At 74.5% G+C, this 54,440-nt stretch carries 56 protein-coding genes and 1 pseudogene (2 of these 57 running past the window's edge); 22 read left to right on the top strand and 35 right to left on the bottom strand.

Annotated elements, in window-relative coordinates; translation table 11 throughout:
* Positions 1–415: the 5' portion of a TetR/AcrR family transcriptional regulator gene (locus ACRB68_RS18415; protein WP_153533763.1), read on the bottom strand. It extends 227 nt beyond the left edge of the window; the window shows 415 of its 642 coding nt (coding positions 1–415); the start codon lies at positions 413–415; the stop codon falls past the left edge of the window.
* Positions 416–534: 119 nt separating this feature from the next.
* On the opposite strand from ACRB68_RS18415, the gene ACRB68_RS18420 reads away from it, so the two are divergent.
* Positions 535–1,167: a DUF998 domain-containing protein gene (locus ACRB68_RS18420; RefSeq protein WP_153533764.1), complete on the top strand. Its 633-nt coding sequence runs from the start codon at positions 535–537 to the stop codon at positions 1,165–1,167.
* A gap of 7 nt (positions 1,168–1,174) precedes the next feature.
* On the opposite strand, the gene ACRB68_RS18425 is transcribed toward ACRB68_RS18420, so the two are convergent.
* The gene (locus ACRB68_RS18425) at positions 1,175–2,296 is read right to left on the bottom strand and encodes a hypothetical protein (protein ID WP_153533767.1); all 1,122 of its coding nucleotides are present in this window, start codon (positions 2,294–2,296) and stop codon (positions 1,175–1,177) included.
* Positions 2,293–2,817: an RNA polymerase sigma factor gene (locus tag ACRB68_RS18430; RefSeq protein WP_328594385.1), complete on the bottom strand. Its 525-nt coding sequence runs from the start codon at positions 2,815–2,817 to the stop codon at positions 2,293–2,295. The genes ACRB68_RS18425 and ACRB68_RS18430 overlap by 4 nt, the downstream gene beginning before the upstream one ends.
* A gap of 157 nt (positions 2,818–2,974) precedes the next feature.
* Between ACRB68_RS18430 and ACRB68_RS18435 the strand changes: the two genes are divergently transcribed.
* A complete protein-coding gene (locus ACRB68_RS18435) occupies positions 2,975–3,343 on the top strand; it encodes a nuclear transport factor 2 family protein (RefSeq protein WP_153533769.1) in 369 nt (122 codons plus the stop codon).
* Positions 3,344–3,349: 6 nt separating this feature from the next.
* On the opposite strand, the gene ACRB68_RS18440 is transcribed toward ACRB68_RS18435, so the two are convergent.
* Positions 3,350–4,108 carry an SDR family NAD(P)-dependent oxidoreductase gene (locus ACRB68_RS18440; RefSeq protein ID WP_153533772.1) on the bottom strand — a complete coding sequence of 253 codons (759 nt, stop codon included), beginning with the start codon at positions 4,106–4,108 and terminating at the stop codon, positions 3,350–3,352.
* 87 nt (positions 4,109–4,195) lie between these two features.
* Between ACRB68_RS18440 and ACRB68_RS18445 the strand changes: the two genes are divergently transcribed.
* Both ACRB68_RS18445 and ACRB68_RS18450 read left to right on the top strand, forming a co-directional pair.
* The gene (locus tag ACRB68_RS18445) at positions 4,196–4,780 is read left to right on the top strand and encodes a TetR/AcrR family transcriptional regulator (RefSeq protein WP_153533774.1); all 585 of its coding nucleotides are present in this window, start codon (positions 4,196–4,198) and stop codon (positions 4,778–4,780) included.
* A 118-nt stretch (positions 4,781–4,898) separates the two neighbouring features.
* Positions 4,899–5,444, top strand: a complete 546-nt coding sequence (locus ACRB68_RS18450) for a hypothetical protein (RefSeq protein WP_153533776.1) — start codon at positions 4,899–4,901, stop codon at positions 5,442–5,444.
* On the opposite strand, the gene ACRB68_RS18455 is transcribed toward ACRB68_RS18450, so the two are convergent.
* A complete protein-coding gene (locus ACRB68_RS18455) occupies positions 5,410–6,657 on the bottom strand; it encodes a glycosyltransferase 87 family protein (RefSeq protein ID WP_153533778.1) in 1,248 nt (415 codons plus the stop codon). The two genes, ACRB68_RS18450 and ACRB68_RS18455, sit on opposite strands and share 35 nt — an antisense overlap.
* 44 nt (positions 6,658–6,701) lie before the next feature.
* On the bottom strand, positions 6,702–7,361 hold the full coding sequence (locus ACRB68_RS18460) for an NAD(P)-dependent oxidoreductase (protein ID WP_153533779.1): 660 nt from the start codon (positions 7,359–7,361) through the stop codon (positions 6,702–6,704).
* Between the two features lie 76 nt (positions 7,362–7,437).
* Here ACRB68_RS18460 and ACRB68_RS18465 point away from each other — a divergent pair, with 76 nt between their 5' ends.
* From ACRB68_RS18465 to ACRB68_RS18485, 5 genes are read left to right on the top strand one after another with little or no spacing between them, the layout of a single operon-like run.
* Entirely contained in the window at positions 7,438–8,202 is a 765-nt protein-coding gene (locus ACRB68_RS18465) for an SDR family NAD(P)-dependent oxidoreductase (RefSeq protein ID WP_153533781.1), read from the top strand.
* The gene (locus tag ACRB68_RS18470; RefSeq protein WP_153533783.1) at positions 8,199–8,858 is read left to right on the top strand and encodes a hypothetical protein; all 660 of its coding nucleotides are present in this window, start codon (positions 8,199–8,201) and stop codon (positions 8,856–8,858) included. Before ACRB68_RS18465 ends, ACRB68_RS18470 begins: the two co-directional genes overlap by 4 nt.
* Positions 8,855–9,688, top strand: coding sequence for an SGNH/GDSL hydrolase family protein (locus tag ACRB68_RS18475; RefSeq protein WP_153533785.1), 834 nt, complete (start codon positions 8,855–8,857; stop codon positions 9,686–9,688). Before ACRB68_RS18470 ends, ACRB68_RS18475 begins: the two co-directional genes overlap by 4 nt.
* Before the next feature lie 19 nt (positions 9,689–9,707).
* Positions 9,708–10,331, top strand: coding sequence for a TetR/AcrR family transcriptional regulator (locus ACRB68_RS18480; RefSeq protein ID WP_153533787.1), 624 nt, complete (start codon positions 9,708–9,710; stop codon positions 10,329–10,331).
* Positions 10,332–10,361: 30 nt separating this feature from the next.
* Positions 10,362–11,141: a patatin-like phospholipase family protein gene (locus tag ACRB68_RS18485; protein ID WP_153533789.1), complete on the top strand. Its 780-nt coding sequence runs from the start codon at positions 10,362–10,364 to the stop codon at positions 11,139–11,141.
* Here ACRB68_RS18485 and ACRB68_RS18490 read toward each other — a convergent pair.
* Both ACRB68_RS18490 and sigE read right to left on the bottom strand, forming a co-directional pair.
* Positions 11,113–11,934: an alpha/beta fold hydrolase gene (locus ACRB68_RS18490; protein ID WP_328594386.1), complete on the bottom strand. Its 822-nt coding sequence runs from the start codon at positions 11,932–11,934 to the stop codon at positions 11,113–11,115. The genes ACRB68_RS18485 and ACRB68_RS18490 overlap by 29 nt on opposite strands.
* Before the next feature lie 75 nt (positions 11,935–12,009).
* Complete coding sequence (sigE, locus tag ACRB68_RS18495; protein ID WP_153535082.1) at positions 12,010–12,570, bottom strand: RNA polymerase sigma factor SigE; 561 nt, start codon at positions 12,568–12,570, stop codon at positions 12,010–12,012.
* Between the two features lie 182 nt (positions 12,571–12,752).
* Between sigE and ACRB68_RS18500 the strand changes: the two genes are divergently transcribed.
* Both ACRB68_RS18500 and ACRB68_RS18505 read left to right on the top strand, forming a co-directional pair.
* Positions 12,753–14,024, top strand: a complete 1,272-nt coding sequence (locus ACRB68_RS18500; protein WP_328594387.1) for an esterase-like activity of phytase family protein — start codon at positions 12,753–12,755, stop codon at positions 14,022–14,024.
* A gap of 139 nt (positions 14,025–14,163) precedes the next feature.
* Entirely contained in the window at positions 14,164–15,750 is a 1,587-nt protein-coding gene (locus ACRB68_RS18505; protein ID WP_153533792.1) for an acyl-CoA synthetase, read from the top strand.
* Here ACRB68_RS18505 and ACRB68_RS18510 read toward each other — a convergent pair.
* Complete coding sequence (locus ACRB68_RS18510) at positions 15,708–16,811, bottom strand: glycosyltransferase (protein ID WP_328594388.1); 1,104 nt, start codon at positions 16,809–16,811, stop codon at positions 15,708–15,710. The two genes, ACRB68_RS18505 and ACRB68_RS18510, sit on opposite strands and share 43 nt — an antisense overlap.
* 112 nt (positions 16,812–16,923) lie before the next feature.
* Between ACRB68_RS18510 and ACRB68_RS18515 the strand changes: the two genes are divergently transcribed.
* From ACRB68_RS18515 to ACRB68_RS18525, 3 genes are read left to right on the top strand one after another with little or no spacing between them, the layout of a single operon-like run.
* Complete coding sequence (locus tag ACRB68_RS18515; protein WP_328594389.1) at positions 16,924–17,766, top strand: PIG-L deacetylase family protein; 843 nt, start codon at positions 16,924–16,926, stop codon at positions 17,764–17,766.
* Positions 17,763–18,836: a lysylphosphatidylglycerol synthase domain-containing protein gene (locus tag ACRB68_RS18520; protein ID WP_328594390.1), complete on the top strand. Its 1,074-nt coding sequence runs from the start codon at positions 17,763–17,765 to the stop codon at positions 18,834–18,836. The genes ACRB68_RS18515 and ACRB68_RS18520 overlap by 4 nt, the downstream gene beginning before the upstream one ends.
* Before the next feature lie 7 nt (positions 18,837–18,843).
* On the top strand, positions 18,844–20,292 hold the full coding sequence (locus ACRB68_RS18525; RefSeq protein WP_268890381.1) for a serine/threonine-protein kinase: 1,449 nt from the start codon (positions 18,844–18,846) through the stop codon (positions 20,290–20,292).
* A gap of 27 nt (positions 20,293–20,319) precedes the next feature.
* Here ACRB68_RS18525 and rho read toward each other — a convergent pair.
* Together rho and ACRB68_RS18535 are read right to left on the bottom strand one after the other, a co-directional pair.
* Positions 20,320–21,498: pseudogene (gene rho, locus ACRB68_RS18530) on the bottom strand (transcription termination factor Rho); the annotation flags it as partial.
* Positions 21,499–21,897: 399 nt separating this feature from the next.
* The gene (locus ACRB68_RS18535; RefSeq protein WP_153533798.1) at positions 21,898–22,689 is read right to left on the bottom strand and encodes a hypothetical protein; all 792 of its coding nucleotides are present in this window, start codon (positions 22,687–22,689) and stop codon (positions 21,898–21,900) included.
* Positions 22,690–22,828: 139 nt separating this feature from the next.
* Between ACRB68_RS18535 and ACRB68_RS18540 the strand changes: the two genes are divergently transcribed.
* Positions 22,829–23,590 (top strand): enoyl-CoA hydratase/isomerase family protein, encoded by a 762-nt coding sequence (locus ACRB68_RS18540; RefSeq protein WP_153533800.1) that lies wholly within the window; start codon positions 22,829–22,831, stop codon positions 23,588–23,590.
* A gap of 4 nt (positions 23,591–23,594) precedes the next feature.
* Here ACRB68_RS18540 and ACRB68_RS18545 read toward each other — a convergent pair whose 3' ends face one another.
* The 8 genes from ACRB68_RS18545 to ACRB68_RS18580 all read right to left on the bottom strand — a co-directional run bounded on the left by ACRB68_RS18545 (position 23,595) and on the right by ACRB68_RS18580 (position 32,150).
* A complete protein-coding gene (locus tag ACRB68_RS18545; protein ID WP_153533802.1) occupies positions 23,595–24,392 on the bottom strand; it encodes a hypothetical protein in 798 nt (265 codons plus the stop codon).
* 160 nt (positions 24,393–24,552) lie between these two features.
* Positions 24,553–24,636 (bottom strand): type II toxin-antitoxin system RelE family toxin, encoded by an 84-nt coding sequence (locus ACRB68_RS41350; RefSeq protein ID WP_328594531.1) that lies wholly within the window; start codon positions 24,634–24,636, stop codon positions 24,553–24,555.
* 186 nt (positions 24,637–24,822) lie between these two features.
* The gene (locus ACRB68_RS18555) at positions 24,823–25,104 is read right to left on the bottom strand and encodes a hypothetical protein (protein ID WP_207709727.1); all 282 of its coding nucleotides are present in this window, start codon (positions 25,102–25,104) and stop codon (positions 24,823–24,825) included.
* Positions 25,105–25,146: 42 nt separating this feature from the next.
* Positions 25,147–25,791, bottom strand: a complete 645-nt coding sequence (locus ACRB68_RS18560) for a response regulator transcription factor (protein WP_328594391.1) — start codon at positions 25,789–25,791, stop codon at positions 25,147–25,149.
* On the bottom strand, positions 25,764–27,059 hold the full coding sequence (locus tag ACRB68_RS18565) for a sensor histidine kinase (protein WP_328594392.1): 1,296 nt from the start codon (positions 27,057–27,059) through the stop codon (positions 25,764–25,766). Before ACRB68_RS18565 ends, ACRB68_RS18560 begins: the two co-directional genes overlap by 28 nt.
* Before the next feature lie 117 nt (positions 27,060–27,176).
* Positions 27,177–27,710 (bottom strand): DM13 domain-containing protein, encoded by a 534-nt coding sequence (locus ACRB68_RS18570; RefSeq protein WP_153533806.1) that lies wholly within the window; start codon positions 27,708–27,710, stop codon positions 27,177–27,179.
* A gap of 58 nt (positions 27,711–27,768) precedes the next feature.
* Entirely contained in the window at positions 27,769–31,743 is a 3,975-nt protein-coding gene (locus tag ACRB68_RS18575; RefSeq protein ID WP_328594393.1) for a bifunctional nitrate reductase/sulfite reductase flavoprotein subunit alpha, read from the bottom strand.
* A 125-nt stretch (positions 31,744–31,868) separates the two neighbouring features.
* Positions 31,869–32,150: a hypothetical protein gene (locus tag ACRB68_RS18580; protein ID WP_153533808.1), complete on the bottom strand. Its 282-nt coding sequence runs from the start codon at positions 32,148–32,150 to the stop codon at positions 31,869–31,871.
* A gap of 346 nt (positions 32,151–32,496) precedes the next feature.
* Between ACRB68_RS18580 and ACRB68_RS18585 the strand changes: the two genes are divergently transcribed.
* Entirely contained in the window at positions 32,497–33,903 is a 1,407-nt protein-coding gene (locus ACRB68_RS18585) for a DHA2 family efflux MFS transporter permease subunit (protein ID WP_153533810.1), read from the top strand.
* Positions 33,900–34,736 (top strand): mycothiol conjugate amidase Mca, encoded by an 837-nt coding sequence (gene mca, locus ACRB68_RS18590; protein ID WP_153533812.1) that lies wholly within the window; start codon positions 33,900–33,902, stop codon positions 34,734–34,736. Before ACRB68_RS18585 ends, mca begins: the two co-directional genes overlap by 4 nt.
* On the opposite strand, the gene ACRB68_RS18595 is transcribed toward mca, so the two are convergent.
* The 4 genes from ACRB68_RS18595 to ACRB68_RS18610 all read right to left on the bottom strand — a co-directional run bounded on the left by ACRB68_RS18595 (position 34,723) and on the right by ACRB68_RS18610 (position 37,833).
* A complete protein-coding gene (locus ACRB68_RS18595; protein WP_328594395.1) occupies positions 34,723–35,586 on the bottom strand; it encodes a polysaccharide deacetylase family protein in 864 nt (287 codons plus the stop codon). The two genes, mca and ACRB68_RS18595, sit on opposite strands and share 14 nt — an antisense overlap.
* Before the next feature lie 126 nt (positions 35,587–35,712).
* Complete coding sequence (locus ACRB68_RS18600; protein ID WP_153533814.1) at positions 35,713–36,114, bottom strand: RidA family protein; 402 nt, start codon at positions 36,112–36,114, stop codon at positions 35,713–35,715.
* The gene (locus tag ACRB68_RS18605) at positions 36,101–36,865 is read right to left on the bottom strand and encodes an IclR family transcriptional regulator (protein ID WP_153533816.1); all 765 of its coding nucleotides are present in this window, start codon (positions 36,863–36,865) and stop codon (positions 36,101–36,103) included. The genes ACRB68_RS18600 and ACRB68_RS18605 overlap by 14 nt, the downstream gene beginning before the upstream one ends.
* The gene (locus ACRB68_RS18610; RefSeq protein ID WP_153533818.1) at positions 36,862–37,833 is read right to left on the bottom strand and encodes a sugar kinase; all 972 of its coding nucleotides are present in this window, start codon (positions 37,831–37,833) and stop codon (positions 36,862–36,864) included. Before ACRB68_RS18610 ends, ACRB68_RS18605 begins: the two co-directional genes overlap by 4 nt.
* 97 nt (positions 37,834–37,930) lie before the next feature.
* Here ACRB68_RS18610 and ACRB68_RS18615 point away from each other — a divergent pair, with 97 nt between their 5' ends.
* Positions 37,931–39,163, top strand: a complete 1,233-nt coding sequence (locus ACRB68_RS18615) for an amino acid deaminase (protein WP_153533820.1) — start codon at positions 37,931–37,933, stop codon at positions 39,161–39,163.
* On the top strand, positions 39,163–40,758 hold the full coding sequence (locus tag ACRB68_RS18620) for an N-acyl-D-amino-acid deacylase family protein (protein ID WP_153533822.1): 1,596 nt from the start codon (positions 39,163–39,165) through the stop codon (positions 40,756–40,758). Before ACRB68_RS18615 ends, ACRB68_RS18620 begins: the two co-directional genes overlap by 1 nt.
* A 56-nt stretch (positions 40,759–40,814) precedes the next feature.
* On the opposite strand, the gene ACRB68_RS18625 is transcribed toward ACRB68_RS18620, so the two are convergent.
* Entirely contained in the window at positions 40,815–41,438 is a 624-nt protein-coding gene (locus ACRB68_RS18625) for a TetR/AcrR family transcriptional regulator (protein ID WP_207709729.1), read from the bottom strand.
* Between the two features lie 229 nt (positions 41,439–41,667).
* Between ACRB68_RS18625 and ACRB68_RS18630 the strand changes: the two genes are divergently transcribed.
* The gene (locus ACRB68_RS18630; RefSeq protein WP_194293360.1) at positions 41,668–43,269 is read left to right on the top strand and encodes a carboxylesterase/lipase family protein; all 1,602 of its coding nucleotides are present in this window, start codon (positions 41,668–41,670) and stop codon (positions 43,267–43,269) included.
* A gap of 24 nt (positions 43,270–43,293) precedes the next feature.
* On the opposite strand, the gene ACRB68_RS18635 is transcribed toward ACRB68_RS18630, so the two are convergent.
* From ACRB68_RS18635 to ACRB68_RS18650, 4 genes are all read right to left on the bottom strand, one after another.
* Positions 43,294–44,109 carry a helix-turn-helix transcriptional regulator gene (locus ACRB68_RS18635; protein WP_153533826.1) on the bottom strand — a complete coding sequence of 272 codons (816 nt, stop codon included), beginning with the start codon at positions 44,107–44,109 and terminating at the stop codon, positions 43,294–43,296.
* Positions 44,110–44,140: 31 nt separating this feature from the next.
* Positions 44,141–45,784 (bottom strand): AMP-binding protein, encoded by a 1,644-nt coding sequence (locus tag ACRB68_RS18640; RefSeq protein WP_328594396.1) that lies wholly within the window; start codon positions 45,782–45,784, stop codon positions 44,141–44,143.
* On the bottom strand, positions 45,781–47,463 hold the full coding sequence (locus ACRB68_RS18645) for an AMP-binding protein (RefSeq protein WP_153533828.1): 1,683 nt from the start codon (positions 47,461–47,463) through the stop codon (positions 45,781–45,783). The genes ACRB68_RS18640 and ACRB68_RS18645 overlap by 4 nt, the downstream gene beginning before the upstream one ends.
* Before the next feature lie 88 nt (positions 47,464–47,551).
* Positions 47,552–47,911, bottom strand: coding sequence for an ArsR/SmtB family transcription factor (locus ACRB68_RS18650; RefSeq protein WP_153533830.1), 360 nt, complete (start codon positions 47,909–47,911; stop codon positions 47,552–47,554).
* Between the two features lie 85 nt (positions 47,912–47,996).
* On the opposite strand from ACRB68_RS18650, the gene ACRB68_RS18655 reads away from it, so the two are divergent.
* Entirely contained in the window at positions 47,997–49,166 is a 1,170-nt protein-coding gene (locus ACRB68_RS18655) for an MFS transporter (RefSeq protein WP_153533832.1), read from the top strand.
* 49 nt (positions 49,167–49,215) lie between these two features.
* Here ACRB68_RS18655 and ACRB68_RS18660 read toward each other — a convergent pair whose 3' ends face one another.
* From ACRB68_RS18660 to ACRB68_RS18670, 3 genes are read right to left on the bottom strand one after another with little or no spacing between them, the layout of a single operon-like run.
* Positions 49,216–50,070, bottom strand: a complete 855-nt coding sequence (locus ACRB68_RS18660; RefSeq protein ID WP_153533834.1) for a hypothetical protein — start codon at positions 50,068–50,070, stop codon at positions 49,216–49,218.
* A complete protein-coding gene (locus ACRB68_RS18665; RefSeq protein ID WP_328594398.1) occupies positions 50,070–50,582 on the bottom strand; it encodes a SigE family RNA polymerase sigma factor in 513 nt (170 codons plus the stop codon). The genes ACRB68_RS18660 and ACRB68_RS18665 overlap by 1 nt, the downstream gene beginning before the upstream one ends.
* Positions 50,583–50,631: 49 nt before the next feature.
* Positions 50,632–50,814: a hypothetical protein gene (locus tag ACRB68_RS18670; RefSeq protein WP_153533836.1), complete on the bottom strand. Its 183-nt coding sequence runs from the start codon at positions 50,812–50,814 to the stop codon at positions 50,632–50,634.
* Between the two features lie 148 nt (positions 50,815–50,962).
* Between ACRB68_RS18670 and lepB the strand changes: the two genes are divergently transcribed.
* Positions 50,963–51,670 (top strand): signal peptidase I, encoded by a 708-nt coding sequence (gene lepB / locus ACRB68_RS18675; protein ID WP_153533838.1) that lies wholly within the window; start codon positions 50,963–50,965, stop codon positions 51,668–51,670.
* A 124-nt stretch (positions 51,671–51,794) separates the two neighbouring features.
* Here the strand turns inward: lepB and ACRB68_RS18680 are convergent, their stop codons facing one another.
* From ACRB68_RS18680 to ACRB68_RS18695, 4 genes are all read right to left on the bottom strand, one after another.
* Positions 51,795–52,571 (bottom strand): group II truncated hemoglobin, encoded by a 777-nt coding sequence (locus ACRB68_RS18680; RefSeq protein ID WP_153533840.1) that lies wholly within the window; start codon positions 52,569–52,571, stop codon positions 51,795–51,797.
* Between the two features lie 114 nt (positions 52,572–52,685).
* Positions 52,686–53,204, bottom strand: a complete 519-nt coding sequence (locus ACRB68_RS18685; protein WP_328594399.1) for a copper resistance CopC family protein — start codon at positions 53,202–53,204, stop codon at positions 52,686–52,688.
* Positions 53,201–53,890 (bottom strand): YcnI family copper-binding membrane protein, encoded by a 690-nt coding sequence (locus ACRB68_RS18690; protein ID WP_153533841.1) that lies wholly within the window; start codon positions 53,888–53,890, stop codon positions 53,201–53,203. Before ACRB68_RS18690 ends, ACRB68_RS18685 begins: the two co-directional genes overlap by 4 nt.
* 70 nt (positions 53,891–53,960) lie before the next feature.
* Positions 53,961–54,440 carry the 3' portion of a hypothetical protein gene (locus tag ACRB68_RS18695; RefSeq protein ID WP_153533843.1) on the bottom strand. The gene runs 99 nt beyond the window's last position, so the window shows 480 of its 579 coding nt (coding positions 100–579); its start codon lies off the right edge, out of view; its stop codon occupies positions 53,961–53,963.

A 54,440-nucleotide genomic window follows, 5' to 3' on the forward strand; every position in this document is an offset into this window, starting at 1 on the left:
CGGCCGAGACGGCGGCCTCGGCCTGGGTCATGTCGGCCGGCACGAAGAAGGCCGCGCGGAACAGGCCCGGCTCGCGGCGCGCGAACCGCAGGTAGCCGGTGCCGACGGCGCGGAAGCGCGCGCGGGCGGCGCGGACGGGGTCGGGCTCCGGCGGGAGGGCGGCCTGCTCGGCCTCCATGGTGCGGGCGAGTTCGGCCATGGCCTCCAGTGAGACGGCGTGCACCAGGGCCTCGCGGTCGGCGAAGTGCCGGTAGGCGGCGTTCGGCGCCACCCCCGCCTGGCGGGTGGCCGCGCGCAGCACCACCGCGTCGGGGCCGCCGGCGCGCGCCAGCCCGATCCCGGCGTCCAGGAGGGCCTGGCGCAGGTTGCCGTGCCGGTAGGTGCTGCGTTTGGGCGGTCCGGTCTGCTCGGGCATCTGTCGCTCCCTTATGTGGACAGCATCCACATATGTGTGTCATGATCTCGGCGTCCACAGAAGTGGACATCGTACACAAGTGGTGGCGGCGCTGCCGTGGCCGGCGAAGGGGAAAGAAGATGAGCGACAAGCGGACCCGGGTGCTCCTGTCCGGCGGCGCGGTGGGCACGCCGCTGTTCTTCGCGGTGGTGGCCGCGCAGCTGCCCGCCGCCGACGGCTTCGACCTCGGCCCCCACATGATCAGCCAGCTGGCCGCCGGGCCGGGCGGCTGGGTCCAGGCGGCGAACTTCGTCGTCACCGGCGCCCTGTTCGTGCTCACCGCCGCGGGCCTCGGCCGGGCGCTGGCCGAGGGGCCGGGGCGCACCTGGCTGCCGCGGCTGGTCGCGGTGTTCGGCGCCGGCCTGGTCGCCGCCGGGCTGATGGTCGCCGACCCGGTGGCCGGATACCCCGTCGGCGTTCCCGAGGAGACGACCTGGCACGGCATCGGGCACGGGGTGGCGGCCATGGTGGCGGGGTTCGCGCTGGTCGGGGCCCTGTTCGTGCTGGCCCGCCGGCACCGGTCCGAGGGGCTCACGGGGATGGCCGCCGCCGACGTGGCCGTGGGCGTCGGCTACCTGGTGCTGCCCTACGTCTACGCGCCCGAGATGGGGCTGCTGTTCGCGCTCGCGTCGGCCGTCGCCTGGGGCTGGATCGCGTTGGCGGCCGTGCGCCTGGCGCCCCGCCCCGTCGCGGCCGCCGCCCAGCCCGCCTGATCCGCTGTCACCACAGGTAGGCCAGCTCCATGTTCAGCAAGGTGTCGAGCGGGGCCAGGCGGGTGGGGGAGCGGCGGCCCGTGTGGATGTCGATCCGCACCTCGGCGCCCCGGCGCGCGTAGAGGGCGTACCGGCCGGTGGCGTCGACGGACGGCAGCCTGACCGAACCTGGCGACTGGTTCCACTGGTCCAGCACGCGGACGCTTCCCGGCCCGGCGGGCAGCACCACGAGCCGCATCGCCGGCCCGGCCTGCCGCACCGCGAGCCGGTCGCCGTTCGGGAGCAGCAGCGCCCCGAGCGGGTCGCCGGCCGGTGGGACGGCCCGGCCGGCCGGCAGCCGGCCCGGCGCGGCGGCGGGGTCGAGGTCCCCGGCCACGCCGTCCGCCGCCCAGCGCACCCGGCGCCCGTCGGAGGTCCAGGCGAGGGCGCCGATCTCCGGCCCGCCGCCCCACATGCGGCCGGTGCCGGTGCGCAGCTCCCAGACCATGACCGCGTCGCCGTCCGCGCCGCTCAGCAGCAGCGCGAGCCGGGTGGCGTCGGGCGACGGCACGATCGCGTCGATCTCCGCCCAGGCCGACGGCCTGCCGGTCGGCCGGACGGCGGGGCGCGGCACGGCGGCGGCGACGTCGCGCGTGCGGGGGGCGCGCGCGACCAGCTCGGCGGGCCCGGGACGGCCCCGGTCATCGACCTGGACCCGGGCGACGAACCGGCGCCCGCGTCCGGACACCGTGAAGAAGTAGGTGCGGTTGTCCACGGCGACCGCGCCGGGCCCGGCCATGGTGTATCCGGGCGGCGGCTCGACCGTTCCGGTGATCCGGTTCGTGGCGACCTCCACGACCTTCGTCCTGGGCTTGCCGTCGTACTTGAAGACCAGCGTGGGTGACGCGGCCGGCTTCACCGGCGCCACGCCGCCGAGGGCCAGGGACGGCTCCTGCGGTTCCGTGCCGCCTCGCAGCTGCGCGAGGAAGAGGGCGAGCACCGCGATCAGCGCCGCGGCCGCCACCGGCAGCAGCAGCCGCGGCGCGCGCCGGGTCGGCGGGGCGTCCCAGACGGGCTCGGCGGGCGGCCGCACCCCGGACGTCCTCGCCTCGAAGGCGGAGCGGAGCCGTCGTTCCAGATCGGTGGTCATCGCCGTCCTCCCAGGAGTTCTTCCAGGCCGCGCAGCGCGCGGGAGATCGTCGAGGAGACGGTGCCGCGGCTCACCCCGAGCGCCGAGCCGATCTCGGCGTCGTCCAGGTCCAGGTAGAAGCGCAGCACGAGCACCTCGCGCTGCCGCCGGGTGAGCCGGTCCAGCGCCGCCAGCACCTCGGCGTGCTCCTCGCGCAGCAGCGCCGCGCTCTCCGCCGACCCCTCGGGGACACGGTGCTGGACCCGCGCCAGCGCCGCCACCCGGCGGCGGCGCAGCCCGGACCGGCAGCCGTTCACCACCGACGTGCGCAGATACGCCTCGGGGTTCTCCGGTGGTCCCGTGCGCCGCCACCGGCGGTGCAGACCGAGAAAAGCGTCCTGCACGACCTCTTCCGCGAGCCCCCGGTCGCCGACGAGCAGCACCGCGATGTGCACCAGCCGCCGCGCGTGCTGCTGGAACAGCTCGGACAGCGCCTCTGATGGCGGTGCTGTAGGCGGGGTTAACGAATCGGCTTTCGGCACGTGACGGGCCGCCTTTCTCTGGGCTCCTAACTACACAGACGTTCGTGCGCGCGTTCTGCTGAAACGGCGGGGCTGGTTTCGTGCCGGCCGTCGCCCAGCCCGCCTGAGGGGTACGTTGCACGGGACGCCGTCCCCCTGCCGGAAACGAGGATCGCCCATGGATGCCGACCTGACCGATGAGCTGCGCGACGCCGAGCGGCGCCTGCAGGCCGCCCAGCTGGCCGCCGACGCCGACGCGCTGGAGCTCCTGCTGGACGACCGGCTCGTCTTCACCGGCCCCGGCGGCGCCCTGTACTCCAAGCAGGACGATCTGGAACTCCAGCGCTCCGGCCGCCAGCGCCTGGACCGGGTCGAGGAGGAGGAGCTGACGGTGCTCGCCGACGGCCGCACCGGCGTCACCTGGTTCCTCGGCACCCTCGAAGGCGTCCTCGACGGTGAGCGGTTCAGCGCGCGGGTGCGCTACACCCGCACCTGGATCCACGACGGCGGGTGGCGGCTGCTGGCCGCGCACGTCGGCCCCGCCTGAGCGGGGTCAGACCAGGCTCTGGCCGCCGTCGACGGTGATGACCTGGCCGTTGACGTAGGCGTTGGCCATCAGGAACAGCGCGGACGCGGCCGCCTCCTCGGCGGTGCCGAAGCGGCCGAGCAGGGTCTGCGCGCCGGCGGCGGCCATCGCCTCGTCGGTGGCCAGGCCGGACGCCCCGCGCATCAGCGGGGTGTCGACGATGCCGTAGCGGACGGCGTTCACCCGCAGCCGCCGGGGCGCGAACTCGACCGCGAGCGCCCTGGTGAAGGTCTCGACGGCGCCGATGGCCGCGAGCGGGCCGGTCATGCCGGGGATCGGGCGGATCGCGTAGGTGCCCGAGCTGAAGGTGATCGAGCCGCCCGCGGGGAGGCGGCCGGCCGCCGCCCGGGCCGCGGCGAACGCGCCCCAGACGCGGCTGTCGAACACCGCGCGCACGTCGTCCGCCGACACGTCGGTGACGGCGCCGGCGCCGCTCAGCCCGCCGGCGGTCACCAGGACGTGGTCGACGGAGCCGGCGTGGTCGAAGACCGCGGCGAGGGCCCCTTCGTCGGAGCCGTCGGCGCGCACGCCGTCCGCGCCGGTGCGGGCGACGGCGGCGTCCAGCCGGGCCTGGTCGCGGCCGACGAGCACGACGCGGGCGCCGATCCCGCGCAGCAGCGCGCCGGCGGCCAGGCCGATGCCCGAGGTGCCGCCGACGATGACGACGGAGGCGCCGGCGAGGCCGGTGGGCAGCGGGGAGCGGATAGGGAGGGCGGCGCTGGTCATGGGATCTCCTCAGAAATAAACCATCCGGTTGTTTTAGATCATGGCGGGCGCGGGGGCGGCAAGTCAACCGGATGGTTTAATCGGGGCATGGGCTACGACGCGGAGGCGACCAAGAGGCGGATCTTCGACGCGGCCATGGCGGAGTTCGCCGCGCACGGCCTGGCCGGCGCCCGGATCGACCGGATCGCCCGCGCCGCCTGCGCCAACAAGCAGGCGATCTACCTCTACTACGGCAACAAGGACAAGCTCTTCGGCGCCGTCCTCCAGGGCAAGGTGGACGAGATCTGCAACTCCGCCGGGCTCGACCCGGCGGCGCTGGCCGAATCCGTCGGGCAGCTGTTCGACTGGTACGGCGAGCATCCCGAGCTGATCAGGCTGCTGCTCTGGGAGGCACTGGAGAACGGCCCCGGCCCGGTCGAGGGCGAGGCCGAGCGCCGCGCGGGCTACCGGGCCAACGTGCGCGACGTGCTGGCCGGCGGCGTCGCCGAGGGAGCGGACGACCCCACCCGCACCGCCCAGGACTGGCTGTTCACCGTCCTCGGCCTGATCGCGTGGAACTTCGCCGTCCCGCAGCTGCGCCGGCTCGTCCTGGACGAGGACGACGAGCAGGCCGCGCTCGCCCGGCGCCGCGCCGCGACCATCGAGGCGGTCGTCGCGCTCGGCCGGCGCTGACTCCCTCCGGCGGCCGAGCGGACCGGCCCGCGCGGGGGAGGCGCGACCCGAGGGCGCCGGACGAGGCTGGTCACGGCGCCGCCACCCCGGCGGCGCGGTGATGACCGAGGAGCCCAGCGTGACCTCCGACAGCCTCTTCGTCCGCTTCCACGGCCGCCCCGCCGAGGGGGTGCCGCGCCCGATCCGGCTGGCCGCCTACGCCACCACGCTGGTGGTGCTGCCCTCGTGCCTGTGGCGGCTGGCGTTCGGTGTGTTCGACCTGCCGATCTCCGAGCGCCCGGCCGGCGGGAGCGGCGACGGCCCCGGCGGCATGCCCGGCTGGCTCTACATGATCGTGCTCAGCCTGGTCAGCGAGGCGCTGGCGTTCCTGACCGTCGGCCTGGTCAGCCGGTGGGGCGAGGAGGTGCCGCGCCGGGTCCCCGGCCTCGGCGGCCGCCGGATCCCGGTCCTGGCCGCGGTGATCCCGGCGGCGCTGGGCGCGGCCGCCCTCATCGCGATCAGCGCGCTGTACTTCCTGGCGCTGGAGCCGACCCCGGCGTTCCGGGAGACCTTCCCGCACCGGTGGCAGCTCGGCCTGCTCTACGCCTGCTACGCGCCGCTGCTGGCGTGGGGGCCCCTCCTCGCCGTCGTCACCGTGGCGTACTACCGGCGGCGGACGGCCTGAGCCGGAGGACCGCCAGGGCGGTCGCCGCCAGCAGGAGCAGGTTGCGGGCGGTCAGGACGAGCACCGGCAGCGGGTCGGGGTCGTGCCGGCGCAGGCCGTCCCACCCGATCGGGAAGACGAGCTGGGTGAGCAGGGCCGCGGCCAGCAGGAGCACGGCGAGCGGGGCCCGCCGCCGTCCCGGGAAGGCCAGCGCGGCCGCGCCGAGGCCGATCAGCCAGACCAGGTACTGGGGCGACAGGACGCGGCTGGTCACGACGGCGACGAGCACGGCCGCGAGGGCGGTGTCGCAGGCCGCCGCCGGGGTCCAGGGGCCGCGCCGCCAGGCGAGGAGGGCGACCAGCGCGAGCCCGCCGGCGGTGGCCGCCTGGCAGGCCAGGGCCACGGCGTCCATGTGCCGGCCGGCGAACTGGACGCAGCCGTACCGGTGCACGAGCGGGGTGAGGTGGCCGAACAGCCGGGCGAGCTGCCACGGCGTGACGGCCACCGCCTCGATCTCCATGCCGCGGCCGCCCTGCTGCTCCAGGAAGCCCGCCTGCCCCGGCGCGAACAGCGCGGCGCCCGCCACGACCGCCAGGACGGCCGCCGCGAAGCCCGCCACCGCCCGCAGCGCCCGGCGGTCCCGGGGGACGGCCAGCAGGAGGAGCGCGGGCCAGATCTTGAGCATGGCGCCGGCGCCGGCGAGCGCCCCGAAGACCCGCTGGCGCGGCAGCGCGAGCAGGGCGGCCACCGCGACCGCCGTCACGAACAGGTCGTACCGGAAATAGGCGATGCCGCCGAGGGCGAACAGGCCGGCGACCCAGAACCAGGCCCCCGCGCGGCGCCGGCCGGAACGCAGCAGGAGCGCCAGGACCAGCGCGTCGGCCAGCAGCGCCAGCAGCAGGAACGCGACGGGGTAGGGCAGGAACCCGAGCAGGCGGGGCGCGGCGATGACCGGCGCGGCCAGCGGCGGGTACTGCCACCGCTGGCCCGTCGGGAAGGCCCCGCCGGCGATCACCTTGCTCCAGGGCGCGTAGACGCGCATGTCGCTGCTCAGGTGGTGCAGCAGGCGCAGCGCAGACGCGGCGAAGAGCAGCGTCGCCGCACGCGACATCAGCCAGCACGCCCAGACGACGGCCGCCGATTCCCGGGCACCTGAGAGGAACGTCCGGCGACCTGCCGGCGGGGGACTCTGCGGAGCCGCGACCACGGCGCCCTGCTGGTTCGGCTCGCTCATACCTCACATGAATAAACGGCCAGGTCGGCGGGCGGCGCGGGCCGTCACCCGGCTTTGCGCGAACTTTTGGCGGAGCCGCCGCCGATCTCGACGAACTGTCCGAAGGTGGCGGGTTCGCGCAGGTCGCGGACGATCCAGTCGGCGACGTCGGCCCGGTCGACCGGGCCCGGCCGGTCCAGGTGCCCGCCCACCGCGACCCGGTAGGCGCCGGTCGGGCCGCCGTCCTTCAGCATGGGGGCGCGCAGGATCGTCCAGTCGAGCGCCGACGCCCGCACCGCCTCCTCCATCCGGGCGAGGTCGGCGTGGATCTCCCGGTAGGCCAGGCCCACCACCAGGCGGGTGACCAGGCGCTGCGGCTGCGGCAGGTGGCCGGTGTCCAGGCCCGCCGACGACATCGCCACGAGCCGCCGCACGCCCGCGGCCTCCGCCGCCGCGATCACGTTGCCGCACCCCGCGGAGAAGACCGTGGTGGCGCCGCGGCCCCGCACGCCGAGGGCGACGACGACGGCGTCCTGCCCGCTCATGGGGCCGGTCAGGGCGGCGGGTTCGAGGACGTCGGCGCGCACCGCCGTCAGCCCGGCGCGGGGCCCGGGGACCTTGCCGGGGTCGCGGGCGAGCGCGGTGACGGTGTGGCCTTCGGCGAGGGCGCGGTCCACGAGCAGGCCGCCGGTGCGGCCGGCGGCGCCGACGATGAGGACGTTCACGGGGGCTCCTTCGTGCCTGGCGATTTATTCAGACATACTGTATGACTGAATTAAGAACCGAGCATCGGAGGGGACCATGAAGGCCCAGTACCCGGATCTGGCCGGGCGGGTGGTCGCCGTCACCGGCGGCTCGCGCGGCATCGGCGCGGGGGCCTGCCGGGCGTTCGCCCGGCAGGGCGCCCGCGTGGCGGCGATCGGGCGGGACGAGGCGGCGCTCGCCGCCGTCGCCGACGAGATCAAGGCCGCGGGCGGCGAGGCGCTGCCCGTCGTCGCCGACTGCACCGACGAGAACGCCCTGGACGCCGCCGCACGGCGCATCGCCGCGGCCTGGGAGCCGCCGTCGGTCCTGCTGGCCTTCGCCGGCGGCGACGGCCGGCCCGAGCCGACGGCGGGCATGGACCCCGCGCGCTGGCGCGCCGTCGTGGACGGCAACCTGACCGCGACCTTCCTGACCGTCCGCGCGTTCCTGCCCGCGATGACCGGGCGCGGCCACGGCTCGATCGTGACGATGGCCTCCACCGCCGGCCGGCTGCCCGGCGGGGCGAGCGCCGCCTACGCCGCCGCCAAGGCCGGCGTGCTGATGTTCACCCGCCAGGTGGCCCTGGAGGCCGCCGCGTCCGGCGTCCGGGTGAACTGCGTGGCGCCCGGCTCGGTGCGCACCGAGCGGATGGCGGAGCTGATGACCGAGGAGGTGCGGCAGCGGGTCGCGGCGTTCCACCCGCTCGGGCGGCTCGGCGAGCCGGACGACGTGGCGGGCGCGGCGCTGTTCCTGGCGTCGGACGCCTCGTCGTGGATCACCGGCCAGACGATCGACGTCAGCGGCGGGCGGGTGATGATGTGACCGCCGCGCCTGCCACCACGGGCACCGTCGCCCGGCCCGCGCGCCGTGGCCTGCCGCCGGTCGTCCTGGCGCTGGCGTTCGTGGTGCCGTTCGTCGCGAGCGTCGCCGGTTCGTCGATCATCGGCGACGCGACGTTCCCCTCGCCGTTCGCCGCCGACGCCGACATCCGGCGCTACTTCGCCGGCAACCACGACGCCGTGGTGCTGCAGAGCCTGCTCCAGTGCGTCTCGTCGGTGGCGCTGCTGCTGCTGGCGGTCCGGCTGGCCGAGGCCGCCGGCGGCGCCGCCGCGCGGCTGATCACGGCCGCCGGCGGGGTCGCCGCCGCCTTCCACGTGCTGTCGGCGATGGTCGGCTGGGTGGCGGTGCGCGACGCCGTCCAGGCCGACGGGCCGCTCGTGCGGGCCCTGCACGACCTGGCGTTCCTGACCGGCGGCCCGGCCGGGGTGGCCGCGCTCGGCGTCATGATCGGCGCGACGGCGGCCGGCCTGGGCGCGGCCCTGCCCGGCTGGGCGCGCGCGGCGGGCCTGGTCCTGCTCGCGTTGGCCCTGCTGTCCCTGCTCTGCCTGGCCGCCCAGCCGGCGGCGTTCCTGCTGCCGATCGCGCGGTTCGGCGGCATGCTGTGGCTGATCTTCGCGACCGTGCGGATGACCCGATGAGGCCCGACACGGAGCGGCTCGTCCGCTACATGCGCCCGGAGCGCTCGCTGCCGTTCCTCGGCGGCGCCGGCGAGGACCGCCTGGCGGCGGTGTTCGGCCTGGAGCCGGCCGCCTACCGGCGGTGCGCCGACGACCTCTCCCGCCGGGCCCGCGACGAGGCGCTCCAGATGCTGGCGGACCCCGGCTTCGCCGACCAGGTCGGGCGGCTGCCGTTCGAGAAGGGCGAGACGGTCCTCGCCGTCGGCGAGAGCGACACCGCCGACCGGCTGTCCTGGCTGGAGATGCTGCGCCACCTGCTGGACGAGCGGCACGGCGCGGGCGCGGTGACCGTGGTGAACGCGGCGGTGTCCGGGCAGACCACCACCGAGGCCCTCGGCCGCTGGACCGGCGTGCTGCGGCAGACCGGGCCCGTCGACCGGGTCGTGTGCAAGCTCGGCACCAACGACACGCGGTCGGTCGGCGGCACCACGCTGGTCGGCGCGCACGAGACCCTGCGCAACCTCGGCCTGCTGCGCACCCTGGCCCCGGTGGCCGACGCGCGGTGGGTGTGGATGACCCCGCACCCGGTCGACGAGCGGCGCATCGCCGCGCACCCGTCCTTCGGCCACACCGGCAGCGCGTGGCGCAACGACGACATCGCCGCCGTCGCCGAAGGCATCCGGCGGCGGCCCGAACCCGTCGTGGACCTGGCCGGGGCGTTCCGGCCCGGGGACGACCCCCTGCTCCTCGGCCCCGACGGCCTGCACCCCACGCCGGCCGGGCAGCGGGCGGTGCTCGCCGCCCTGGTGCGGGCGCTGGCGGACGGGCCGATGGGCGATACTGCCGGATGACGTCGGCAGGGAGGCGGGGATGAGCCCGAGGCAGTACGAGATGGGACGCCGCAAGGCCGCGGTGGACGAGACCCGCGCCCGCATCATCCGCGCCACCCGCGACCTGCTGGTGGACGACGGCGTCGTTGCGGTGGACGCGATCGCCCGCCGCGCCGACGTCTCCCGCGCGACCGTCTACTACCAGTTCGGCACGAAGACCGGCCTGCTGGAGGCGCTCTGCGACGACCTGGCCGCGCGCGGCCGGATCGAGCACATCGCCGAGGCGTTCGCGCGGCCCGGACCGCGCGACGCGCTGGCCGGGTTCGTGCGGGCCATGGCCGGGTTCTGGGGGGCGGACCGGGCGTGCATCCGCCGCCTGCACGGGCTGGCGGCGCTGGACGCCGAGGTCGGGCAGGTCATCGCCGCCCGCGACGAGCGCCGCCGGATGGGCGCCGAGGTGCTGGCCCAGCGCCTGGCCGGCGGGACCGGCCACCGGCGGCTGGGCGTGCTGATCTTCACCCTGACCGGCTTCGCGGTCTTCGACTCGCTCGCCGAGGACGGGGAGACCGCCGACGCCGTGCCCACCGTGCTCGGCCTGCTGGACGCCGCGATCGCCGGCGGACCGGTCGATCGACGGATGCCGCCGGAGACCGCCGGCTCCTAGCCTTCTCGGCATGACCTTCGAGGAGGAACGATGACGGCACTGGTGCTCGGGCCGGGCGGCCCCGTCGGCACGGCCTGGCTGCTCGGCCTGGCCGCCGGGCTGCGCAAGGAGGGCGTCGACCCGGCGGACGCCGACCTGGTCGTCGGGACGTCGGCGGGCGCGATCGTCGGCGCGCTGCTGACCGCCGGCCGCGACCCGGCCGGCTTCGCCGACGTCCCGGCGAACCGGCCGGGCCGCAAGAGCGCCATGAGCACGGTGATGGCCGAGGTGTTCCGCGTCCTCGGCGAGCCCGGCCTGGAGCACCCCGAGAAGCTGCGGCGGGTCGGCCGGCTGGCGCTCGCCGCCGACGCGCTGCCCGAGGAGGAGCACCTAGCGAACATGCGCTTCCTCGTCGGCACCGACGAGTGGCCCGGGCGGCGGCTGCTCATCACCACCGTGGACGTCGAGCGCGGCACGGTCGCGGTCTGGGAGGGCGGGGTGCCGCTCGTCGCGGCGGTCTCGGCCAGCAGCGCCGCACCCGGCTACGCCCGCCCGGTCACCCTCGACGGGCGCCTCTACATGGACGGCGCGTTCGGCGGCGGCTCCCACGTCCACCTCGCCGCCGGGCACGGCCCGGTCGTGCTGGCCGAACCGATGCCGAACGTCGGCGGGCCGCCGGCCGGGGCGGACCTGCACCTGGTCCCCGACACGGCCGCGCGGGAGGCGTTCGGGCCCGACCTGGCCGACCGGACGCGCTGGGCGCCGGTCTACCGGGAGGGGTTCCGGCAGGGCCGCGACGCCGCTACGCGGTGGCCGCTTCGGGCGTCGTAGCGGACGACAGCAGCGGGTGCGCGCTGCCCTCCAGCAGGACCTTGGCGACCAGCTCGGGGTCGTCGCCCATCGGGACGTGCCCGCAGCCCTCCAGCCACACGAACCGGGCGTTCGGCAGCCGCCGCTGCGCCCGGATGGCCTGCCGGGGCAGCAGCACCCGGTCGTTGACGCCCCACCCGATCGTGACGGGCACGTCGGCGCACGAGCCGAGGAACCGGGTGTCGCGGCCCGCCCGCAGCGTCGGCTCGAACCCGATCGCGGTGCGCATCGCGCGGGCGTCGGCGACCAGCTCCTCGACCTCCAGCAGGTCGGGGCGGCCGTAGATCATCCCGAAGAGCGCCTTGCGGCGGCGCGGCGAGCGGGCGAGCTGCTGGAGCACCGCGTCGGGGACGCGCGCGCCCATCCGGGACGCGCGCAGCACCGACATGGCGTAGCGCAGCTCGGCGGCGTTGAAGAAGCCGGCCGGGGACAGCGCGGTCGCCGAGGAGACCAGGCCGCGGTCGGCGGCCTCCAGGCTGAACAGGCCGCCGAGGGAGTTGCCCGCGATGTGCGGGCGGTCCAGGCCGAGGTGGGCGAAGGCGCCCGCGAGGGACTCCATCGCGGAGTCCAGCGTGTAGGGGGTGCCCTCCGGCAGCGGCGGCGACATGCCGAAACCGGGCAGGTCGACCGCGATGACGTCACGCTCGGCGGCGAGCCGGTCCATGACGGGCTTCCAGGCCTGCCAGCGGTGGCCGATGCCGTGCAGCAGGACCAGGGGCGCGCCGGATCCGCGGCGCTCGAAGACGATGTCCACGGGGGGAGCGTAAGCCAGCGTTCACTTATCGGTCACGGTGACGGTCATCACGTCACCGGTGCTTCACCCGGGCGCTCAGCTCGGGCAGTTCACCGCGGGCGCCTCCACCACGGGCGCCTCCGTCACGGGCCGGCGGTGCTCCAGCGCGGTGCGCAGCTGCGCGCGGCCCCGGTGGATGCGCGAGCGGACGGTGCCGAGCTTGACGCCGAGCGAGGCGGAGATCTCCTCGTAGGTGAGGCCCTCGATGTCGCAGAGCACCACGGCCGCCCGGTACTCGGGGGCCAGGGAGTCCAGCGCCTTCTGGATGTCGGCGTCCAGGTGGTGGTCGTCGTAGACCTGCGCGGGCGACGGCTCGCGGCCCTGCAGCCGCTCGGCGGCGTCGTCGGCGAGCGCGTCGAAGCGGATGCGCTGCTTGCGCCGGGCGCGGTCCAGGAAGAGGTTGGTGGTGATGCGGTGCAGCCAGCCCTCGAACGTGCCGGGGCTGTAGGACGACAGGGAACGGAAGACCCGGACGAAGACGTCCTGGGTCAGGTCCTCGGCGTCGTGCCGGTTGCCGGTCAGCCGGTACGCCAGCCGGAACACCCTGCTGGAGTGCTCACTGACGATCTCCTCCCATGTGGGAGGGGTCCACGCCATCGCGCCTGCGCTCACCGCTACCCCCGTCTGATACGAAATCGTTACGGCACAGCATGCCCTGGCGCGGATAAGAGGGGTGTAAGAACATCGGCGATTGGCCGGATGCGGCGCGGCCGGCCGGGGCGCCCGAGGCTTCATCCGCAGCTCACCGGCCGTACACCCGGGTCCCCTAGGTTCCGCGTGTGATTCATCGCTCATCCCTCGGGATCGCCGCCCTCGCGGCCGCCGTCCTGTTCCCCGGTACCGCCCACGCCGCCTCCCACCACGACCAGGAGGGCGCGACGCTGCCGCGCATCCCGCTGCAGAGGTTCGAGCGCGGCATCGGCGACGACCGGGGCATCGCGCTCGGCGGCATCGGCAGCGACCTGTTCCACGAGCCGGGCGCGCCCCGCGACGAGTTCTGGGCGATCACCGACCGCGGCCCGAACGGCACGGCCACGGTGAACGGCGAGGAGCGCGTCACGTTCCCGGTGCCCTCGTTCGACCCGGCCATCGTCAAGGTGCTCGCGCGGGGCGGGAAGCTGAAGGTCGTCACGACGATCCCGATCACCGGCCGGCACGGCAAGCCGGTCACCGGCCTGCCGAACATCGAGGGCCGCGAGGAGGCCCCCTACACGGTGGACGGCTCGCAGCGGCTGCCGTTCAACCCCGACGGCATCGACCCCGAGGGCCTGGTCCGCACCGCGAACGGCGAGTTCTGGGTGGCCGAGGAGTACGGCCCGTCGCTGCTGCACCTGGACCGGCGCGGCCAGGTCGTCGAGCGGTTCGTGCCGAAGGGGTGGAGCGCGCCGGGCGTGAACTACCCCGTCCGCGACACGCTGCCGGCGATCTTGAACAAGCGCACCTACAACCGCGGCTTCGAGGGCCTGACGGTCTCGCCGGACGGCCGGTCGCTGTACGCGGCGGTGCAGAGCCCGCTGTCCAACCCCGACAAGAAGACCTACAAGGCGTCCCGCAACACCCGGATCCTCAAGTTCGACCCGCGGCGCGGGCAGGTCACCGGCGAGTACGTGTACCGCTTCGAGGACGTCTGCTCGTTCGACCCGGCGTCGTGCGGCTCGCAGAACGACATGAAGATCTCCGGCCTCAGCATGCTGGACGACCACCGGATCCTGGTGGACGAGCGCACCGACAAGGTCGCCCGGATCTACACCGTCGACCTGCGCCCGGCCACCGACATCGCGGGCTCGGCCTGGGACGACGCGGCCACCGCGCCGTCGCTGGAGAAGAACGCCGGGGTGCCCGCCGGGGTGACCGCGCTGCCGAAGACCCTCGCCGTGGACCTGGCGGCGGTGCCGGGCATCCCGGGCAAGATCGAGGGGATCGCGCCGGTCGGCCGGCACACGCTCGCGGTGATCAACGACAACGACTTCGGGCTCGGCACGTTCGGCCCCGACGGCCGCCTGATCGACAGCGGCGTGGCGACGCGGCTGCGCTACGTCCGGCTGCCGTGACGCCTCACACGGGCGGCCCGGTGGGGGGCCGCCCGTGTGACTCATCTCATTGGACCGTTTGTCAGCAGTAATTGAATACTTATCATGTGCTGAGGATGATTCGAGGAATTCCTCCCACCCCGACCCGCGAGGACGTGGCATGGCGCGCAGCTACAACCTGGCCGATCTGCTCGAAATCCTGGCCGAGGCCGGGCCCGACCGGCCCGCGCTGGTCGCCGGCGACCAGCGCCGGACCTACCGGGAGCTGAACGAGCGGGCGAGCCGCGTCGGCCACCACCTCTCGGAGGCGGGCGTGCGGGCGGGGCAGCACGTGGCGATCCTGGCCTACAACCGGGTCGAGTGGATCGAGGCGATGCTCGGCATCTTCAAGATCCGGGCGGTGCCGATCCCGGTGAACTTCCGCTACGTCGCGGGCGAGCTGCACCACGTGCTGTCGGACTCGGACTCGGTCGCCCTGATCGGCGAGCGCTCGCTGCTGGCCAAGGTCGAGGAGGTCCGCGCCGACCTGCCGAAGCTGCGCCACATCATGGTGATCGAGGACGGCGCGGACAACGAGGTCCCCGGCTCGATCCCCTATGAGGCCGCGCTCGCCGGGACGGAGTGGGAGGACGAGTTCCCCGAGCGCTCCAGCGACGACCGCTACATCATGTACACCGGCGGCACGACCGGTTACCCCAAGGGCGTCGAGTGGCGCTGCGAGGACATCTTCTTCGGCGCGCTCGGCGGCGGCAACGTCCTCGGCGACCCGATCTCCAGCCCCGAGGCCATCGCCGCCAACGCCGAGCAGCCGCCGATGGCGGTGCTGGACTGCGCGCCCGTCATGCACGGCGCCGGGCAGTGGGTGGCGTGCATGGGCCTGTTCAGCGGCGCCAAGGTCGTCCTGTACACCGACCACGCCTTCGACCCCGCCGAGGCCCTCCGCCTGCTCGCCGAGGAGCAGGCCAACGTGATGATGGTCGTCGGCGACGTGATGGCCCGCCCGATCGCCAAGGAGCTCGACCGCGGCGGCCACGACGTCTCCTCGCTGTTCGCGATCGCCTCCGGCGGCGCGCCGCTCACCGAGGGCGCCAAGGACGAGCTGAAGGCGCACCTGCCGAACGTGCTGTTCCTCGACAACTACGGCGCGTCCGAGACCGGCGCGTGCGGGCCGTCGGTCGGCGGCAAGGAGGGCACCGCCCGCTTCCAGATGAAGCCGGGCATCACCGTGCTGGACGACGACCTCAAGCCCGTCAGGCCCGGCGAGATCGGCAAGCTCGCGCGCAGCGGCCACATCCCGCTCGGCTACTACAACGACCCGAAGAAGACCGCCTCCACGTTCTTCACCGACGCCGACGGGGTGCGCTGGTCGGTGCCCGGCGACTACGCCTCGCTGGAGGAGGACGGCACGATCGTGCTGCTCGGCCGCGGCTCCCTGATGATCAACACCGGCGGGGAGAAGGTGTACCCCGAGGAGGTCGAGGTCGCGCTGAAGGACCACCCCGACGTCTACGACGTCGTCGTGGTCGGCCTGCCCGACGAGCGGTTCGGCCAGCGCGTCGCCGCCGTCGTCGCGCCCCGCCCCGGCACCGCGCCGACGCTGGAGGAGCTGACCGAGCACTGCCGCGGCCGCCTCGCCGGCTACAAGCTGCCCCGCACGGTCAAGCTGGTCGAGGAGGTGCAGCGCACCGCGGTCGGCAAGTCCGACTACAAGTGGGCCAAGGCCGTCTTCGCCGACGCCAGCTCGTAGCAGCCGTCGAAGGCCGACAGGACCGCCGGCCAGGTGCACCGCACCGGCTCGGTGGCCCGGTTGTGCGCGGCGATCCGGTGCCGCAGCGCCGGGTCGGCCGCGAGCAGCAGCAGCGCCGCCGCCAGTTCGGGGACGGTCCGGCCGAGCAGTCCTTCGCGGCCGGACTCCACGAAGCCGGCGACGCCGCTGCCCGCCTGCGCCACCACGGGCAGGCCCGCCAGGCGCGCCTCCAGCGCGGCCAGCCCGAACGACTCGCGGGCGGCGGGCGCCAGGAACACGTCCGCGCCCGCCAGCACCTCCCGGACGGCCGGGCGGTCCAGCCGTCCGGTGAGGTGCACCCAGCCGTCCATGCGGTGGCGTCTCAGGTAGCGCTCCATCCGGGCCCGCGCGGGGCCGTCCCCTACGACGGTCGCCCGGACCGGCGCGCGCGCTGCGACCTCGCGCAGCAGCCGCAGCAGGGTCATCGGCTCCTTGCGCGGGGCGAGCCGTCCGACCGCGACCACGTGCATCCGCCCGTCCGGACGCGGCATGCGTTCCGGCGGCCGGCACCACTCCGCGAGGTCGATGCCGTTCGACACCACCCGCACCGGCGCGCGCGCTCCCACCACCCGCCGGATCGGCAGCGCCGCCGCCTCGCTCACCGTCGTGACGACGAGGCCGCCCGGCCGCCGCGTCCAGCCCGCGAACAGCGCCCGGTACGCCGACCGGCTGACCGGCCCCCACAGGCTGTGGACGGTCAGCACGATCGGCAGGCCCGCGCGCCCGGCCCGGCGCACCGCCCGCCACGCGAACGGCGACACCGCGCCCGCGTGCACATGCACGATGTCGGGCTTGCCGGCCTCCAGCAGCGGCCCGAGCGACCGGCCGACCGGCAGCTCCCAGGGCAGCGGCGCGACGAGCCGCTCGACCGGGACGGCGCGGCCGGCGTCCGGCCCCGGGGTCGCGGTGGCCACGGTGACGTCGTGCCCGGCCGCCCGCTGCGCCCGGGCCAGTTCGTCCACCTGCACCTCGATCCCCCCGAGCCGGGGCAGGAAGCAGTCACTGACGTGGAGGATCCTCACCCTGGGAGTGTCGGCAGTCCGCGCCCGGCGCCGCCGCCCGCCCACCGGGCGCTGGCACAGGTTTGACGCCGCCGAGGCCTGATCTTCACGGAGCCGCGGGAATCTAGAGGGCGTGCGACGTACCTGCGTCTTCTTCCATGCCCATCCCGACGACGAGGCGCTGCTGACGGCCGGCACCATGGCCCGGCTGACCGCCGAGGGCCACCGCGTCGTGCTGGCCGTGGCGACGGCGGGCGAAAAGGGGCTCACCGGCAGGAAGGGGGACGGGGACGGGCTGGGGGAGGTCCGCACGGCCGAGCTGCACGCGTCGGCGGCGGCGCTCGGCTGCGCGCGGGTCGTCCTGCTCGGCTACGCCGACTCGGGCCTGGACGGCGCCGCGCCCGGCGGGTTCGCCCGCGCGGACGTCGGCGAGGCCGCCGCCCGGCTGGCCCGGCTGCTGCTGGAGGAGGACGCCGACCTGCTCACCGTGTACGACCCGGCGGGCGGGTACGGGCATCCCGACCACGTCCAGGTCCACCGGGTCGGGGTCGCGGCCGCCGAGCTGGCCGGGACCCCCGTCGTGCTGGAGGCGACCGTGGACCGGGACCTGCTGCTGCGGGTGCTGCGCCCCCTCGCGCGCTGCGGGCTGCTGCCGCGCGCGCTCGACGTCGCCCGCTTCGAGACCGCCTACGCGGGCCGCGGCGAGATCACGCACCGGGTGCGGGTCGGGCCCTGGGCGGGCGCCAAGCGCGCCGGCATGGCCGCGCACGCCACCCAGACGAGCGGCGGCGACTCGGTCCGCACGCTCGCGGCGCTGCTGCGGCTGCCGCGCCCGCTGTTCCGCCGGGTGCTCGGCACCGAGTACTACGTCCGGCGGGACCTGCCTCCGGGGACCGTCCTCGCGCACCCGTTCGACCGGTGGCCGCTGGACGGCCGGCGCGGCCGTGCCCCCGCGGGCACGACGGCGCGCGGGTGAACCGACCGGCCCGTGCCGTCCTGTCGGTTCTGTCGCTGGCGGCGGCCGTGGCCCTGGTGCTCGCCCTGCCCTACCTGGTCGGCGTCGACTGGACGCGGATCGGCCGGGAGCTGTCCCGGCTCGGGCCCGGGGAGCTGGTCTGGCTGTCGCTGCTCTGGCTCGCCGGGCTGTGGGCCTACACCTTCGTCCTCACCGCGTCGCTGCCCGGCCTCACCCACCCGCACGCGTTCCTGCTGAACCTGGTCGGCAGCGCGGTCAGCAACCTGCTGCCGTTCGGCGGCGCGGCGGGCGTCGCCGCGACGTTCGTGATGGCGCGCGGCTGGGGCCACCGGGGCGCCGCGATCGCGGTGTCCACGCTGGTCACCGGCGTGTGGAACGTGCTGGCGCGGCTGCTGCTGCCCGCCGTCGCCATCATCGCGCTGCTCGCCGCGGGGCAGGTGCCGGACCGGCGCGTCGCGGCCGTGGCGGCCCTCGGCGCCGCCGCGCTGCTCGGCGCCGCGGGCCTGGCGTGGCCGGCGCTGCGGTCCGAGCGCGCCGCGCGGGCGGTCGACCGGACCCTGCGCCGGGCGGCGGGGCGGCTGCCCGCCCGGCCCGCCGCGCTGCTGGCCCGCGCGGGCGGCGCGCTGCTGGAGGTGCGCGCGCGGACCGCCGGGGTGCTGCGCACCGGCGCGCGCGGCCTGACGCTCGGCATGGTCGCCTACCTGGCGCTGCAGGCGTGGCTGCTGCAGGCCTGCCTGGCCGCCGTCGGCGCGCGGATCGGGCTCGCCGAGACCGTCGCGGTGTTCGCGATCAACCGGATGCTCACCACGGCGGTGGTCACCCCGAGCGGGGCCGGCATCAGCGAGACCGGGACCGCCGCGCTGCTGGTGCACTTCGGCGTGGCGGGCGGCCCGGCCGCCGCCGCGACGATCTTGTACTCCTTTTACACCTACGCGATCGAGGTGCCCGCCGGCGGGCTGGCCTGGATCTGCTGGATCCTCGGCCGCCAGGGGCCTGCGGGGGTCCGGCGACCATGGTCAAAAAATGATTGCCGCCGGTCGGGCATGCCGTGGCGGCGTTTCGACGAATAACAGGCACATGGAGGCGAAACGGTTGATTCCGCTGGGGCAGCGGTATCGCCTGCTTTCTCCGGTGGGCCAGGGCGGCATGGGAATCGTGTGGCGCGCCTACGACGAGATGCTGGACCGCGACGTGGCCATCAAGGAGGTGCGGCTGTCCGAGCGGCTCGGCACCGACGAGCACCGGCTGGTCTACCGGCGCCTGGTCGACGAGGCCCGCGCCACCGCCGCGCTGCACCACCCGGGCGTCGCCGCCCTGTACGACGTGCTCGTCGAGGACGGGCGGCCCTGGCTGGTCATGGAGTACCTGGACGCGCGCTCGCTGCGGCAGCTGGTCGACGAGGAGGGCCCGCTGCCCACCGCCCGCGCCGCCGAGGTCGGCCTGGCGGTGCTGTCGGTGCTGCGCGCCGCGCACGGCGCCGGCATCCTGCACCGCGACGTCAAGCCGAGCAACGTGCTGCTCTGCTCCGACGGCCGGGTGCTGCTCACCGACTTCGGTCTCGCCGTGCACGCCCAGAACGGGCAGAACGTCACCGACACGCTGCCGCCGGGCATCGAGGGGTCGCCGGCCTACCTGCCGCCCGAGCGGGTGCGCGGCGAGCCCGGCACCGAGGCGTCGGACATGTGGTCGCTCGGCGCGACCCTGTACACCGCGATCGAGGGCACCTCGCCGTTCCTGCGCGCGCACGCGATCGCCTCGATGCTGGCGGTGCTGCTGCACGAGTACGAGCCGCCGGCGCGGGCCGGCGTGCTGAAGCCGATGATCGACGGGCTGCTGCAGCCCGACCCGGCCGACCGGCTGGACGCCGACACCACCGAGCGGCTGCTGCGCGCGGCCGTGGAACTGCAGGAGCAGACCGCGCACGGCCCGGCGATCTGGCGCTGGCCGCGGGTCGGGGCGCTCGGCAGCACCGCGGTGTTCGTGGTCGGCGTGGTCGCCGCCGGCGCGTGGTCGGCGCGCTGGGACGCGGTCGGCAAGAGCGACGCGGCGGCGCTGGTCGCCGGCTCGTCACCGCGGACGGTGGCCTACCACGAGCCCGCCGGCTACACCGTGGAGGTGCCCGCGGGCTGGCGGCACGCCCGGCGGCGGGACGGCGCCGTCGAATGGGCCGACCCCGCGTCCGGGCTGCGGCTGCGCATCGCCCCGGCCGGTCAGCAGGCCGGGGACGCCCTCGCCGGGCTGCGCCGGGCCGAGCAGCGGGCCGGGCGGCACTACCCCGGCTACCGGCGGCTCCGGCTGGAGACGGCGCCCGACATCGCGGGCGGCGCGGCCGAATGGGAGTTCGTCTGGCACCCGGGCGGGAACGCGGGCGGCGGCACGGCCGAAGACGCGGCGGGCCTGCACGCGCTGCGCAGCCGGGCGGCCGGGTACGACTTCACCTTCACCGCGCCGGACTCCCGCTGGACGCCGGGCCAGCGGGTCTACGACAGGATCCTGCGCTCGTTCCGGCCCGACCGGGAGCGCTAGAGGCGGCGCCGGCCCCGGGGGCCGGGCTCAGGTGGACTGCTGGACGCGCAGCAGGAACTCGGCGTTGGAGGCGGTGCCCTTCATCTTCTCCAGCAGCTGCTCGATGGCGCCCTGCTTGTCCATGCCCGACAGGGCGCGGCGCAGCCGCCAGTTCAGGGCCAGCTCCTCGGGGCTCATCAGCAGCTCCTCGCGGCGGGTGCCGGACGCCTCCAGGTCGACGGCGGGGAACACACGCCGGTCGGCCAGGGAGCGGTCGAGCTTCAGCTCCATGTTGCCGGTGCCCTTGAACTCCTCGAAGAACACCTCGTCCATGCGCGAGCCGGTCTCCACCAGCGCGGTGGCGAGGATGGTGAGGGAGCCGCCGTTCTCGATGTTGCGGGCGGCGCCGAAGAACTTCTTCGGCGGGTACAGCGCGGTCGTGGCGACACCGCCGGCCAGGATGCGGGTGTTGGACGGCGCGGCCAGGTTGTAGGCGCGGCCGAGCCGGGTGATGGAGTCCAGCAGCATGACCACGTCGTGGCCCTGCTCGACCAGCCGCTTGGCGCGCTCCACGGCGAGCTCGGCGAGCGCGGTGTGCTCCTCGGCGGGCCGGTCGAAGGTCGAGTGGATCACCTCGCCCTGCACCGTGCGCACCATGTCGGTGACCTCTTCGGGGCGCTCGTCGATGAGCACGACCATCAGGTGGCAGTCGGGGTTGTTCACGCTGATCGCGGCGGCCAGCGACTGCAGCACCATGGTCTTGCCGACCTTGGGCGGCGACACGATGAGGCCGCGCTGGCCCTTGCCGATCGGCGACATCAGGTCGATGATCCGGGTCGCGAGCGGGCCGGTGTCCAGGCGCAGCCGCTCGTCGGGGAACAGCGGCGTCAGCCGGCCGAACTCCGGGCGGCCCGCGGCCTGCTTCGGCGACACGCCGTTGACGGTCTCCACGCGCACCAGCGCGCTGAACTTCTCCCGGCCCGAGCGGGGGGTGCGGGCGGTGCCCTCGACGATGTCGCCGGGGCGCAGGTGGCCGGTCTTGACCTGGGCGAGGGAGACGTACACGTCGTCGGGGCCGGGGAGGTAGCCCTGCGTCCGCACGAACGCGTGCTTGTCCTGGACGTCCAGGACGCCGTGGAACGGGACGGTCAGCTCCTCGGCGGACGCCTGTCCCGTGCTCTGGCCTGCGTTCTGCTGAGCGGTGCTCGGCCGGCCCTGGCTCTGCCGGGGCACCTGCGCGGGCAGGGTCTTTTCCGGGGAGATGGTGGTACTGGGCAATGCGGGTCCCTTCTCAGGCGGCGCGAACACTCGCGCTCCACCGGAAGTCTGTTCCCCCGGGCGGCTGCGATACCCGCGGCGCGCTGGCGGGAGGTACGAAAGAATGGCGGCTCGGTTCACCCGACCGGCTACGGCTCCCTTGGTGCGATGGCCCGGCACACGCGAGGCGCATATCCGGGCACGGACGAATGGGGAACGCGGAACACCGGGCGCTCAGATGGCCCGGGCGGGGAAACACGCCTTCGCCGCTCGCTGTCGAAGTCCGAAGGCTCGCGGAGAACGAAGGCGCTACCACGACAGTACAGCACTTCGCTCCCAGTTGGCATTCCCGGCCTCCGGCGCCGGCCCTCAGCGGCGGCCCGAACGCCGCGACCCCGACCTGGTGCCCGTACCCGTCTTGGACGGGGTGGAACCGGTGGAGCGCCTGGTGGTGGGCCCGGTGCGGGGCCGGCCCGTCGAGCCGGGGGCGCCGGCGACGACCGGCCAGCTCAGGTAGCTCTTGACGCGCTTGCGGGACCTGAGCCTGCGCCGGTCCTTCTCGGTCCGGCACTCGGCGTCGCGGAAAACGGTCTTCTCGACCACGGCCTCGGTGCCGGCCGCGGTGCTCAGCGCCTTGCCGAGGACGACGGCCCGGCCGTCGGCGGGCACCCTCATCGGCAGCGACAGCGTCACCGAGTCCTTCTCGACGACCGGCGCGACCTTCAGCCGCACCGGCTTGCGGACGCCGCTGGTGACCGTCCACCTGCCCTTGAGCAGGCGGGCGCGCACCACCGTCTCCAGCGACCCCTGCTTCAGGGTGGTGCTGTAGGTCGTGGCGCCCGCGGCGGGCTCGGCCGGCAGCGGGCCGGCGGGCTTGAAGGTGACGGTGCCGCCCTCGTCGTCGCGGTCCCAGGACACCCACAGCAGGTCGATCCACAGCGGCTTGGCGGTACCGGCCTTCTTCTGGGCGGCGCTCCACTGCAGGTCGCCGGCCGGGTCCTCGCAGACCAGGGTGCCCTCGGGGGTGTCGGCGCCGGCGGGGGTGGCCGCCGGCGTGGTCGTGGGGGCGGCCTTGGCGCCGCCGTCCCCGCAGGCCGTGAGGGCGAGGAGCAGGGCGGCCGCCCCGGCGGTGGCCCGCGTGAGCGCCGGACGGTCGGTCATGGTGGCGGGCCTCCGTGGGGGTTTTCCGGTAATTGATCCTTATAGCCCTCTTCGACTCGTGAGTGCCACCCCGGGTTCCGCCGGAGAACGCGCCCGGAACGCCCCCTACGATGACGACGACGAACCGAGGGGGACCGACATGAGCCTGCGCCGTGAGATCGCCGGCGGCATCGCGACGATCACGATCGACCGGCCGGGCAAGCGCAACGCGATGACCGCCGACATGTGGCGGGCGCTGCCGCCGCTGCTGGACGGCCTGGCCGCCGACCCCGCCGTGCGCGCCCTGGTGCTCACCGGCGCCGGCGGCGACTTCTGCGCCGGCGCCGACATCGGCGAGCTGGCCGCCATCAACCGGCCCGACGACGGGCACCTGTCCACCGCCGCCGAGGAGGCGCTCGCCGCCTTCCCCAAGCCGACCATCGCCGCGATCGAGGGGTTCTGCGTCGGCGGCGGCTGCCAGCTCGCCCTCGCCTGCGACCTGCGGTTCGCCGCGTCCGGCGCGCGGTTCGGCATCACCCCGGCCAAGCTCGGCATCGTCTACCCGGCCTCGGCGACGGCCCGGCTGGTCCGCCAGACCGGCGCGTCCGCCGCCAAGTACCTGCTGTTCTCGGCCGACCTGGTGGACGCCGCGCACGCGCTGCGCATCGGCCTGGTCGACGAGACCGCCCCCGACGTGCACGCCCGCGTCGCCGAGTTCGCCGCCACCCTCGCCACCCGCTCGCTGCTCACCCAGCGGGCCGCCAAGGACATCGTGGACGCCATCGCCGCCGGCGAGCCCGTCGAGGCCAAGGTCCGCGGCTGGCTGGACGAGGTCACCGCGGGCGGCGACGTCGCCGAGGGCGTCGCGGCGTTCCTGGAGCGCCGGCCCCCGTCCTTCACCTGGACCGCCCCTACGCACTGAGCCCCTAAGCACTGAGCGCGGTCGCGTCGAGCAGGCGCGACTCGGGCAGGCGCCGCAGCCCGTCCGGGTCGGCCAGCGGATCGGCCCCGCAACGCAGCCTGGCCAGCGTCAGGACACCGCAGACCAGCGCGTCCGGCGTCCGCACCATCACCAGCGGGCCGACTTGGGCGCCGCCCTGCCCGACGCCGCGCAACGCCTCCAGCAGCGCGCGCGCTTCCGCACCGGGCGCGCGCAGCAACTCGATGAAATCCCGCTCCAACGCCCGCGGGCTACGCCCCGACAAGTAGTAGCGGACCCGCCAGGGCTCCTCCTCCACCGGAACGACCATCTCCACCCGCAACCCGCACGCCCCGGCGAACCGCTCATAAGCGCGGCCGAGCTCCGCCCGCACCTCCTCGTCATCGGCGGCGAGCGCCCCTACCACCGTGTCGACCGGATCGGCGCCGAGCGACGCCGCCACCGCCTGGTCCAGCCGCCCCGCGAGCTGCGCCCGGATCGCGGCGACCTCCCCCTCCAGCCGGTCCAGCGCCGCCCGATGCGCGCCGAGCCCCTGGTTGACCTGCGGCACGACCCGGTCGTTGATCTGCGTGACCAGCGACGCGATCCGCCCGTCGGTCTCGGTCAGCGCCGTCGCCTGCTTGTCCTGCGCCCGGCGCAGCCGCGCCACCTCCTCGGCCGTCCCGGCGACCCGCCGCCGCAGCAGCGCGACCTCGGGCCCCCCGCCGCTCCGCTTCCGGTCGAACGCCAGGTACAGCTCCCGCCCGGCGATCGCCAGGCAGAGCAGGATCAGGATCACCGTCATCGCGCCCTCCAACGGGCCATCTCGCCGAGCAAGATAATTCAATATCTCCTGCCGCCGATAGCCCGGAAAGGGAGAAAGGTGATATGGCGATGACCTTCACTCCGGAAGAACTCCGGTTGCTCGTTTACCGTCCTACCCGGCAACCGCCCATCCGCTCGGCTCAGCGGTCGCGGTAGACCCGGCTCCGGTGACCGATCTCGATGACCAGGACGAGCAGCTCTCCGTCATCGACGGTGTAGATGATCCGGTAGTCCCCACCCGGATGCGGAGGACTCCGGACACTCCCTGCAGAGCGATCGCGCCACTAGGGCGGCAGTTCTCTGCGAGAGCATCGATGGCGGCGGCGACCCGGCGGCGTACCGGTTCGTCCAGGGCGGCCAGTTGTTTCTCCGCGCTGGGCAGCAGCGCGACGCGGTAGTCGGCCATCGGGTCAGAGCTCGAGCCGGCTCTTGACCTCTTCCCACGGGACGACGGGTTCCCCGGCCTCGACGGCGGCCAGGGCGCGCCGTGCGGCGAGGCTGTCCTGGAGGTCCTCGAACAGCTCCGCGCGTTCCTCGGCGCTCATCGCGGCCAGCTCGCCGGCGATATCGGCCGGGACGATCGCGGCCAGCCGTTGACCGTGCTCGGTCAGATAGACCACCTGCCCCCGGTCCGCGGCGCGGTGGGCAAGATCGGCCAGGCCGGGCACGTCTTCCAGGGGCAACTCGCTCATGTCCATACCGTAGGTCATCACCCTTCGTGGATGTGCGGTGACTCAGGCGTTGAGGTAGGCGAGGACGGCGAGGACGCGGCGGTTGTCGTCGTCGGAGACGGCCAGGTCCAGCTTGGCGAAGATGTTGGCGGTGTGCTTGGCGACGGCGCGCTCGGTGACGACCAGGGCCTGCGCGATCGCGGCGTTCGAGCGGCCCTGCGCCATCAGCTCCAGGACCTCCTTCTCGCGCGGGGTGAGGCGGCCGACGGGGTGGTCGCGGGCGCCGCGGGCGACGAGGCGGGAGATGACCTCGGGGTCCATCGCGGTGCCGCCCGCCGCGACGCGGCGGACCGCGTCGACGAACTGGGCGGTGTCGAAGACGCGGTCCTTCAGCAGGTAGCCGATGCCGCCGGTGCCGTCGGCGAGCAGCTCGCGGGCGTAGAGCTGCTCGACGTACTGCGACAGGACCAGGACCGGCAGGCCGGGCACCTCGCGCCGGGCGGCGAGGGCGGCCTGCAGCCCCTCGTCGGTGAACGACGGCGGCAGCCGCACGTCGACCACCGCCACGTCCGGGCGGTGGTCGAGCAGCGCCTTCAGCAGCGCGGGCCCGTTGTCGACGGCGGCGGCGATCTCGAACCCGTGCGACTCCAGCAGGCTGACCAGCCCCTCGCGCAGCAGGGCTAGATCTTCGGCGAGGACAACGCGCACGGGAGCTCCAGGGTGACGATGGTGGGGCCGCCCGGCGGGGAGTTCAGGGCGAGCACGCCGTCGAATGTAGCGATCCGCCGCTCGATGCCGCGCAGCCCGGTGCCGTTCTCCAGGGACGCGCCGCCGTGCCCGTCGTCGGTGACGCTGATCCGCAGCATGCCGCCGGTGTACCGCATGTCGACCCAGACGCGGGCGGCGCCGGCGTGCTTGGCGGCGTTGGTGAGGATCTCCGAGACGGCGAAGTAGGCGGCCGACTCCACCGGCGCGTCGGGGCGGCCCGGCAGGTCGACGGCGACCTCGACGTCCAGCGGGTGGTCCAGCGCGAGGGCGCGGACGGCGTCGCCGACGCCCCGGTCGGCGAGCACCGGCGGGTGGATGCCGCGCACCAGGTCGCGCAGCTCGTGCAGGGCCTTGGCCGACGACTCGCGGGTCTGCGCCAGCAGCGCCCGCGCCCGCTCGGGGTCGCGGTCCAGCAGGTGCTCGATCGCGCCGAGGCTCATGCCCATCGCGACGAGCCGGGCCTGCGCGCCGTCGTGCAGGTCGCGCTCGATGCGGCGCAGCTCGGCGGCGGAGGCGTCCACGGCGTCCGAGCGGGTCTCGGTGAGGTGGCGGACGCGCAGCGCCAGCCGGGACCGCTCGGTCGGGCCGAGCAGCGTCCGCCCCCAGCCGCCGTAGGTGCGCAGCATGGCGGGGCCGGACAGGAAGCCGCCGATCAGGAACAGCACGCCGACGACGGCGGTGGTGGCCCGCAGGGCGGTGTTCTCGCCGTAGCCCGCCCCGACGTGCACGAAGGTGTAGTAGTCGTTGCCGCCGTGGTCGCCGATGATGCCGCCGACGCCGGCCGCCAGGACCCAGCCCCACACCCCGTACAGCATCAGGTAGAAGGGCAGCGCGGCGGTGAGCAGCACCACGACGGGGTCGGCGAACAGCCACAGCAGGTCGCGCCAGGTCGCCGGGTCGGCCATCAGCCGGGCGAAGCGCTGCCAGACGTTCTCCGGCTCCGGCGGGTCGGGCAGGTAGGGCCGTTCGATCTCGGTGCCGGTCCACCGCGTGATCAGGTCGCGGTACAGGTCGAGCAGGCCGCGCACCGCGACCGCGACCACCGGCACCAGCACGATCCCGATCCCGAGCCCGATCAGCGACATCGACGTGAGCAGCGCGCACGACAGCACGACCGCGGGGATCGACAGCAGCGCCAGCCGGAATCCCCGCCAGGGCGCCCTGACGCGCTGCTGCAGCCAGGTCTCCGCCACCACTTCACCGTTCACCGGGGTCCTCCGTACCTTGCGATCCGTTCAGGACCAGTTTCGGGCCCGGCGCACTGTACGCGCAGGAGGCGGAGACCCCGGAACGGAGGTGTACCCAGGTACACCCCCGGCGGCGGGTCAGGCGCGGAGGGCGGCGGCGCCGAAGGAGACGTGGAAGCGCTTGCACCAGATCGACACGCTCGTCAGCTTCTTAAGGTCGGTGCCCGCCGGGATCGTGTAGTTCTGGCTGCCCTTGTTGCCCTTCAGCTTGCCGAGCTCGACGTAGGCGCCGTCGTCGAAGGCCGACCAGCCGGCCGAGCCCTCCTTGACGGGCTGGTCGCTCAGCCAGACCCGCAGGTCGGGGCCGTCGGAGGTGTCCAGGTCCTCGATCCGCAGGATCGTCTTGCCGTCGGGCAGCCGCACCACCGACGCCTTGCCGGAGGTGTCGTGCTCGTGGGTGACGAACGTGCCGCGCGCCAGGACCTGCGCCGCCGGGGCGGCCGGGGTGCTCGGGGCGCCGGCCGCCGCCGGTGTCGCGGCGGCCGCCGTCGGCACCGTCTCGTTCACCTCGCGGTCGACGAACGCCCGCCACGGCTGGGTGAGGTACAGCGCGGCCGCCCCGACCACGACGAACGCCACCAGGCCGATCTGAATCCACCGCTTGCGCATCATGGCGTCCAGTCCACCAGCAAGGCCCCCGGAACGACCCTTACAGGGTGGTGACGTCGGCTCAGTACACGTCGCGGACGTAGCGCTTGTCGGCGGCGAGGCGCTTGACGTACGCGGCGGCGGCGTCGGCGTCCATGCGGCCGTGCTTGACGGCGATCTCGCGGAGCGCGGCGTCGACGTCCTTGGCCATCCGGGCGGCGTCGCCGCACACGTACACGTGCGCGCCGTCGCGGATCCAGCCCCACAGGTGCGCGCCGTGCTCGCGCATCCGGTCCTGGACGTAGACCTTGGAGCGCTGGTCGCGGGAGAAGGCCAGGTCGAGGCGGTCGAGCAGGCCGTCGCGCTGGAAGGAGGCCAGCTCGTCCTTGTAGTAGTGGTCGGTCGCCGCGCGCTGCTCGCCGAAGAACAGCCAGTTGCGGCCGGTCGCGCCGCGCGCGCGCCGCTCCTCCAGGAAGCCGAGGAACGGGGCGACGCCGGTGCCCGGGCCGATCATGATCATGGGGGTGCCGGGGTCGGCCGGCGGCGCGAAGTGCGGCGAGCGCTGGACGAACACCTCCACGGTGCCGTCGCCGGCGCGGTCGGCGAGGAAGGTGGAGGCGACGCCGCCGCGCGGGACGCCCTGCTCGTTGCCGTAGCGGACGACCGAGACGGTGAGCCGCACCAGGCCGGGGTCGGCGAGCGGGCTGGAGGAGATCGAGTAGAGCCGCGGCTGGAGCGGTTTGAGCAGCTCGGCCCATTCCTGGGCGGAGGCGCGCAGCCCGAACTCGGTGACGACGTCGACGGCCTGCCGTCCCCACGTCCATTTGGCCAGCTCGTCCTTGTTGCCGGGCCGCAGCAGGTGCTTCAGGTGCCGGTCGCCGGTCTGCTCCAGCGCGAAGCGCAGCAGGTCGGGGGTGAGGCGCGCGATCTCCAGCCGGGAGGCGAGGGCCTCGCCGAAGGTGGTCTCGACGGGGCCGGGCAGCGCGACGGGCCGCGCCGCGTCCAGCCCGGTCGCCTCCAGCCACTCGGCGACCAGGGCGGGGGAGTTGACCGGCCAGACGCCGAGGGCGTCGCCGGCCTGGTACTCCAGGTCGCCGATGTCGAAGGTGAACTGGCGGACCTCCTTGTTCGCGCCCGGCAGGCTGAGCAGCCGGTTCCCGACGAGCTTGGCGGTGTAGGGGGAGGCCTTGGAGTACTTGGGCGCGGCCGGGGCGGGGGCGGCGGCGGGGGCCGGTGCGCCGAGCGCGGTGAGGACCTGGTCGAGCCAGCGCGCGGCGGTGTCGGCGTAGTCGGGTTCGCAGTCGGCGCGCGGGACCAGGCGGGTGGCGCCGAGCTCGTCGAGCCGGTCGTCCAGGCGGCGGCCGTGGCCGCAGAAGCTGTCGTAGCTGGAGTCGCCGAACGCCAGCACCCCGTAGGGCTTGCCGGGCAGGCCGGGGTGGTCGGCGAGCGCCTCCCAGAACGCGGTGCCGTTGTCGGGGGCCTCGCCGTCGCCGAACGTGCTGGTGATGAACAGCACGGGCGCGTCGCCGGCGAGCAGTTCGGGCGTGCAGTCGTCCATCGGGACGAGCGAGGGACGCCAGCCGGCCTCGGTGAGGCGGCGGGCCGCCTCGTTCGCGAACTCCTCGGCGTTGCCGGTCTGCGACGCCCACAGCACCACGATCTCCCGGCCGTCGGCGGCGGCGGGCGTGGTGGCCGGGGCGGGCTCGCGGGAGAACATCCCGGCTAGCAGGCCGTCCACCCAGCGGGCGGCGTCGGCGTCCAGCGGCGCCTGCGGTGGCAGCACCGGGACGCTCGTGGGCGGCGCCGCCTGCAAGCCGCTGAGGAATCCGGCCAGGTAGTGGCGCTGCTCGGAGGTGAAGACCGGCGGCGCGATGTCGGCGACGCCGAGGGCCTCGGCGAGCGGCGCGCGCGCGGTGTCCTCCATCACGGGCACCTTGGCCAGTGTCACCGCGCACGCCTTGAACTCCGGCTGGAACGAGATCGGGTCGATGGCGTCGCTGGTCACCGCGTTGACGCTCAGGTACTCGCCGAACAGGTCGTTCCAGTGGAACGGCGCGAAACACGAGCCAGGCAGGACGCGGTCGGTGACGACCGCAGGCAGCACCGCCTTGCCGCGACGCGAGGCGACCTCGACCTTGTCGCCTTCGGCGATGCCGAGCGCGCGCGCGTCGTCGGGGTGGATTTCCACGAACGGGCCGGGATTCAGCTTGTTCAGCTTGGCGACCTTGCCGGTCTTGGTGAGGGTGTGCCACTGGTGCTGGACGCGGCCGGTGTTCAGCACGAACGGGAAGTCGTCGTCGGGCAGCTCGGCCGGCGGCATGTGCGGGCGGGCGTGGAAGACCGCGCGGCCGCTCGGCGTCGGGAAGACCGGGCGCCCGGTCTCCAGGTAGCGGACCGGGTTGCGGTCGCCGCCCGCCGGGTCGGCCGCAGGCCACTGGACGGGCGTGGCGCGCAGCCGCTCGTAGCTGACACCGCGCAGGTCGTAGCCGGTCTTGGGGTTGTACGCCTGCTTGATCTCCTCGAAGACCTCCTCGGCGGAGGCGTAGGAGAAGGCGTCGCCGTACCCCATCTCGCAGGCGACCCGCGCGATGATCTGCCAGTCCGGCAGCGCCTCCCCGGCGGGCGCGACGGCGCGCTGCGCCAGCGTCAGGTTCCGCTCGGAGTTGACCATCACGCCGTCGGTCTCGGCCCAGATCGCGGCGGGCAGCACCACGTCGGCGTAGGCGTTGGTCTCGGTGTCGGCGTAGCCGTCCTGGGTGACGACGAACTCGGCCGCCTCCAGCCCCTCGATCACCGTCCGGCGGTTGGCGACCGACGCGACCGGGTTGGTGCAGATGATCCAGCACGCCTTGATGGCGCCCTCGGCCATCCGGGCGAACATGTCGACGGTGCCCTTGCCGGGGTCGGGGCGCAGCGTCCCGCGCGGCACCCGCCACAGGTCCTCCACGAACGCGCGGTCGGCGGCGTCGAGCGTGGAGCGCTGCCCGGGCAGGCCGGGCCCCATGTAGCCCATCTCCCGGCCGCCCATCGCGTTCGGCTGGCCGGTGAGGGAGAACGGGCCGCTGCCCCGGCGCAGGATCGCGCCGGTCGCCAGGTGCAGGTTGCAAAGGGCGTTGGTGTTCCAGGTGCCGTGCGTGCTCTGGTTGAGGCCCATCGTCCAGCAGCTCATCCAGTCGCCGGCCTCGCCGATCCAGCGGGCGGCGGTGCGCAGGTCGTCCTCGGCCAGGCCGGTGATCTCGGCGACGGTGGCGGGCGGGTAGTCCTCCAGGAACTCCGGCATCGCCTCCCAGCCCTCGGTGGAGGAGGCGACGAACTGCTCGTCGACCGCGCCGTCCGCGACCAGCAGGTGCAGCAGGCCGTTCAGCAGCGCCAGGTCCGTCCCCGGTTTCACCTGAAGGAACAGGTCGGCCTTGGCGGCGGTCGCGGTGCGCCGCGGATCGACGACGATCAGCTTCGCGCCCGCCTTGACCCGGTCCATCATCCGCAGGAACAGGATCGGGTGGCAGTCGGCCATGTTCGAGCCGATCACCAGGAACACGTCGGCGTGGTCGAAGTCCTGGTAGGAACCGGGCGGGCCGTCCGCGCCGAGCGACAGCTTGTAGCCGCTGCCCGCGCTGGCCATGCACAGGCGCGAGTTCGACTCGATCTGGTTGGTGCCGACGAAGCCCTTGGCCAGCTTGTTGACCAGGTACTGCGCCTCCAGCGTCATCTGCCCGGACACGTAGAACGACAGGGCGTCGGGGCCGTGCTCGTCCAGGATGGCGCGCAGCCGCCGCGCGGTGCCGGTGATCGCGGCGTCCACCCCGGCGGGCGCCGGCGCGTCGCCGCGGTCGCCGCGCACCAGCGCGGTGGTGAGCCGGCCGGGCGCGGCGAGCATCTCGGCGCTGGTCGCACCCTTGGTGCACAGCCGGCCGAAGTTGGTGGGGTGGTCCTTGTCGCCGCGCACCCGCGCGACGCGGCGGCGGCCGGTCGCCGGATCGGTCTCGATGTCCAGCAGCATGCCGCAGCCGACGCCGCAGTAGGAACAGACGGTCTTCACGGTCGTGGCAGCCGTCACAGATCCCTCCCCGGTGCTGCGAAGCCACCACGCACCGTAGGGAGCCGCTGTTTCCCGGCTGTGTCGTTTGTCCTGACCCTGCTGTTACGTCCTCCTCACCATCCCCGTCAGCCGAGGTGAACCGTTCAGTCCTTTTTGCCTGGTCCGGCGACGTAGCCGGCCTTCAGCACGCCGCCCCAGCCGATGATCTGGCCCCTGCGGACCGGCTCCAGGCCCGGCTCGGCGTGGTCACGCAGCGCACGGAACCGGAAGCCGAGGTAGGCGTAGCCCGCCGGGCCGACGAAGACCTCGCCGCGCAGGTAGCCGCCCTGGTCGCGGTAGAGCGTGACGCCCTCGCGGCCGGCGATGTCGGCGGAGACCGGCTGCATCCGCGTCGGCGCGGGCCTGTCGCCCCCGCTGACGCTCACGAAGGCGGCGGCGCCGACGGTGAGCGCGGCGCCGAGCGCACCGGCCGCGAACAGGGGACGGCGGGCCGGTTCTCACGGAACAGGGTGATCTGGTCGGTGCTCATGCCTGAGGCTCCTTGCTCATGGTCAGGGGGGCGGCGCCGCCGAACGCGCGGCGCACCTTCGTGCGGACGCGGTGCAACCGGGACCGCACGGTTCCGGCTCTGGTCGGTTCACCCCGTCCTCGGCCGATCGGCGGGGGAGAGTTCCCTGGCGAAGGAAGTTGGATCGAACATAATTTTTTGCTTGACCCAGAGAGTGGATGAAGACTAAATTTTGCCTCATCCTAAATTTCTGGGAGGTATTCATGGCGACCATCGCCGCTCCGCCCGCGGCGGCCGGGACGCGGCTCGACGCGGGGCTGCTGCGCACCGCGTTCGTGCTGGTCCTCGGCCCGATCCTGGCCCTGCTCGACACCACCATCGTCAGCGTCGGGATCGAGGCGACCGGCCGCGATCTGGGGGCCCCGCTCGGCACCATGCAGTGGGTGTCGGCCGGCTACCTGCTGGCGATCGCGACGGTGATGCCGCTCGCGGGCTGGGCGAGCGAGCGGTTCGGCGCCAAGGCGACGTGGATCGCCTCGGTCGCGCTGTTCGCCGGCGGGTCCGCGCTCTGCGGGCTGGCCTGGTCGGCGGCGAGCCTGATCGCGTTCCGCGTGCTGCAGGGGCTCGGCGGCGGGCTGATCCAGCCGGTCGGGCAGGCGATGCTGGTGCGGGCCGCCGGGCCGCGGCGGCTCGGCCGGATCCTGGGGACCACGCTCCTGCCGATCACGTTCGCGCCGGTGCTCGGCCCCCTCGCCGGCGGCGCGCTGCTGGAGTGGCTGGGCTGGCGCTGGATGTTCCTGGTGAACATCCCGGTCGGGCTGCTCACGCTGGTGCTCGCCGCGCGGTTCCTGCCCCGTGACGCCGAGCGGGGGAAGGGGAGCCGGCTGGACGCGCGGGGCCTGGTCCTGCTGTCGCCCGGCCTCGCGGCCCTGGTCTACGGGTTCTCCAGCGCGGGCGAGGGCGCGGGCTTCGGCTCGGCCCGGGTCGTCGCGGCGCTCGCCGCGGGCGCGCTGCTGGTCGCCGCCTACGTGGTGCACGCGCTGCGCCACTCCGGGGAACCGCTGATCGACGTGCGGCTTTTCGCCCGCCGGGGGTTCGCGGTCGCGACGTCCAACTCGTTCCTGCAGGGCGCCACCCTCTACGGCTCCATGCTGCTGCTGCCGCTGTACTACCAGCAGGTCGAGCACGCCTCGGCGCTGGAGGCCGGGCTGCTGCTCGCGCCGCAGGCGCTCGGCACCGCAGTGGCGACGCTGCTCGGCGGGCGGCTGGCCGACCGGCTCGCGCCGCGCCCGCTCGTCCTGGCCGGGATCGCCCTGACGCTGCTCGGCACGGTCGCGTTCACGCAGGTCGCCGCCGGGCCGCCCGCCTGGGTGATGGTCGCCTCGCTGGTGCTGCGCGGCGCCGGGCTCGGCCTCATGATGGCGCCGGGGATGGCGACGGTCTACGCGAGCGTCGGCCGGCACGAGGCGGCGCGTGCCGCGGGCGCCGTCAACACCGTCAACCGGGTCGGCGGCTCGCTCGGCACTGCGGTCATGGTGGTGATCCTGCAGCACGGGCTTTCCGGGCACGCCCCCGCCGCCGCCTACGGGGGGACGTTCTGGTGGGCGTTCGGCCTGTCCGCCCTCACGCTCGTCCCCGCCCTCCTGTACCCCTCGAAGGAGAACCGATGACCCTGCGCCTGCTCAGCGTGCATGCCCATCCCGACGACGAGTCCAGCAAGGGCGCGGCGACCCTCGCCAAGTACGCCGCCGAAGGAGCGGACGTCATGGTGGCCACCTGCACCGGCGGGGAGCGCGGGAGTGTGCTCAATCCGGCGCTGGACCGGCCCGGGGTGCTGGAGAACCTGGCGGCGATCCGGCGGGCGGAGATGGCGGCGGCCCGCGAGCTCCTGGGCGTCCGGCAGCGGTTCCTCGGGTTCGTGGACTCGGGGATGGACGAGCCGCTGCCGGAGGGCTGCTTCGCCGCCCAGGACGTGGCGGAGGCGGCGCGGCCGCTGGTGGCGTTGATCCGGGAGTTCCGGCCGCACGTCGTCGTCACCTATGACGAGAGCGGCGGTTATCCGCATCCCGACCACGTCATGACCCACCGGGTGACGGTCGAGGCGTTCGACGCGGCCGGCGATCCCGCCAGGTATCCGGGGGAGCCGTGGCGGCCGCTCAAGCTGTACTACCAGGGCGCGCTCTCGCGGGCCTGGTTCCAGGCGCTGCACGACGGCCTGCTCGCGCGCGGCCTGGAGTCGGGCATGGGCCCGATCCTGGCGGAGTGGCCGGACAGGCCCGGGTTGGAGATCACCACGCGGGTGCCGTGCGCGGAGTACTTCGAGGTCAGGGACCGGGCGCTGCTCGCGCACGCCACCCAGATCGACCCCGATGCCGGCTTCATGCGGCACCCGCGCGACGTCGAGCGGGAGGTCTGGCCGGTCGAGGAGTTCCACCTCGCCCGGTCGGCGGTGCCGGTGCGGGTGCCGGAGGACGACCTGTTCGCCGGGATCAGAGCGGGATGAAGTTCAGCCCGCGCCTCTTCATCTTCGGGATGACGGTCTTCAGCGCGGCCAGCGTCTGCGAGCGGTCGCCGCCGCCGTCGTGGCAGAGCAGGATGTTGCCCGCCTTGCCGGTCAGCAGGTTGCGGCGGATGCTGCCGACGCCCGGCCGGGACCAGTCGCGCGGGTCCACCGACCAGTCGATCGGCAGCATCCCGTGCTCGGCGATGGTCTCGTAGACGCGCTTGGACCAGCCGCCGCCGGGCGCCCGGAAGAACGTCGGCACCACTCCCGTCACCTGCGCGATCTTGTCGTGCGCCTCGACGATCTCGTGCTTGACCTTCTTGGCGGCGGCGAAGCTGAGGTCGGGGTGGGTCATGGTGTGGTTGCAGACCTGGTGGCCGGCGTCGGCGATGCGCCGCGTCAGCTTGGGGAACTCCTCGACCTGCTCGCCGATGATGAAGAAGGTCGCCTTGATGTCGTGCTCGTCGAGCAGGTCCAGCACGCGCGGCGTCCACAGCGGGCTCGGGCCGTCGTCGATGGTCAGCGCGATGCTGTTCGGCGGGGGCGGCGGGTTCAGTTCCGCCAGGTAGCGCACCGGGTGCTTGGTCGCGGTGAGCGGCCCCTGCGTCCAGGACGGCGGCCGCGGCATGGGCTTCGGCGGCGGCGGGGGCGGCGGCGGGCTCGCCGGCGGTGTCGGGCTCGGGTGCAGCACCGAGCGCGGCCGCGGTCCGGGCGTGCGCAGCGCGGCGGCCCGGCCGGCGGCCGGGTGCGCGCTGTCGGCGCCGAGGGCGCCGATCCCGGCGAGCCCGGCGGCCCCCATCAGCCAGAGCGCTTTGCGGCGGGACGGCCCGCTCAGTTCACTTTCCCCCACGAGAGGACACGTTAGTGGGGGAAGTGGTCATCAGGGGAGATAAAGGCGATCACAGTACGCTCAAGTTGCCTTGACGGACATGTCCCGTTCGCCATGGGGGCCGCCGGGCCCGGCCGTCTCCCCAGGTCAGCCGACCGCGGCGAGCGCGTCGATCTCCACCAGCATGGCCGGGTGCGGCAGGCCCACGATCACCGTGGTCCGCGCCGGCAGCACCCCGCTCGGGCAGTTCTCCTTGACGAACGCGGTGTAGGCCTCGTTCATCGCCGGGAAGTCGGCCCGGTCGGCCAGGTAGACGCGGAGCATCAGCACGTCCTCCACGCTCGCGCCGCCCGCCTCCAGGACCGCCTTGACGTTGGCCAGCGTCCGCGCCGTCTGGGCCTTCACGTCGCCGGGGTGGACGTACTCGCCCGTCGCCGGGTCCTGCGGGCCCTGCCCGGACACCTGCAGCAGCGGGCCCTTGCGCACTCCCTGGGAGAACGACCAGGCCGCCGCCGGGGCGCCGTCGGTCCGGATATCAGTCTTGTCCATCGTGGGAACCTTCCGTGTGGCCGCAGTCGGCGGAGATGGCGCGGGCCGTGTCCCGCAGCGCCGGAAGCAGCTCCAGCACCTGGTCGCGGCCCGACAGGACGTCCGGCACCGAGATCGACACGGCCGCGACGGCCCGCCCGCCCGCGCCGCGCACCGGCACGGCGACGCAGCGGATGAACGTCTCGTGCTCGGCGTCGTCCAGGGCGTACCCCTGTTCGGCGACCCGGACGAGTTCGGCGAGCAGTTCCGCGGCGCCGCCGATGGTGTTGCCGGTGTGGCGGACGTAGTCGATGCCGGCCGCGACGCGCCGCCGCGCCGCCTCGGGCAGGTCGGCGAGCAGCGCCTTGGCGATCGCGGTGGCGTGCAGCGGCATGGCCAGGCCGACCCGCGAGTACATCCGGATCGCGTGCCGGGAGTCGAACTTGTCCAGGTAGACGACCGCGCCGTCCTCGTACACGCCGAGGTGCACGGTCTGGCCGGTCGCCTCGTTCAGCCGCGCCAGGTGCGGGCGGGCGATCTCGCGGACGCCGCGCTGCTCCAGGGCCGCGCCGGCGAGCGCGAACAGCCGCGAGCCGAGGTGGTAGCGGTGGTCGTCGTCGCGCCGGACGAACCGCTCCTCCTGCAGCGCGCGCAGCAGCCGCAGCACGGTCGTCTTGTGCACGCCGGCGCGGGCCGCCAGCTCGTCCAGCGAGCGCGGGCCGTCGGCGAGCTCGGTCAGCAGGAGCAGGCCCCGGGTCAGGCTCTGGCTCATGGGGCGGCCCTCCTGACCACGATGTCCGCCCATTCCGCGGGGGTGGCGGCGAGCAGGTCGTCGACCGGCCCCGGCAGGACGCCGGGATCGCCGTGGTCGCCGGGGACGACGAGCGTCGCCGCGGCCGACAGGTGGCCGAGGCGCAGCCGCCCGCGCTGGTCCAGGCCGCGCAGGACGCCGGTGAGGTAGCCGGCGGCGAAGGCGTCGCCCGCGCCGGTCGCCTCCACGACCTCGACGCGCAGCGCGGGCTCGGCGTGCGCGCCGTCGCGGGTGAGGGCGGTGGCGCGGTGCGCGTCGTCCTTGACGACCAGCGTCCGCGGGCCGGGCAGCAGGGCGCGCAGCGCCGCGGGGTCGCCGGTGCCGAGGACGGCGGCGGCCTCGTCGGCGCCGAGCAGCACGGTGTCGGCGGCGTTCATCAGGTCGCGCAGGACGGCCGGGTCGCGGCCGCGCCAGAGGCCCGGCCGCCAGTTGAGGTCGAAGACGACGCGGTGGCGTTCCAGCAGGGCCCGCACCAGGTCGTGCGCGCCGTCCGACAGGGCCGGGGTGATGCCCGACAGGTGGACGAGCGCGGCGCCGTCCAGCAGGGCCGCGGCGCGCGGGTCGGCGAGCAGGCCGGGGGAGAGCGCCGACCCGGCCGAGCCGCGCCGGTAGTAGTGCAGGACGCTGCGGCCGTCGCGGGTCTCCTTCACGAACAGGCCGGTGGGGCGCTCGGCGTCGACGACGACGCCGGTGACGTCGACGCCCGCCGCGGCCAGGTCGCGCACGATGCGGCGGCCGAAGCCGTCGTCGCCGACCCGCCCGATCCATGCCGCCGGGACGCCGAGGGCGGCCAGGCCGCACGCCACGTTCGCCTCGGCGCCGCCGGTCCCGGGGCGGAAGACGGCGACGTCCTCCAGCGGGCCGGGCGTGCCGGGCAGCAGGGCGGCCATGGCCTCGCCGAGGCAGACCACCGCCGGCGGACGCGGCATGTTCCCTCCCCCGTTGACCTGCGACGCGAGGCGATGTTACAACGGCAAAAGCGCACTATGCAATGTTCGTTGCACTATGTGCAACAGAGGAGGCCGGATGGATGCCGTATGGGATGACAGCGCCGTTCTCGACTGGCGGTACAAGGCGCTGCCGGCCTCCGCGCACGGCGCCACGGCCGGCGAGTACCTGGACGCCCGGCCCTCCCTGGACGAGTTCGGCACGCCCCTGCTGACGCTGGACGCGGGCGCCCTCGACCACAACGTCCGGGTCATGGCGGACTGGGTGCGGGAGGCGGGCGTCGAGCTGGCCCCGCACGGCAAGACGACGATGGCGCCCGCGCTGTGGCGCCGCCAGTTGGACGCCGGCGCCTGGGGCATCACGCTGGCGAACCTGCCGCAGCTCCGCGTCGCCCGCGCGTTCGGCTTCGACCGCCTCATGCTGGCCAACTCGCTGCTGGACGAGGCCGGCCTGGCGTGGCTGGCGGGCGAGCAGGACGACGACCCCGATCTGGAGTTCATCTCCTGGGTCGATTCGGTGCGTTCGGTCGAGTTGATGGACCAGGCCCTGCGCCTGGCGCGCGCGCAGCGCCCCGTGAGTGTCTGCGTCGAGCTCGGCGGACCGCACGGCCGCACGGGTGTGCGCGACGACGACGAGGCGCTCGCCATCGCCGACGCCGTCCGCAAGTCCCGCACGCTGCGGCTCGTCGGCGCGGCCGGATACGAGGGCGCGCTCGCCCACGACACCTCCGCCGACGGCCTCGCCGCCGTGGACGGCTACCTGCGCCGCCTCGCCGCCCTCAGCGGGCGGCTGGAGCACGAGACCGACGACCCGATCGTCACCGCCGGCGGCAGCACCTACTTCGACCAGGTCGTGCAGGTCCTCGGCGAGGTGGACGCCCGCGTCGTGCTGCGTTCGGGCGCCTACATCGTCCACGACGACGGCTACTACCGCCGCACCTCGCCGTTCTCGCGCGGCGACGGCACCGCGCTCCGCTCGGCCATGCACGGCTGGGCCCGCGTCGTCTCCCGGCCCGAGCCGGCGCTGGCGCTGCTGGACGCCGGCAAGCGCGACCTGCCGTTCGACGAGGGCCTGCCGGTGCCGCAGCTGGTCCGCGGCCGGGGCGAGAACCCGGTGCGCGGCGCGCGCACCACCGCGATGAACGACCAGCACACCTTCCTGGTGGACGCCGACGCGCAGGTCGGCGAGGTGGTCCGGCTCGGCCTGTCCCACCCCTGCACCGCGCTGGACAAGTGGTCGCTCATCCCCGTCCTGGACGACGCCGACGCCGACAAGCCCGTCGTCGTCGACCTCGTCCGGACATGGTTCTGATGGCCGATCTGCTCTTCCGGTCCGCGACCGTCGTGGACGGCACCGGCGCCCCCGCCCGGGTCGCCGACGTCGCCGTCACCGCCGGCCGGATCGAGAGCGTCGGGGAGCCCGCCACCGGGCGCCGCGTGGTCGACGCCGCCGGGCTCGTCCTCGCGCCCGGCTTCATCGACATGCACGCCCACTCCGACCTGGCCCTGCTCACCGACCCCGGCCACGAGGCCAAGGTCGCGCAGGGCGTCACCACCGAGGTCATCGGGCAGGACGGCCTGTCCTACGCCCCCGCCGACGACCGGACGCTGCCGCAGATCCGGCAGGCCGTCGCGGGCTGGAACGGCGACCCGCCCGGTTTCGACTGGAACTGGCGGAGCGTCGGCGAGTACCTGGACCGGCTCGACGCGGGCATCGCCGTCAACGCCGCCTACCTGGTCCCGCAGGGGACGGTGCGGATGCTGGTGATGGGCTGGGACGCCCGGCCGCCGACCGGGGCCGAGATGGACCGGCAGCGCGAGCTCGTCGCGGCCGGCCTGCGCGAGGGCGCCGTCGGCATGTCCAGCGGCCTCACCTACGCGCCCGGCATGTACGCGTCGGCGGACGAACTGCACGAGCTGTGCCGGGTCGTCGCCGAGCACGGCGGCTACTACTCGCCGCACCACCGCTCCTACGGCGCGGGCGCACTGGAGGCCTACGCCGAGATGATCGAGTTGTCGCGGCGCTCGGGCTGCCCGCTGCACCTGGCGCACGCGACGATGAACTTCGAGGTCAACCGGGGCCGCGCCGGCGAGCTGCTGAAGCTGCTGGACGACGCGCTCGCGGCGGGCTGCGACATCACCCTGGACACCTACCCCTACCTGCCGGGCTCCACGACGCTGGCGGCGCTGCTGCCGAGCTGGGCGTCCGAGGGCGGGCCCGCCGCGATCCTGGCCCGCCTCGCCGACCCCGCCGCCCGCGCCCGCATCCGCCACGACCTGGAGGTGGCCGGCTCGGACGGCTGCCAGGGCGTCCCGGTCGACTGGGAGACCATCGAGATCTCCGGCTCGCCCGACCCGGCCGTGGTCGGCCGCACCGTCGCCGGGCTCGGCGGGTTCGACGCCTGCTGCGCCCGGCTGATCGCGGACGACCTGTCCACCACGATCCTGCAGCACGTCGGGAACGAGGAGAACGTCCGGGCGATCATGCGGCACCCCGCGCACACCGGCGGCAGCGACGGTCTTCTTCCCCTGATTAATGAAGCAAGCACCGCCGCCAAGCCGCATCCGCGCGCCTGGGGCACCTTCCCGCGCTACCTCGGCCACTACGTGCGCGACCTCGGCGTGCTGTCCCTGGAGGAGTGCGTCGCGCACCTCACCGGCCGCCCCGCCCGCCGCCTCGGGCTGACGGACCGCGGCGTCGTGCGCCCCGGCGCCCGCGCCGACCTGGTGCTGTTCGACCCGGCCCGGGTGCGCGACACCGCCACGTTCGCCGAGCCGCGCCGGCGGCCGGAGGGCATCCCGCACGTACTGGTCAACGGGGTCTTCGTGATCGACGACGGCCGGCCGACGGGCGCCCTCCCGGGCCGGTCGCTGCGCCGTGGTGGAGAGCAGGGCGGACGGGAGTAGGGAAAGCGCGGGACCGGCGGCCCGCCGGCCGCCGTGATGTGGGCGGAAGGCGTGGCTCAGCGCTCCAGCAGGGAGCGGACGTGCGCCACGATCGGGGCGTGCAGCTCCGGCAGCGCGGCGTGCTCACCGGCCGCGACCCGGCCGCTGACCAGCGCGGAGATCCCGCCGATCAGCATCCGGCAGGCGAACCCGGGATCGGGCAGCCGCGCCCACCGCTCGTCGGCGAGCAGCATCGCGCCGACCAGCTCGACGAACCGGCGCTGCACCTCGAACCGCCGCACCGCCGCGTCCGGCCCGGCCGCGTAGATCTCCAGCAGGAACACGCGGGCGCGCGGCCCGTCGGCGGCGAGCGCCCGCAGGTAGGCGTCGAGGGCGGCGGCGAACCGGTCGGCCGGCGGGGTGCCCGCCGCCGCGCCGGCGACCACGTCGATCAGCAGGTCGGCGGCGAGCGCGTAGGCGGCCAGGAAGCAGGCGTGCCGGTCGGCGAAGTGCTGGTAGAACGTCTCGCGCGACACCCGCGCCCGCTTCAGCACGTCGGCGACGGAGCAGTGCGCGTACCCCTTCTCCGCGACGACCTCCACCATGCCCTGGAGCAGCCGCTCGCGCTGGGACGCGGCGACCTGCTCGCGGGTCAGGTGATGACGTCCCCGCGGCAGGGTGCCGAACGGCGGGGATTCCACCGCTCCAACGTACCAACCGGGCGGCGCGGGATAAGATGAACGTTCTTGTTCGCAAAGAGGGACGATCGGGGCCCGGTGCGGTGCCGGCACGCCTGACGGGGGCCGAGCCGCCGAGCACCGGGCCGATCGTCGCGGGCCTTGTGCGGCGGCACCAAGGAGCCCTGGGGATTTGGGGCGAAAGCCCATCGTTCGCCGGGGATGCGGCGTGCAAGATCGTCGAATGACATCCATGCGCAGACCCCTGCTGGTCGCCCTGTCGCTCATGTCGGCGGTGGCCCCGTTCGCCGTCGCGGGCCCGGCCGGGGCCGACACCGCGCCGGACGGCACGTCCGTCCTGGTCCGGACGGACAAGGGGACCGTCCGCGGGGAGGCCGGCGCCGGGCGCCGGCTCTTCCAGGGCATCCCGTTCGCCGCGGCCCCCGTCGGGAACCTGCGGTGGCGGCCGCCGCAGCCGGCGCCGGCCTGGCCGGACGTCCGCGACGCCACGTTCCCGCGCAGCGCGTGCGCGCAGCTGCCGGGGGTGGGCAGCCCGACGTCGTCGCTGGACGAGGACTGCCTCTACCTGAACGTCACCACGCCCGCGCGGCGCGACCTCCGCAAGGCGCCCGTGATGGTGTGGCTGCACGGCGGCAGCAACACCTCCGGGAGCGGCGCCGTCTACAACGCGTCCAAGCTGGCGGTGAACGGCGGGGCCGTCGTCGTCACCGTCAACTACCGCCTCGGCGCCCTCGGCTGGCTCGGCCACCCGGGCCTGGAGTCGGGCCCCGACCGCGACCTGCAGGCCGGCAACTACGGCCTGCTCGACCAGCAGGCCGCGCTGCGGTGGGTGCGGCGCAACATCCAGGCCTTCGGCGGCGACGCGGACAACGTGACGCTGTTCGGCGAGTCCGCCGGGGCCAACGACGCCTGCGCGAGCATCGCCTCGCCGACGGCCGCCGGGCTGTTCCACAAGGCCATCGTGCAGAGCTACAGCTGCGCCGCCCCGACCCGCACCACCGCCAAGGCGGAGGCGGACGCGCAGGCGTTCGCCGCGGCCGTGGGCTGCGCCGACGAGGCCACCGCCGTGGAGTGCCTGCGGGCCCTGCCGGTCAAGACGCTGCTGGACGTGGCCAAGGCGCGGGGCCTGCAGTGGGGCCCGGTGTCGGGCGGCGACAAGGTGCTGCCGCTGACCCCCGCCACGGCGATCGCGCGCGGCCGGTTCAACCGCGTCCCGGTGCTGCACGGCAGCACGCTGGACGAGATGCGGCTGTACGTGTCCCTGCTCAACCCGCTGCCGATCACCGCGGAGCGGTACGAGGGCCTGGTCCGCTCCACCTACGGCGACAAGGCCGACCAGGTGCTCGCCCGCTACCCGGTGGGCAACTACCCCGAGCCGCGGATCGCGCTGGCCGCGGTGGCCACCGATCACGGCAACGTCATCTCCACCTGCGAGCACGTGAAGGCGTTCGACCTGTTCCGGGACGCCGGCGTGCCCGTGTACGCCTACCAGTTCGCGGACCGGACCGCGCCGCCGCTGGTCAACGTGCCCGGCTTCGACGAGGGAGCCGAGCACGCGACCGAGCTGTCCTTCCTGTTCCCGAACATGCTCGGGGCGCTGAACGACGAGCAGCAGCGGCTCTCCGACGCCATGGTCGGGTACTGGACCTCCTTCGCCCGCCGGGGCCGCCCCGCGGCCCAGGACGCGCCCGCCTGGGCGGCCTACCGGTCGAACGGCGACGTGCTGTCCCTCGGGATCGGCGCGGGTGGCATCCACACCACCGACACCGCGCAGCAGAGCAACTGCGCCTTCTGGAAGGGCCTCGGCCCGGTGCCCCCGGTCGCCCTCTCCTAAGGGAGCGCGTGCGGGCCTGCCGCCTCAGGGCAGCAGGCCCGCGCGGCGTGCCGCGGTGACCGCCTCCAGGCGGGTGTGGCTGTCGAGCTTGCGCATCGCCGACCGCAGATAGCTCTTGACCGTCTCGGGCAGCAGCCCGAGCCGCTCGGCCGCCTCGGCGTTGGTGCGGCCGAGCGCGACCTGCGACAGCACGTCCAGCTCGCGCGGCGACAGCGCGGGGCGCGGCGGCGGGCCGCCGTGCCCGGCGGCGGCGAGCCGGGTCGACGCCGCCAGCAGCCGCTCGCGGACCGCCGGGTCGCCGACCTTCTCGGCCAGGTCGCGCAGCTCGGCGTGCACCGCGCGGACCTCCTCCCACGCCGCGGCGGCCGGCGCCGGGGCGGGCGCGCCCAGGGCGCGGTCGGCGGCGTCACGCACCGCCAGCTCCTGCTCCAGGTCGCGGGCCGCGCCGACGGCCGCCGCGACGACCCGGTCGGCCAGCGCCAGCGGCTCGCGCAGCGCCCCGTACAGCACGCCCCGCACGCTGCGGCGCACCAGCACCGGCACCGCCACGATGGCCAGCAGCCCCTCGCGGCCGACCGGCCCGTCGTAGTCGTGGCTGATCCAGGACGTCCTCGGGTAGTCGCTCAGCCATACCGGCCGCCCGAGGTCCATCGCCCTGCCGCCCAGGCCGCTGCCGCGCCGCACCACCAGGCCGTCCAGCGCGCCGGTGGTGCCGCCGACCAGCTCGGTGATGCGCATCCGGCCCGGGCCGGCCAGCGCGCCGCCGAACACCATGGGCAGGCCGGTGGCGCGCTGCAGCCGCAGCACCGCCGCCCGGACCGCCCCGACGTCGTCGCCCATGACGCCAGCATGCCCGAAAACGTGACCCCGGTCACCCGGACCGCTGCTGCGCGCCGTCGCCGAGCCCGAGCAGCTTCACCGACTCCTCCCGCATCTGCACCTTGCGGATCTTCCCGGTGACCGTCATCGGGAACTCCGTCACCAGGTGCACGTAGCGGGGGATCTTGTAGTGGGCGAGCCGGCCGTCGCAGAACTCGCGCAGCGTCTCCGCGGTGAGCGGCTCGGCGCCGGGCCGCAGCCGCACCCACGCCATCAGCTCCTCGCCGTACTTGTCGTCGGGCACCCCGATGACCTGCGCGTCCACGATGTCGGGGTGGGTGTAGAGGAACTCCTCCACCTCGCGCGGGTAGACGTTCTCGCCGCCCCGGATGACCATGTCCTTGATCCGGCCGGTGATGGAGACGAAGCCGTCGGCGTCCATCACCGCCAGGTCGCCGGTGTGCATCCAGCGGGCCCGGTCGATCGCCTCGGCCGTCTTGTCCGGCTCGTTCCAGTAGCCGAGCATCACCGAGTAGCCGCGGGTGCAGAACTCGCCCGGCGTGCCGCGCGGCACCGTCGTCCCGGTCGCCGGGTCCACCACCTTGACCTCCAGGTGCGGGTGGACGGTGCCGACGGTGGACACCCGGCGCTCCAGCGAGTCGCCCGCGCGGGTCTGGGTGGACACCGGCGAGGTCTCGGTCATGCCGTAGCAGATCGTCACCTCGGCCATCCCCATCCGCTCGATGACCTGCTTCATCACCTCGACCGGGCACGGCGACCCGGCCATGATCCCGGTGCGCAGCGAGGACAGGTCGCGCTCGCCGAACGAGGGGTCGTTCAGCATCGCGATGAACATCGTCGGCACCCCGTACAGCGACGTGCACCGCTCGGCCTGCACCGCCGCGAGCGTGGCCGCCGGGTCGAACCCGGCCGCCGGGATCACCACGCACGAGCCGTGGCTGGTCGCCGCCAGGTTCCCCATGACCATGCCGAAGCAGTGGTAGAAGGGCACCGGCACGCAGATCCGGTCCTCCTCGTCGTAGCCGCAGGTCTCGCCGACGAAGAAGCCGTTGTTGAGGATGTTGTGGTGCGACAGCGTCGCGCCCTTGGGGAAGCCGGTGGTGCCGCTGGTGTACTGGATGTTGATCGGGTCGTCGGCGCTCAGCCCGGCGCCGATCTCCGCCAGCCGGGCCGGGTCGCCGGCGCGGCCCGCCGCGACCAGCGCGTCCCAGCTCTCGCCGCCGAGCAGCACCACGTCGCGCAGCCCGGGGCAGTCGGGCCGCGCCTGCTCGATCATCGCCGCGTAGTCGGAGGTCTTGAACGCGGTCGCGGCGACCAGCGTGCGCACGCCCGCCTGGTCCAGCACGAACCGCAGCTCGTGCACCCGGTAGGCCGGGTTGATGTTCACCAGGATCGCGCCGATCTTGGCGGTGGCGTACTGCACCAGGAACCACTCGGCCCGGTTCGGCGCCCAGATCCCGACCCGGTCGCCGGGCGCCACGCCGAGGTCCAGCAGGCCGAGGGCGACGGCGTCGACCTCGGCGGCCAGCTGCGCGTACGTCCAGCGGCGGCCGGTCTCGCACTCCACCAGGGCGTCGCGGTCGGGGAACGCGGCGACGGTCCGGTCCAGGTTCGCGCCGATCGTGTCGCCGAGCAGCGGCAGCGTCGACGGCCCGGAGGCGTAGGAGAGCGTCACTTCACATCCTCCTCGCGGAACTCGCCCGCCGGGCGGGCGTCGGCATCGGGATGCTTGCCGGCCTCGCTCGCGCGCAGCTCCACCCGGCGGATCTTGCCGGAGACCGTCTTCGGCAGCTCGCCGAACTCCAGCAGCCGCACCCGCTTGTAGGGCGACAGCCGCTCCCGGCTGTGCGCGAAGATCGACCGGGCGGTGCCGGCGTCCGGCGCCCACCCGGCGGCGAGCGTGACGTAGGCCTTCGGCACCGCGAGGCGCACCGGGTCGGGGGACGGCACGACCGCCGCCTCGGCCACCGCCGGGTGCTCGATCAGCGCGCTCTCCAGCTCGAACGGGGAGATCTTGTAGTCGGAGGCCTTGAACACGTCGTCGGCGCGGCCCACGTAGGTGATGTAGCCGTCGGCGTCCCGGGAGCCGATGTCGCCGGTGTGGTAGAAACCGCCCGCCATCGCCTCGGCGGTGCGTTCCTCGTCGCCGTGGTAGCCGGTCATCAGCCCGAGCGGCCGCGCGGACAGGTCCAGGCAGATCTCGCCCTCGTCGCCGGTCTTGCCGGTGAGCGGGTCGACCAGCGCCACCTCGTAGCCGGGGACGGCCCGCCCCATCGACCCGGGCCGGACGGGCTGCCCCGGCGTGTTGGCGATCTGCACGGTCGTCTCGGTCTGCCCGAAGCCGTCCCGGATCGTCACGCCCCACGCGTCCCGGACCCGCTCGATGATCTCGGGGTTCAGCGGCTCGCCCGCCGCGACCACCTCGCGCGGCGGGGTGCGCAGCGCGCCGAGGTCGGCCTGGATCAGCATCCGCCACACCGTCGGCGGCGCGCAGAAGCTCGTGACGCCGCAGCGCTCCATCTCGCCGAGCAGCCGGGCCGCGTCGAACCGGGCGTAGTTGAAGATGAACACGCACGCCTCGGCGTTCCACGGCGCGAACACGTTGCTCCACGCGTGCTTGGCCCAGCCCGGCGAGGAGATGTTCAGGTGCACGTCGCCCGGCCGCAGGCCGATCCAGTACATCGTGGACAGGTGGCCGACGGGGTAGGACGCGTGGGTGTGCTCGACCAGCTTCGGGCGGGCCGTCGTCCCGGAGGTGAAGTAGAGCAGCAGGGTGTCGTCGGCGCAGGTCGTGCCGTAGTGGGTGAAGTGCGCGTCCTCGCCGTAGGCCTCGTCGTAGCGCAGCCAGCCGTCCACCGGCGCGCCCACCGCGATCCTGGTGTAGCCGCCGGGGACGCCGTCGAACTTGGCCGCGTCGTCCGACGACACCACCACGTGCCGGGCCCCGCCGCGGGTCAGCCGGTCGGCCAGGTCGGCCTCGCCGAGCAGCGGCGTGCACGGGATGATCACCGCGCCGAGCTTCATCGCGGCCAGCAGCGTCTCCCACAGCTCGACCTGGTTGCCGAGCATCACGATGATCCGGTCGCCGCGCTTGACGCCCGCGCGCCGCAGCCGGTTGGCCACCTGCGCCGACCGGCGGGACAGCTCGGCGAAGGAGTACCTGCCCTCCGAGCCGTCCTCCTCGACGATCCACAGCGCCGGCCGGTCGTTGCCTTCGGCGATCCTGTCGAACCAGTCGAGGGCCCAGTTGAACCCGGTGAGCACGGGCCAGCGGAACCCGGCCCGCGCCGCCGCGAGGTCCTCGCGGTGGGCGAGCAGGAAGTCCCGCGCCGCCCGGAACTCGACTGCCGGCATCGATCCTCCTCGTAGACGTGCTCCTACCAGGATCTTTGGCCGGTTCTGTGACCTGCGCCACCCCCGAACGGGGGTGAGACGGGGGGAGTCAGGGCGTCCAGGCGGCGACGAGGGCGAGCAGGCCGGGGAAGCGGTCCTCCAGGTCGTCCACCCGGACGTGGCTGCGGCGCTCCAGCCCGTACTGGCGCTGCCGGATCAGCCCCGCCTCGCGCAGCGCCTTGAAGTGGTGGGTGAGCGAGGACTTGGGGCGGTCGAACCCGAACCAGCCGCAGGTGTGGTCGAAGGACTCGGAATCCAGCAGCAGCCTGCGCACGATCGTCAGCCGCAGCGGGTCGCTGAGCGCGCCCAGCACGGTCTCCAGGCGCAGCGCGTCGCGGGCGGGCTCGGGCAGCGGGTCCGGCGCCCCGGCCGGGACGGGGCGGGGCGGCGGCCAGGCGGTGGTGCTCATGGGACCACTGTACGACTTTTCTCGTAATGGTGTTAGGTTCGACTCCGTTCGTACCGGTACGACTAAAGTCGAACAAGGAGCCCGCATGCTGCGCAAGCCCCCGTCACCGCCGCCCGGCCTGGTCTGGGCGGCCGCCTGGCCGGTCACCGCCGTCTTCACGCTGTCCAACGCCGCGACCCCGCTGTACCCGCTCTGGCGCGCCCGGCTCGGCCTGTCGGCCGGCACCATGACGGTCGTCTTCGCCTGCTACATCGCCGGGCTGGTCGCGTCCCTGCTCGCCGCGGGCGTCGCCGCCGACCGGCTCGGCCGCCGCCCGGTGCTGCTGCCCGCGCTCGGCCTCGCGCTGGCCGCCTGCGCGATCTTCGCGACGGCCGGCTCGGTCGCCGCGCTCGCCGCCGCCCGCCTGCTGACCGGCGTCGCGGTCGGCGCGGCGGTCTCGGCGGGCATGGCGGCGGTCACCGACGTCGCCGCGCCCGACCGCAAGCGCCGCGCCGCGCTCGCCGCGTCGGCCGCGATGGTCCTCGGCGCGGGCACCGGCCCCCTCTTGGCGGGCCTGCTCGGCGAGGACGTCTTCGTGCTGGAGGCGGTGCTGCTGGTCTCGGCGGCCGTGGTGGTCCTGCGGCTCCCGCTGCGGCGCCCCGGCGGCGGCGGGACGGGGCGCTGGATCCGCGTCCCCGCGGTGCCGAAGGAGAACCGGCGGCAACTGCTGGCGGGAGTGGCGGTGTTCGCGCCCGGCATCACCGCGACCTCGTTCGTGCTGTCGCTCGGGCCGACGCTGCTGGCCCGCCTGCTCGGCACGTCGAACCCGCTGCTCGCGGGCGGCATCGCGTTCGCGATGTTCGCCGCCGCGACCGGCGTGCAGTTCGCGATGGGGCGCCGCGCCGTCCGGACGATCCTGTGCACCGGCGCCGCCGCGACGGCCGCCGCCATGGCCGCGCTGCTGGCCGCCGTGCACCTGGGCTCGGTGCCCGCGCTCGTCGCGGCGGCCCTGCTGGCCGGGGCCGGGCAGGGCCTCGGCCAGCTCGGCGGACTGTCGCTGCTGAACGCGAACGTGCCCGCCGGGCGGCTCGCCGAGGCCAACGCCGCGCTCAACGTCGGCGGCTACCTGCCCGCCGGGACGCTGCCGGTCGCGACCGGCTACCTCAGCGACGCCGCCGGGCTCCCCGCGGCCGTGACGGCCTTCGCGGCCGTCCTGGCCGCCCTCGCGGTCACCGGCGCGGCGCTCACGTCCGGCAGGCTCGGCCGGGACCGATGATCGTCAGCCGGAGGCCGACCGCCGCGTGGACGGCGGCGGGCCCCGGCGTTCACGGCCAGGGAGTCCGCAGGGGGGCGTAGTCCTCGGCCGGCCTCCGCTCGATCACGCGCCGGCCCGCCGCGTCGAAGCCCTCGACGGTCGCCTTCCAGGGCGGCGCTATCGAGGCGGCCGGGACCGCGCTGACGAAGAAGCCCCCGGCCGGGCGGACCACCGTCGTGACGGGCGGGGCTCCGCCGCCCTGCCTGCGCCAGGTGACGACCAGCCGGACGACCTTCGGGTTCACCCGGCCGGCCATCTCGTACAGGACCGGAGCACGCCTCTGCTGGTCGGAGGCCATGCCCCCGAGCAGGTCGACCAGGATGCCGGCCGGTGGGGTGGCGGGCGGCCTCGCCCAGGCGGGGGCCGGATGATCGGGGGCCAGATCGCCCCGGGAGGGGAGGCCGTTCTCGTCCAGATGGCAGAGCCGGAAGGCGCTGACGCTGCCGAGGAACAGGACCTGGCCCCGGGCGTGCCGGAACGAGGTGAGGAGCCGAAAGTCCTGGGCCCTGCCGCCCGGCCTGTTGTCCGGTTTCTGCGCCACCCCGCCCCTGCGCGAGACGACCGGGTCGCCGTTGAAGCAGGAGCGGGCGAGGGCCAGCTGCTCGGCGGTGTTGGCGGGCAGCCCGCCGGACGCCGGCACCCCGCCGGACGCCGGCCGTACCGCAGGGGGCGGCGGGGCGGCCGGGGACGGCAGTGCGAACGGCACCGCGACGGCGGCGGTCGCGGCGGCGGCGCCGAGCACCGTGGCCGCCACCTGGGTCCGCCGCCGCCGCGAAGCCCGCCGCAGCGCCCGCTCGGCGGTGCCCGCCTCCGGCTGGGCGTCCGCGGCGATCAGGCGGAGCGCGTCTTTCAGCAGATCGTCCATCAGCTCATCCCTGGGGAGGCTTCGAGGTGGTCGGCGAGGCGGGGGACGCGTTCGCGCAGCTGCGCGACGGCCCGGTGGCACTGGCTGCGCACCGTCCCGACCGAGCAGCCGAGGATGGCGGCGACCTCGGCCTCCGGCAGGTCCTCGTAGTAGCGCAGGACCAGGACGGCGCGCTTGCGGGGCGGCAGCGTCAGCAGCGCCTGTTTCAGCAGCAGCCGCAGGTCCACCTCGGCGCTGCGGTCGTCCTGCGGCGGGTCGGGCAGGTCGGCCGCGGCCGTCTCCCGGCCCCGGCGCCGCCAGCGGCTCACCTGCTCGTTGTACATGGCCCGCCGCACGTAGCCCTCCGGGTTGTCGCGGATGTGCCGCCAGCGGGCGGCGCTCTTGGCCAGCGCGTTCTGCAGGAGCTCCTCGGCGGCGTGGTGGTCGCCGGCCAGGACGTACGCCAGCCGCTTGAGGTCGCCGGAGCGCGCCGTGACGAACTCGGTGAAACTCTCGCGGGCCTCGCGGTTCACGGGCGCCCCCTCTCGACGTCATGATCAATGACGCGGGAGCGGGCCGCCGCTATGTCGGGAGCACCAGGAAATCTCCCAGCCCCCCGCAGGGGCACGCCGGCGGCTCCGGCGGGTCGTGCCGGTCGGGTTCCAGCCAGTCGTCGTGCCGCCCGTCGGGGGTCAGCCACTCCAGGAAACGGCGGACCGGCGACGGGCGGCGGGTCGCGGCGGGCCGGTTCGGTATCTCGTGCACATCAGGACAGACGCCCCGAAGACGCGCCGCTATGCCGGGCGAGAGTTGCATGTGGCTTCTTAATCGGGGAACCGGGGCCGATACTGGGTGCGTTCTGCCTGGGGGGACGGCCCCCGGCGACGCTGGACTCGGTCTCGAAGGGACATCAATGACGAGTGAGGACCGGGAGGTCGTGACGGCGGACGAGCCGGACGCGCCGGAGGAGAGACCGGAGAAGAAGAAGCGGCCGTTCTGGCAGGAACTCCCCATCCTGATCGTGGTCGCGCTGCTCCTGGCGATGCTGATCAAGGCGTTCGCGGTGCAGGCGTTCTACATTCCGTCGGGATCGATGGAGAACACGCTCCAGGTCGGTGACCGGGTCCTCGTCAACAAGATCGTCTACCGGACGCGCGACATCCGCCGCGGCGACATCGTGGTCTTCCGGGGCACCGGCTCGTGGAAGGGCGAGGCGCCGCCGCCCGACGGCGGCGCCGTCTCCACGGCGCTGCGCACCGTCGGCGGCTGGTTCGGTGTCGCCAACGGCGAGAAGGACTACATCAAGCGCGTCATCGGCGTCCCGGGCGACCACGTCCAGTGCGCGGGCGGCGGCGCGCCGGTCCTGGTCAACGGCCGCCCGCTGGACGAGCGCTCCTACCTGCACGAGGGGAACGCGCCCTCGGCCGACAAGTTCGACGTCACCGTCCCGGCGGGACGGCTGTGGGTGATGGGCGACCACCGCAACGACTCGGCCGACTCGCGCTTCCACCGCGAGGACCCCGACGGCGGGACGATCCCGATGAAGAACGTGGTCGGCCGTGCCTTCGTGGTCGTCTGGCCGTTCGGCGACGCCAAGACGCTGGCGAACCCCAAGACCTGAGCCGCGACCTGAACGATCACACGAGTGCGCCACCGACCCGGCGGGGCGATGCCGGAGGCGAGCCCCGCCGGGTCGATCGCGAGGCGATGCGCGCTCGCCCGGGCACGGTCAGGGAGGCGGGCCGCTAGGCGGGCTTCCCCGGGCCGGGGTTGTAAGGCGGAGCGACGCCCCAGCCCCAGTGGGGCATGGGGGCGTCGAGCGGGGGGTGCGCGTCCGGCTGGGAGTTGCCGAGCGCGAGGCGCGTGCCCCACTCGATGTAGCCGGCGAACGCCGCGCGGAACTCGGGGTCGTCCGGCAGCCCGACCTTGTCGGCGGCGTCCATCAGCAGGTTCACCCAGCGGCGGCGCTGCGGCTCGGCGATGGCCTTGCCGAGGTGCTGGCGGACCATGTGGTGGTAGCCGCCGCGCTCGGCGCTGTAGCGGGACGGGCCGCCGAACACCTCGGCGAGCCACAGCGCGACGTAGTGCGGGTGGCCCTGGTCCATGTGGGCGAACAGCGGGCCGATCAGGTCGTCCTTGACGACCTCGGCGTAGAACGCCTCGGTGAGGCGCTCGAACGCCTCGGCCCCGCCCGCCCAGTCGTACAGCGTCGGGACGGACGCACCGGCGCCGTGCACGGAGGTGCGCTCGTAGTGGCGCATCTCCTCGATCTGGTCCACGTACGGCTTGATGGCCGCGAAGAACGCGCCGAAGTGCTCGCCGCCGCGGAAGCCCCGCAGGTGGTCCTCGGCCGAGGTCCAGCCGATGCGCAGGATGTACCGCTGCGGTTCCTCGGCGCAGCGCGTCAGCTCGTAGTCGACGCACTGCGGGGCGGCTGCCAGGGAGCGGGCGGCCTCGGCGTAGGCGGCCTCGAAGGCGGCCGGGTCGCCGGTGACGTGGTAGCGGACGTATTCAACGATCATGTGTTCCCCGCCTTGGGACGATGGCGAGTAATCAATGTAACGCTGTAATCATCCGTCGGTGATCATTTCGCCGGATCCGGTCCGCCGGGACGCGCCCGGCGGACCGGAACCGGGCTACGCGGCCCGGGAGCGGCGCGCCAGGGCCGCACCGCCCGCGACGAGCGCGACGGCCCCGGCGGCCAGGCCGACCCACAGCCAGCGCGCCGCCCCGCCCGAGGACGCCTTCGCCGCCGGGCCCGTGGACGGCGCGGGCGCGGGCGCGGCGGCGGCCGTCGTCGAGTCCTTCACCGTGAACCGGAACGTTCCGCTGACCGGGTGCCCGTCCACGGAGACGACGCGCCATCCCACGCGGTAGGTGCCGTTCGGCAGCGTGCCGTTCACCGCCTGGGTGACCTTGGCGTCCACCGCCCGCGCGGCGCCCGCCTCGTGCCGGCCGCCGTCGCCGTCGGTCAGCACGACCTGCGGCACCATGACCGGGTCGGCGAAGGTGAGGGTGATCGCGGACGGCGCGGCGACCGTCGCGCCCGCCGCCGGGTCCGACGACCGCAGCGTGGTGTGCGCCTGCGCCGGGGCGGGCGGCAGCGCGAGCGCGGCCGTCCCGGCGAGCGCCAGCGCGGCGAGCCCGCGCCTCACGACCGGCTCCGCGCGCGGGCCAGGCCGAGGCCGCCGGCCGCGATGCCGATCACGCCGGCGCCGAGGCCGAGGCCGCCGAGCAGCCGGGCGGTGCCGTCGTCGGCCTCGGCGGGCTTGACGGCGGTGGCGGTGAGCGCGGCCGGCCTGGCGTCCGCGGCGCCCTTCGGCGTCAGCTTCAGCACCGGCGCCGGGTGCTCGGGCTCGTTCGCGCCGTCACCGGGGTCCTGGTCCCACTTGACGACCTCGCCGCCCGAATAGGTCTGCTCGGCCGTGAACACCAGCCGGTCGGCGTCCTCGGGGAGCGGGCCCATGGAGACGTCGAACTCCTGAAACTGCCCGGCGTCGATCCGCCCGCCGGACCAGGTGATGCGCGAGACGGCCTCGGTGAGCTCGCCGCCCTCGACCTTCACGGGCGTCTTGAGCTTGGCCTTCTCCACCTTCACCGTCCAGCCGGGCACCGGCCGCACCGACACGAACGCGACGGGGTGGTCGGCCGGCAGGCCCACCTGGACCTTGGTGGTGCCGGCGTCGGCGCGCTCGTTCGGGACGCGGAAGGACACCTTGGTGAAACCGCCCTTCTCGGCCGTCCCGGGGTTGACGGTGACGTGCGCGAGGGCGGCGGGCGCGAGGCCGATGACGAGCGCGGCGGTCAGCGCGGCGAGAGCGGCGGGCTTGCGTGCGTGCATGAGAGGTTCTCCGTTCGAGGCGTACCGGAAGACCGGAGCGCCGAAGGCGGCGTCCGGTGACGTACGGCGCTCAGGCGAGCGCCCTCGAACGGATCGGGGGACCCCGTCGCACGACCTGGTGCCGCAGCGCCCGCCACCTCGGGCGAGGCGAGGACGCCACCGGTACCGACGGGATACGCGGCGCGGGCGCGGGAGGTTCGACGGAGAGCAGCAGCCGCAGCGGCCGGGCGGCCAGCCGGCGGGCGAGCGCCCACGCGGCCCGTTCACCGCGCCGCAGCCACCAGGCCGACAGCACGGCCGCGGCGACGTGCGCGAGCGTCATCGCCGTACTGGAGGAGTGGTGCGCGGCGGGCATCGCCGCCGGGTGGTGCTCCAGCAGGCCGGGCGGCGCGCTCGCGCTCGTGTACAGGCTGTGCAGCGCGAACTGGCCGCCGAGCAGGCCGCCGAGGATGGTGGCGAGCGAGCGCTCGTGCCCGGAGAGGGCCGCCGCGACCGCCAGCGTCCCGCCGAACCCGGTGAGCACCGCCCAGGGCGGCACCGCGTCCGGCGA

Origin of the sequence: Actinomadura macrotermitis, from assembly GCF_009604375.1 — a bacterium.
GTDB lineage: Bacteria > Actinomycetota > Actinomycetes > Streptosporangiales > Streptosporangiaceae > Spirillospora > Spirillospora macrotermitis.

Excerpts from the sequence above, each read along its gene's own strand:
- ACRB68_RS18605 (WP_153533816.1), bottom strand. The coding sequence starts at position 36,865 with ATGAGCCAGAGCCTGACCCGGGGCCTGCTCCTGCTGACCGAGCTCGCC.
- ACRB68_RS18465 (WP_153533781.1), top strand. The coding sequence starts at position 7,438 with ATGAAGGCCCAGTACCCGGATCTGGCCGGGCGGGTGGTCGCCGTCACC.
- ACRB68_RS18630 (WP_194293360.1), top strand. The coding sequence starts at position 41,668 with ATGCGCAGACCCCTGCTGGTCGCCCTGTCGCTCATGTCGGCGGTGGCC.
- ACRB68_RS18690 (WP_153533841.1), bottom strand. The coding sequence starts at position 53,890 with ATGCACGCACGCAAGCCCGCCGCTCTCGCCGCGCTGACCGCCGCGCTC.
- ACRB68_RS18610 (WP_153533818.1), bottom strand. The coding sequence starts at position 37,833 with ATGCCGCGTCCGCCGGCGGTGGTCTGCCTCGGCGAGGCCATGGCCGCC.
- ACRB68_RS18540 (WP_153533800.1), top strand. The coding sequence starts at position 22,829 with ATGAGCCTGCGCCGTGAGATCGCCGGCGGCATCGCGACGATCACGATC.
- ACRB68_RS18480 (WP_153533787.1), top strand. The coding sequence starts at position 9,708 with ATGAGCCCGAGGCAGTACGAGATGGGACGCCGCAAGGCCGCGGTGGAC.
- ACRB68_RS18585 (WP_153533810.1), top strand. The coding sequence starts at position 32,497 with ATGGCGACCATCGCCGCTCCGCCCGCGGCGGCCGGGACGCGGCTCGAC.
- ACRB68_RS18555 (WP_207709727.1), bottom strand. The coding sequence starts at position 25,104 with ATGAGCGAGTTGCCCCTGGAAGACGTGCCCGGCCTGGCCGATCTTGCC.
- ACRB68_RS18620 (WP_153533822.1), top strand. The coding sequence starts at position 39,163 with ATGGCCGATCTGCTCTTCCGGTCCGCGACCGTCGTGGACGGCACCGGC.
- ACRB68_RS18600 (WP_153533814.1), bottom strand. The coding sequence starts at position 36,114 with ATGGACAAGACTGATATCCGGACCGACGGCGCCCCGGCGGCGGCCTGG.
- ACRB68_RS18680 (WP_153533840.1), bottom strand. The coding sequence starts at position 52,571 with ATGATCGTTGAATACGTCCGCTACCACGTCACCGGCGACCCGGCCGCC.
- ACRB68_RS18455 (WP_153533778.1), bottom strand. The coding sequence starts at position 6,657 with ATGAGCGAGCCGAACCAGCAGGGCGCCGTGGTCGCGGCTCCGCAGAGT.
- ACRB68_RS18420 (WP_153533764.1), top strand. The coding sequence starts at position 535 with ATGAGCGACAAGCGGACCCGGGTGCTCCTGTCCGGCGGCGCGGTGGGC.
- ACRB68_RS18435 (WP_153533769.1), top strand. The coding sequence starts at position 2,975 with ATGGATGCCGACCTGACCGATGAGCTGCGCGACGCCGAGCGGCGCCTG.
- ACRB68_RS18545 (WP_153533802.1), bottom strand. The coding sequence starts at position 24,392 with ATGACGGTGATCCTGATCCTGCTCTGCCTGGCGATCGCCGGGCGGGAG.
- ACRB68_RS18505 (WP_153533792.1), top strand. The coding sequence starts at position 14,164 with ATGGCGCGCAGCTACAACCTGGCCGATCTGCTCGAAATCCTGGCCGAG.
- ACRB68_RS18485 (WP_153533789.1), top strand. The coding sequence starts at position 10,362 with ATGACGGCACTGGTGCTCGGGCCGGGCGGCCCCGTCGGCACGGCCTGG.
- ACRB68_RS18445 (WP_153533774.1), top strand. The coding sequence starts at position 4,196 with ATGGGCTACGACGCGGAGGCGACCAAGAGGCGGATCTTCGACGCGGCC.
- ACRB68_RS18660 (WP_153533834.1), bottom strand. The coding sequence starts at position 50,070 with ATGGACGATCTGCTGAAAGACGCGCTCCGCCTGATCGCCGCGGACGCC.
- ACRB68_RS18535 (WP_153533798.1), bottom strand. The coding sequence starts at position 22,689 with ATGACCGACCGTCCGGCGCTCACGCGGGCCACCGCCGGGGCGGCCGCC.
- lepB (WP_153533838.1), top strand. The coding sequence starts at position 50,963 with ATGACGAGTGAGGACCGGGAGGTCGTGACGGCGGACGAGCCGGACGCG.
- ACRB68_RS18655 (WP_153533832.1), top strand. The coding sequence starts at position 47,997 with ATGCTGCGCAAGCCCCCGTCACCGCCGCCCGGCCTGGTCTGGGCGGCC.
- sigE (WP_153535082.1), bottom strand. The coding sequence starts at position 12,570 with ATGGCGTGGACCCCTCCCACATGGGAGGAGATCGTCAGTGAGCACTCC.
- ACRB68_RS18525 (WP_268890381.1), top strand. The coding sequence starts at position 18,844 with ATGGAGGCGAAACGGTTGATTCCGCTGGGGCAGCGGTATCGCCTGCTT.
- ACRB68_RS18475 (WP_153533785.1), top strand. The coding sequence starts at position 8,855 with ATGAGGCCCGACACGGAGCGGCTCGTCCGCTACATGCGCCCGGAGCGC.
- mca (WP_153533812.1), top strand. The coding sequence starts at position 33,900 with ATGACCCTGCGCCTGCTCAGCGTGCATGCCCATCCCGACGACGAGTCC.
- ACRB68_RS18650 (WP_153533830.1), bottom strand. The coding sequence starts at position 47,911 with ATGAGCACCACCGCCTGGCCGCCGCCCCGCCCCGTCCCGGCCGGGGCG.
- ACRB68_RS18635 (WP_153533826.1), bottom strand. The coding sequence starts at position 44,109 with ATGGGCGACGACGTCGGGGCGGTCCGGGCGGCGGTGCTGCGGCTGCAG.
- ACRB68_RS18615 (WP_153533820.1), top strand. The coding sequence starts at position 37,931 with ATGGATGCCGTATGGGATGACAGCGCCGTTCTCGACTGGCGGTACAAG.
- ACRB68_RS18645 (WP_153533828.1), bottom strand. The coding sequence starts at position 47,463 with ATGCCGGCAGTCGAGTTCCGGGCGGCGCGGGACTTCCTGCTCGCCCAC.
- ACRB68_RS18440 (WP_153533772.1), bottom strand. The coding sequence starts at position 4,108 with ATGACCAGCGCCGCCCTCCCTATCCGCTCCCCGCTGCCCACCGGCCTC.
- ACRB68_RS18570 (WP_153533806.1), bottom strand. The coding sequence starts at position 27,710 with ATGATGCGCAAGCGGTGGATTCAGATCGGCCTGGTGGCGTTCGTCGTG.
- ACRB68_RS18425 (WP_153533767.1), bottom strand. The coding sequence starts at position 2,296 with ATGACCACCGATCTGGAACGACGGCTCCGCTCCGCCTTCGAGGCGAGG.